Origin of the sequence: Paraglaciecola sp., from assembly GCF_051252315.1 — a bacterium.
In the GTDB taxonomy this organism is placed as follows: Bacteria; Pseudomonadota; Gammaproteobacteria; order Enterobacterales; family Alteromonadaceae; genus Paraglaciecola.
This window is the reverse complement of the sequence record NZ_JBPOFP010000001.1, coordinates 57,672-101,228: the sequence shown is the minus strand read 5'-3', so window position 1 is coordinate 101,228 and position 43,557 is coordinate 57,672. Positions and strand designations below refer to the sequence as shown.

Sequence of the window (43,557 nt, the reverse complement as noted above, 5' to 3'; positions counted from 1 at the left end):
ATAAAATCAGAACCTTAATTGTTGAAAAGACAAACTTAATTCTTTAATTTAACGTTTCCCAATCTTGTATAGATTAAACTCTCGAAAATAATTGGCTTGTACTAGCCCTTGGTTAACTAATTGGGAAACGGTAATACCATCAGATTTAGTTATTAAGTTTTTATATTGTAGTTATCGGGGTATTCTATCTTTTCTGAATAAAAATCAAAGATTAAATTTTGAAAGTTGATGTTGAATAAATATGAATAAAGCCTTTTTTTTAGATCGTGATGGGGTGATCAACGAAGATAATCATTACGTGCATAAGGTGGAACAATTTAAGTTTGTTTCTGGTGTATTTGAAGCTTGCCGTTTAATTCAAGCAAAGGGCTATAAAATCATCATAGTGACGAATCAGTCGGGTATCGGTAGAGGCTATTATGATGAAAATGCTTTCTCTATTTTGACTGATTGGATGCTTAATGAATTTGAAAAAGAGCAAGTTAATATCACCGCAGTTTACTTTTGTCCGCACCACTCAGCAGCTGGGATAGGTGAATATAAAAAAGATTGTGAATGTCGAAAACCCAATTCAGGAATGTTAGTAAAAGCAGCAAATGACCATCAACTTAATTTGAGTCAGTCATCCTTGGTAGGAGACAGGTTATCAGATATCAAAGCAGGAACTCGGGCAGGCCTTAAATCTTTATATTTAATTTCAGATGATGAAGCCCAATTAGCACAAGGAAATTGCAATACAGCTCAAAGCTTATTAGATGCAGTGCAACATTATTTTAAATGATTTAGCTGACAAATTTTTGCTAAATCTAATTCGAGTATAAAACTTCATAACTAAGTTAGATTTTCATACTTTCTATGTGCTTACTTTTTGACCTGTCGTCTGCTATTCTGTTAGAAGGTAGATGAGGGTACACCTATGATTAAATTAGATAATGGTTCAAATACGTCTTTGTTGCAGCAGGTGCAGAATAAACAAGAATCTATTCTTGAAAAACTGTCGTCTGGTAAGCGTATTAACAGCGCGGCTGATGGTGCTGCTGCTCAGCAAATTATTGACAGGCTTACGTCACAAGTTGAAGGCACACGTCAAGCTGTTTCAAATGCTTATGATGGTGTGTCTTTAGCTCAAGTCGCTGAAGGTGGTTTGTCTGGTATCAATGAAGACGTCAATCGTATTCGTGAATTGTCGGTTCAAGCTGGTAATGGTATTTTAAGTGATTCTGATCGTAGTGCTATTCAAGCTGAAGTGAGTCAATTACAAGAGAATATTTCACAAACCATAGAACAAACTGAGTTTGGCGGAAAATCATTATTAAGTTCTGATGGAAATATTGATTTTCAGGTTGGGGCGAACGCAGGGCAGAAAATTGGTGTTCAAACGCAAGATGTGGCTGCCGGATTAAACGATATTTTAAATGTGGATTTAAGTACTGCTCAAGGCGCAGAAGATGCGTTAGTTGCTGCGGATAGTGCTGTTGAATTTGTAGGAAGTGCGCGGGCTGATTTAGGGGCTACTCAAAACCAATTTGAAAGTGCTGCGCGTAATTTACAACAAGCCGACGTTAATATTGCCGCTGCTAGAAGTCGTATTCAAGATACTGACTACGCACAAGCCTCTTCTGAAAAAGCCGCTAACGATATTTTGGGTGATACCAGTATCGCAGTGCAAAGTATTTCTAATCAGCAAGCTGGACAAGCTTTGTCATTGTTAAATGGTTAGATGAAAACTTGAGTTAATAAGCAGAGCAGCTAAGCTGCTCTTTTTTTTGCTTAAATAAAATACGATTACCCTCAATAAGCCAATTCTGGCTAAATTATTTTATTGCTATCCCGCCTTGAATGGTTAAAATCGTAACCATTACAGTTAATTATAAAAACATCGAAAAACTGGAGATGGCATGAGCAATGTTTTGATTATTAGTTCTGACGAAGTGCGGGCCAATAATCTAAGTACTATTCTGGCCTTTCTAGGTGACGTTTGTATGGACGTCCCATTTTCTTCAGCCATCACCACATTACAAGAGCGTCGAGATATACAGGCCATCTTGATTGATGCGGCAAATCTAGAATTAGCTTCTGAAATTAGTGAAAAATTTCCTCAACAACCTTTTATATTTATTGGTAATTTAGATGGATATGAACCAAAAGGTAATGTAGTGGGGGTGGTTGACGAGCCTGTGACTTATCCTATCTTGACGCAAATGTTACATCGCTGCCAAGAATATGTCCGCCAGCAACCTAATGCCAAAACAAGTGTTAATAACAAAACCCGTTTATTTAGAAGTTTAGTAGGTAAAAGTAAAGAAATTCAGAGTGTTAGACATTTAATTGAACAAGTTGGCCCAACTGAAGCTAATGTATTAGTACTTGGTGAATCGGGTACTGGTAAAGAAGTAGTCGCCCGGAATGTTCATTTTTTATCTAATCGCAATGATAATATTTTTATTCCAGTTAATTGTGGGGCAATACCGGGTGAGTTGTTAGAAAGCGAGCTATTTGGCCATGAAAAAGGCGCATTTACTGGAGCGGTCGGTTCTAGGAAAGGTCGTTTTGAGTTAGCCGAAGGTGGAACTTTATTTTTAGATGAAATTGGCGATATGCCATTGCAAATGCAAGTTAAGCTGCTGCGCGTGCTACAAGAGCGCACATACGAAAGAGTTGGTGGCACTAAACCGATTAAATGTAATGTGAGAGTGATTGCTGCGACTCACAGAAACTTAGAAGACATGATTGAGCAAGGTCTATTTAGAGAAGACCTGTACTACCGTCTAAACGTATTCCCTATCGAAAGCCCTGCACTGCGGGAACGAAAAGAAGATATCCCGCTTTTATTACAAGAATTAGTCTCTCGTCTTGAAACTGATAATTCACAAATTCGGTTTACTGAAACCGCGTTGACTTCACTAATGGAGCACAGTTGGGCGGGTAATGTCAGGGAGTTATCTAATCTAGTTGAACGACTTATGATTTTGTATCCAAATCGTTTAATTGATTTGGCTGATTTACCTAAAAAATATAAACATATTGAAGCCGAAACGTATGAACCAGATTATCCTGAAGAATTATTAGAGCGCGAAGCCATTAATGCTCTTTTCGGAAATAGTGATGACAGTTCATATGATGATGATAGTCAAGAAGCTGAGGTTCCGACTGTCTCTGATTTACCTGCAGAAGGGTTAAATTTAAAAGAATATATTTCTGAACTGGAAATTAGCTTGATAACTCAAGCGTTAGAACAGCAAGATTGGGTTGTCGCTAGAGCCGCAGATGCTTTAGGCATGCGTCGAACCACCCTAGTCGAAAAAATGCGTAAATACGATATTAGTAAACCTTAATTCGTTTTCCCTCCACCACTCCTACTCCTTATATATCACTCAAAGCTTAATCAATAGTCATTTCATTGACGTAGTGTATTCTCCTAATAATCATGTAACCAATTGATTATATAAGGTAATTTATTTGGCATAAGATGTGCTTTAGTCTCCTTGTAATTATTCTGTCTAAGTTTTGACACGAGGAATATATGGGGACGAACAAGATGTTAGCCGAAATCCAAACACATTCATTAACTGAGCTTAATCCGCATGGGGTTGTCGATATTGTTAACAGCACCGCCACTCAGGTTAATAATGATGAATTAGACGCTTTGCGTTCACAAGCTAATCGTTTAGAGCATTTATTGCAGGTTATGCCAGCTGGCGTAGTGGTAGTGGATGGTAAAGGTTTAGTTAAACAATCTAATGAGCTTGCAAAAAGTTTGTTAGGTGAACCTTTAGAAGGGCAAATGTGGCGCACCATAATTCAGCGCTCTTTCAAACCACAAGCAGATGATGGTCACGAGGTCTCTTTAATTGACGGGCGTAAAGTAAAGTTATCCATTACCCCTCTTGTAAAAGAGCCTGGACAACTTATCGTGTTAACTGATTTGACGGAAACCAGACAGTTACAACAGCGGATCGGTCATTTACAAAAATTATCATCTTTAGGAAAAATGGTGGCTTCGCTAGCACATCAAATTCGGACTCCTTTATCCGCTGCCATGTTGTATGCAGCAAACCTATCAAACAATACCTTGAATAAACCTTCACGGGACAAATTTAGCGACAAGTTATTATCTCGATTAAGAGATTTAGAAAGCCAAGTTAACGACATGTTGTTATTTGCCAAAAGTGGTAAAGAGCAAGTGGTGTCTGATGTGTCATTACAATCATTGATGAATGAAGTTCAGCAAGGCTCAGATGCCATGATCCAAAAGTGTCATGCAAAATTAAACTTAGTGTTACCGGATCCAGATATATGTATTTTGGGCAATAAAACAGCCTTGGCCGGAGCACTACAAAACCTTATTCATAATGCCTTAGAAATTAAACCCACCAATGCTGTTATTACCTTGTCTGCTAGTTTAGATATAGATAATTCAGATTGGGTGAATTTAACAGTCACAGATAATGGCCCAGGTATAAATGAAGCCGCACAAAAACAAGTCTTTGAACCATTCTATACCACTAAAAGTAACGGTACAGGGTTAGGACTTGCTGTGGTGAAAGGGGTTGCTCAATCTCATCAAGGGAAAGTAAAAGTCACAAACTTGTCAGACGGTGGGGCCTGTTTTTCAATTTGTCTGCCCGTTATACAAAATGAACACTTAGATTCGCCTTCAGAGAAAAAACAGTCACAACCATATTTAGCCAACGCGGCTGGGAGCTTATAACATGACTCAAGCTAAAATATTAATAGTCGAAGACGATGCAGGGCTAAGAGAAGCCTTAGTTGATACGTTGCAGCTAGGTGACTATCAAGTGGTTGAAGCCGACAGCGGTGAACAAGCTTTGATAAAACTAACTGAGCACAATATTGATCTAGTGGTCAGCGATATTCAAATGGGCGGAATGAGTGGTTTATCGTTACTTAAAAATATCAAAAATAAGTATGCTAATTTACCCATTTTATTGATGACGGCCTACGCCACTATTGATGATGCTGTTCAAGCGATGCGAGATGGCGCTACGGACTATTTGTCTAAACCATTTGCGCCAGAAGTATTACTGAATTTAGTGGGGCGTTATGCACCCGCACAAAAAGTAGAGTCTAGAACCCCCATTGTAGATGATCCCTCAAGTATCCAATTATTGGAATTATCTAAAAAAGTGGCACGTTCCGAAGCTTCAGTGATGGTGTTAGGTCCAAGTGGTTCTGGGAAAGAAGTATTAGCCAGATATATTCACGATCAATCTCCTAGAAGTGAACAGCCATTTGTGGCGATTAACTGTGCTGCCATTCCCGAGAACATGCTTGAAGCAACCTTGTTTGGATATGACAAAGGCGCCTTCACAGGAGCACTACAAGCTTGCCCAGGTAAATTTGAACAGGCACAAGGCGGTACCATTTTATTAGATGAAATTAGTGAAATGGATTTAAGCCTTCAAGCCAAGTTATTACGTGTTTTACAAGAAAAAGAAGTAGAAAGACTAGGTAGCCGTAAAACTATTTCTTTAGACGTACGGGTTGTTGCAACGAGCAACCGTAATATTAAACAAACAGTGGATAACGGTGAATTTAGAGAAGATTTGTATTATCGACTCAATGTATTTCCTCTTACGTGGTTGCCATTAGATAAACGGGCGGGTGATATTGTTCCTTTAGCCGAACATTTAATTGAGCGCCATTGCCAAAAGCAAGGTAATGCTATTCCTAAGCTTAGTGCCGCTGGTCGAAGCAAGTTATTGCAACACAATTGGCCGGGTAATGTGCGTGAATTAGAAAATGTTATTCAACGAGCGCTAATTTTGTCTGACGGACAACAAATTGATGCAATCGACCTAATGATTGAGCAGGACCTATCGTCTAATCAGCAACCTGCAGAGTCATTACCTGTTGAAGAAGATAACAGTAAATTGGGCTCTGAATTACGTCAGCAAGAGCATCAGATTATCTTAGATACGTTACAAAGTTGTAAAGGTCGCAGAAAAGATGTGGCAGAACGATTAGGTATCAGTCCGCGTACTTTACGATATAAGTTGGCTAAAATGCGTGAGGTAGGTATTGAGTTACCCGCTTAGTTAGCCCGTTAAATAACTGCTTTTCTCTTAAGTCGCCTTTCTGGCGACTTTTTTATGCTTGTTTTCTAGGCATAGTCAATAAAATGACATTGGGTTTATGTTTTTAACTTGTTGAATTTAAAGTGTTTTATTTCTTTTTTTCGGTTTGTTCTTTTTGGCATCTAGTTTGCTATTAACTTGGTTAGTAGTTTGATTTTATTGATCACACTTAGATATTGATACTGGAGTTTCCCATGGATATTAAAGCACAAGCCCTTTACCAAGAGATGCAAGGCATGGCAGCTCAAACCAAGTTAGGTTTGGGAGAAAGCAATGCCATCCAAGGAAACCCTTCATCACAAAATTTTGCTGATCTATTAGGCAACGCTTTGAACACAGTTAACGACATGCAGCTCGAATCAAAAAATAAAGCCATTGCATTTGAAATGGGTGATAAGAGTTTGAGCTTAGCGGATGTCATGGTCGCGAAAGAGAAGTCAGGTATCGCCTTCGAAGCAACGATTCAAGTGAGAAATAAAGTACTTGAAGCCTATAAACAAATTATGAACATGCCGGTTTAGGAGCTAAATAGTGGCTGAAGCAGCGAGTACCGAACTAGCCGTCTCTGACATGGGGTCAGATGTCTATGCCGATGACAATGCCGTGGAGCAAAAGTCTGGCTTCATGGATGCGATGGGAAATACTGACTTAGTACGTCAAATTACTCTTGTTGTCGCGCTAGTGATATGTGCGGCCATTGCAATATTTATTTTGATCTGGGCTCAGGAGCCTGATTATCGTCCTTTGGCCACGATGGAGACCCAAGAGTTAATAGAAACTTTGGATTATCTTGACCAAGCGCAAATAGATTATGTGTTAGAAGGTAATACGATTAGGGTTGCTTCTGATAAATATCAATCTATTAAGTTAGGGTTAGCGAGGCAGGGGTTAACCCAAACTGACTCTGGTGGTGCAGACATTATCATGCAAGACATGGGGTTTGGGGTCAGCCAACGAGTTGAAAAAGAACGTTTAAAGCACGCTCGTGAAAAACAAGTTGCGAGCACCATAGAAGAAATAAGTGCAATATCCAGAGCGAAGGTTTTATTAGCTCTACCAAAAGAAAATGTTTTTGCCCGTCGTGAGAAAAAAGCCAGTGCAACAGTTGTGGTAACACCAAGACGTGGCGCAGTTATAACCTCCCAAGAAGTTAACTCAATCATTGACATTGTCGCATCAGCCGTTCAAGGGTTAGAGCCTGACCGGGTGACAATTACTAACAGTAATGGTCGATTACTAAATTCTGGCTCTCAAGGCGCAGAGTCTGCTCGTTCTCGTAAAGAATATGAACTAGAAAAAAAGCGTGAAAATGAATACATCGAAAAAATAGATTCCATTTTAATTCCGGTTCTAGGACTGGGGAATTATACAGCGCAAGCAGATGTGTCAATGGATTTCACCTCGGTTGAACAGACTCAACGAACGTATAATCCTGATTTACCTGCTATTCGCAGTGAGATGACCGTTGAAGATAATAGTAATGGTGGAACAATTGCTGGTATTCCAGGAGCATTAACTAATCAACCTCCTCTAGACTCAACTATTCCTGAGAGAGCTTCAGGTACTAATTCATCAAGAACAACACCTGGGCGTAATCATAAAGAAGAAACCAGAAATTATGAATTAGACACAACAGTTAGCCATACAAAACAACAAGTAGGTGTGATACGCCGATTAAGTGTTTCGGTCGCATTAGATCATATTAATACCATCGCTGAAGACGGCACCATCACTAGCACTCCCAGAACACAGGCTGAACTGTTAGATATTCGTAGATTATTACAAGGTGGTATCGGTTTTGATGTAACCCGCGGTGATTCATTAGAAGTAGTCAGTATCCCATTTAGTCGCCATGATGATGTTTCTGCTGCTGAAATTCCATTCTGGGAAGATCCAACATTTGTACCTATGCTTAAAATAGGTGCCAGTGTGTTTGTGGTATCACTACTGATTATGTTTGTACTAAGACCTATGGTTCGCAAGTTAATCTACCCAGATGAAATTAAAGTTGATGATGATGATGCTGACGAAGGGTTAGACCTAGGTGACGAAACTATTAGCCTATTAGCAGAAGAGTTTGATGATTCTCAAGTGGGCTTTGCCGCAGACGGCACCTTTATGTTGCCAGATTTGCATAAAGACGAAGACGTATTAAAAGCCGTGAGAGCGTTGGTGGCGAATGAACCAGAGTTGTCATCACAAGTAGTGAAAAATTGGATGATGTTAGATGATTAATTATTGCCTAACATTTTGTTTCAGGATTGAGGATTAAACTGTGGCAGAAGAAGATGAACAGGTTGAAGAGTCCAGTTACGACGTCGGAAAACTAGAAGGGGTCGATAAAGCAGCGATCTTGTTGCTTAGTTTGACTGAAGACGATGCTGCCCAAATTCTGAAACATTTAGAACCTAAACAAGTTCAGAAGTTGGGCCAAGCTATGGCTCAAATAGATGATATGACACAGCCAAAGATTACTGCTGTGCATAAACATTTTATCGAAGAAATACAGAACTACAGCACCATAGGTTTCCAAAGTACAGACTTTGTGAAACGGGCATTAACGTCTGCTCTTGGTGAAGATAAAGCCGCAAACTTGATCGACCAAATCTTGATGGGTTCTGGCGCCAAAGGTTTAGATTCATTGAAATGGATGGATTCTAAACAGGTGGCTAGTATCATTCGAAATGAGCACCCTCAGATCCAAACTATTGTTATGTCTTATTTAGAGGCAGAACAGTCAGCTGAAATCTTAAGTCAGTTCCCTGAAAAAGTACGACTAGACTTGATGATGCGAGTGGCTAATTTAGAAGAAGTACAGCCTGCAGCACTTCAAGAATTGAACGAAATTATGGAGAAACAGTTTGCCGGACAAGCAGGTACCCAAGCAGCTAAAATGGGCGGCTTGAAATCTGCAGCAGATATCATGAACTACCTAGATACTAATATTGAAGGTCAGTTAATGGATGCTATTCGTGAACAAGACGAAGAAATGAGCCAGCAAATTCAGGATCTTATGTTTGTATTTGATAATTTATCAGATGTAGACGACCGAGCCATGCAAGCTATTCTGCGTGAAGTTCAACAAGATGCACTGCTTAAAGCCATTAAAGGTGCGGAAGACGAACTTAAAAATAAAATTACTAAAAACATGTCGAAACGTGCTGCAGACATGCTTATTGATGACTTGGAAGCTATGGGACCTGTTCGTATTAGTGAAGTTGAAACAGCTCAGAAAGAAATTTTATCGGTGGCTAGACGATTGGCAGACTCAGGCGAAATTATGCTAGGCGGTGGCGGCGGTGATGAATTCTTATAATTCATTATTGCAACAAAAGTAGACATATTGGTGTGTGATATTTATGACTGAAGAGCAAGAACCAGAATCAGTTGACGAAGACATTCAAGCATGGGAATTTCCTTACGTTGGTGAGGATAGTCAGCAATCTGATCCCAGTGTAACGAATGCGATGAATCGTCGTTCTGATTGGAAGTATGAACCTCCCGAAGAGGAAGAAGAAATACTTCCCCCTACTGCTGAAGAGATAGAAGCTATCCGCACAGCAGCTCATGCTGAAGGTTTTGCTGAAGGTAAAGAAGAAGGCAGAGCTCAAGGACATGATGAAGGATTAGCCGAAGGAAAAGAAGCTGGTTTTGCTCAAGGATTGGAAGAAGGTACGGCCCAAGGTTTTGCTACCGGTGAACAGCAGTCTGAAGAAAATAAAGAAGCATGGCAAAGTTTACTGGAAAGTTTACAAAGCCCAGTTGCAAAAGTAGATGCAGAGTTAGAACAAGAATTGGTGTTACTGGCTGTTAGCTTAGCGAAATCAGTTATTCGTAGTGAAGTAAAATCCAATTCTGATTTGATATTTCAGGCGCTCAGAGAGGGCCTCAAAGCGTTACCCATTCAAGAAAAATTTTATCAGGTACACCTTAATCCTTCTGATATTGAGTTAATCAAAAATCATTTTAGCGCAGACGAAATCACCCAGCATAAATGGCAACTAATTGAATCTGCTGAGTTATCGGCGGGGGGCTGCGAAATTATCACGCAGTCAAATGCAGTCGACGTCAGTGTAGAACGCCGAGTTAAAGATATTCTTGATAAGTTTTTGTTGGAACAAGGATTAAGTCACGTTGAGCAGAGTGACGATTAAGGTATGACGACTTCCTTATTGAGCAAGATTAAAAGTTTGCAACAACAGATCCCACAATCGCCGATTGTTGCCAGCGGAAAGCTTGTACGAGGTATTGGTTTAACGTTGGAAGCCGTGGGCTGTCAAATGCCTGTGGGCAGCCAATGTTTGGTGCAAACCATTGAAGGTGAAATCGAAGCAGAGGTGGTTGGTTTTGCTGAAAACATTACTTATTTAATGCCCACTGAAGCCGTCAAAGGGATCGTGCCAGGCTCTCGAGTACAACCTTTAAATCGAGAACAGGGATTGGCAGTAGGTATGGAGTTATTAGGCCGGGTTGTTGATGGAAATGGACAACCCTTAGATGGTCTAGGCCCCATTAAAGCAGAAAAACGAGTACCTCTTACTCGCCCTCCAATGAATCCATTAAATCGAAAACCCATTACGCAGCCTTTGGACGTTGGTGTTCGCGCCATAAACTCGATGATTACAGTGGGGACAGGACAGAGAATGGGCTTGTTTGCAGGTTCTGGTGTGGGTAAAAGTGTGTTGATGGGCATGATGACCCGCGGCACCAAAGCCGATGTTGTAGTGGTTGGCTTAGTCGGTGAAAGGGGCCGAGAGGTAAAAGAGTTTATCCAAGATATTTTAGGTGAAGAGGAGCGGCAAAAATCTGTTGTTGTCGCGTCTCCGGCAGACACCTCTCCACTGATGCGATTAAAAGGTTGTGAAACCGCGGTCACCATTGCCGAGTATTTTAGAGATCAAGGTTTAAATGTGTTGCTGCTTATCGATTCATTAACTCGGTATGCTATGGCACAGCGTGAAATAGCCTTGGCTGTAGGCGAGCCACCTGCAACCAAAGGATACCCACCGTCAGTATTTGCAAGATTACCCGCTTTGGTAGAAAGAGCTGGTAATGGCAATGAAAATCAAGGTTCTATTACCGCATTTTACACTGTGTTAACCGAAGGAGATGATTTACAGGATCCCATTGCTGATGCTGCAAGAGCAATATTAGATGGGCATATAGTGTTATCTCGAAACTTAGCTGATTCCGGACATTATCCTGCGATTGATATCGAAGCTTCGATAAGCCGTGTTATGCCTATGGTGGTGTCTGAAGAGCATGTTCAAAATGCCAGACGTGTGCGTCAGGTGTATTCAAACTATCAGCAAAATAAAGATTTAATAAACATCGGAGCTTATACCAAAGGTACTGACCCTCGAGTTGATTTAGCGATCAATGCAGAACCAGCCATTAACGCATTTTTACAACAAGGTATGCAGCAAATTTTAGATTTTGAACAAAGTGTAGGATCCATGACCACATTGAGTGGCGGTTTAGGAACAGGTTAATTTTATGTCGAATTCACAATTACAACTAGTAGCCGATTGGGAACGCCAGAAAGAACAAAAGTTAAGTCAGGATTTCCAAGTCGCTCAACATTATGCTTTGGAAAACAAACAGAAGTTATCAGGATTAGAAGATTATCGCCTAGATTATTTGCGCCAAGCACAAGTTAAAGCCACTGAAGGTGTAGGCAGTCAAACTTTTAGTCAGCATCAGCAATTTATCGGAAAGCTAGATAAAGCTTGTGAATTGCAAATGCAGAATGTAAATCAAGCTGTTGTGGTCGCTGATCAACGCAAATCACAATGGTTAAAACAACAACAAAAAAGAAAAGCGGTGGAAATGTTATTAGAAAAACAAGCGTTAGCCAAACTGAAGTTAGAACAAAAAGAAGAACAAATGATGTTGGATGAAATGTCCATTCAAAAGTTTATTCGTCGTTAAAATAATAGATTTTAATAGAGTTGGAATAGTCTTTGCTCTATTCATCACATAGAACAAAATTACTCATTATAGTTTTGTTCAAATTATATCAATGTGATGTTACTTATTCGATGTTTTAGATTAAAAGTCATAAAAATTAATAAGTTAACTAGTCATCTTTAATTTGAAGGATGTGTTTAGAATGATGCAACAAGTTGCCACTACAAAATCAGAAATTGCCGCTATTGCCACAAGTGTTGGTCAAGAACTGCAATTGGATTCTGGCTTAAGCCAAGATTTTGAACAAATGTTGCAGGACCAACAACGCAAAGAATTTGCACTTAGCACACCATCTAAAAAAGATAATCATGATAATGCAGATAAAGTGGATAAGCCCACTGTAAGCTCGGCCAAAAAAGCTTCCGAGCAAGAAGAGGCACAAAAAACCGAGTCGGAAGTACAATCTCAATATGCTCCCAGTCAAAATGCTTCTAGTCAAAGTACAGCCGCTCAAAGTAAAACTGCAGATGAAAAAAAGGCTAAAGCCGAAGAAAGTAGTACGCCAAAAACCGAAGAATTTAGTAAGTCAAAAAATGAAGATAAATTTGCACTTCAAGAGCCTACTGAATTTGTTAATGAACAAAATAGTGATTCAACTCTGTTAATCGACAACCAATCAGCCCAGGAACCTGTTAATAAAAAAACGATTGGTATCAGTACACAAGAGCCTCAAATCTTGACCTATCTAGAGGAAAAGACTTCATCTGACAAGGCTATTACCCAAAGTACGAATGCGAATGAATGGGTCGATTTAGTGGGTAACTTACAAAAACTTTCGAGTTTGGCTGAGGCTTCTGTTAAGCCAGTTGTAAATAAACAAATTGAAGAAAACCACCTAGTCGCTAAAGCTTCTGTTGAAAACACAAGTGAATATGAAGGTGCGGTAGATGAGATTGTAAAGAAATTATTAGCAGGGTTATCCAATGATGATTCTTCTAAACCAAAAGCTAAATTAGATTCTGACGAAAAAATACAATTTTCCCTTGAAGAGATGATTAAACAACCTGACGTGTTAAAGCAGGTGTTAGGTGCAATCAATAGTCTGACTAATCAAGAACAATCCGACGTGACCGGGGGGGACTTACAACGAGTTGAATCTATCGATGCAGAGTCGCTTTTACAATCCGATAAAAATATAGCGTTGTTAGCCTCTCTTTTGAATTTAGAAGCCGCGAAAAATAATGCACCAGAAGAGACCTCAGTTGTAGGTGAATCTAATACGCCAGAAGAGAACTTGGTTGCTGATGAATCTTTATTATTAGAACAAAGTAACTTTTTGAACAATCAGAAATCCGATGAAACTCAGGATCTAGTCCCACATACAAACAACAAGGTTAAAAACTCAATATCAGCAAGTGAAAACAGCGTTATAACAGAACAAATAAACACAGTCGTGACTGATGCTGCGGTTAAACCTTCTGTGGTAAAAATTATAGCAAACTTACCCGAAGCTAAACAAAACGCGGTGCTGACTAATATTGCTAAACAATTGTTAGGATCTGAGCAAGTCACAGAAAATAAACTAACGGCCACGTTAGACAATGTGGCTAAATCCGAACTATCAGATCTAGTCAGTAACGCTTCATCTCCGATAAAAGAGTTTATAGGTGCGTTGAAATCAGGTGTGTCTGAATTTAAGTCTCAATTATCACAAGGCCGTGAACCAGGGATGGATTTAAAATCATTGGTGAGCGAGTCCCTGAACAAAGTAATTGAATCTAACCCTAACGTTAAGATAGCAAATAACAGTGAACAAGTATTAAACGGTATTTCTCAATTAATAGATTTTTCATCGAGTTTGAACCGCAGTATTGAACAGCAATTACCTGCTCAGTCACAAACTTATAACGCAATGTTAAGAGATGTATCTCAAATTCAAGGCGAACAAACTAAACAAACACAAATAAGCCAATTAGAAACTAAGTTTGAGAAAGCGGTGAACATAGCTAAGCCCGAAGGATTACAGCAGCTAGCCGAAAAAGTTCGCTGGATGGCAAATAGTAGAAATTTAGTGGCTGAAATTCGACTAGATCCCGCGGACTTAGGCTCTGTTCATGTCAAAGTCGCGATGTCGGGAGATTCGGCGACAGTTAATTTTGTGGTGCAATCACAACATGCTCGTGAGGCCATGGATAATGCGACACCTAGATTAAGGGAAATGTTAGCCGAAAAAGGCATTGAACTCGGACAATCTTCTGTTAAACAAGAATCCGGAACACAACAACAAAAAGAACAAGGTGAATTGGCAGGTAAAGCAAACTCTGTAAATGAAGAAAACGAAGAAGTAGACGCAGCGGAGCATAGTGAAATACAACAAAGAGTGGTGAACGGATCGTTAGGTGGGATTGATTATTTTGCCTAATTACTTACAAACTGCTTTGCCTATTGTCATTTGCAGATGATAATGAAGAATATACTAAATAAATTGAGAGCAGGTCATGGCTGAAGAAGAATTACAAATGGAAGAAGGTGGCAAAAAGAAGGGCAAGCTACTAATTATCATTATTGCTGTTGTGGTTTTAATTGCTGGCGGTGGCGCTGCTTATTTCTTTTTAATGGGCTCTGATGAACCGGTTACATCAGAAGAAATGCTTGAAGATGAGTTTGATCCAGATGCAGGTGCTGAGGGAGAGCCTCTTTCTTCTTCAACGGTTAAAACAGGTAGTGCTTTGTATGTTGGCATGCCTAGACCGTTTGTTTTTAATGTACCAGGCTCAACCCGTGACCGTTTAGTCGAAATTAAAGTGCAGTTAATGATGCGTGGTTCGGATAACGAAGAAGAAGCTAAAATGCATATTCCTTTAATTGAAGGAGCATTATTAAGAACGTTTAGTACGGCTAATGCTGATGATTTAGTGACGGAAGCTGGAAAAATTGCCATTCGTGAAAGTGCTTTGACTGAAGTGCAAAAAACTTTGGTGGACATTACCGGAAACAAAGTGATTGAAGAAGTATTATTCACTGGCTTTGTCATGCAATGATACGACTAATAATATAATGCTAATAACGAAAGTGAGAAATTAGTGTGAGCGATTTATTATCCCAAGACGAAATTGATGCGCTACTACATGGTGTTGATGATGTTGAAGAAGAAGAAGTAGGCGATGTTGAATCTGATGGTTCGGCGATGCAGTATGACTTTTCTTCTCAGGATCGAATCGTTCGTGGGCGAATGCCAACGCTTGAAATTGTAAATGAACGATTTGCACGTCATATGCGAGTCAGTCTATTTAACATGATGCGACGATCAGCTGAGGTTTCGATTAACGGTATTCAAATGACCAAGTTTGGCGAATATATCCATACTTTATTTGTACCTACAAGTTTAAATATGGTTCGTTTTCGTCCGTTAAAAGGCACAGGGCTTATCACCATGGAAGCTCGACTAGTATTCATTTTAGTTGATAACTTTTTTGGGGGAGATGGCCGTTATCACGCCAAAATTGAAGGTCGTGAATTTACGCCTACTGAACGCCGTATTATCCAAATGTTGCTCAAATTAATTTTTGAAGATTATAAAGAAGCTTGGGCTCCAGTGATGGACGTTTCTTTTGAATACTTAGATTCAGAAGTAAACCCAGCTATGGCAAATATCGTCAGCCCAACAGAAGTGGTTGTTATCAGTTCATTTCATATTGAATTAGATGGTGGTGGTGGTGATTTCCACGTGTCATTGCCTTATTCAATGTTAGAACCCATCCGTGAATTATTAGATGCGGGTGTGCAAAGTGATAAAGAAGATACTGATTTACGTTGGAGTAAAGCGCTTCGCGACGAAATCATGGATGTAAAAGTGGCGCTATCTACCCATATGATGGATGTAGAATTATCACTTCAAGAGGTTATGGATTTAGAACCTGGACATATAATCCCTATTGAAATGCCAGAGCATATAACAGTGCTTATTGAAGACTTACCTACTTTTAGGGCAAAAATGGGACGTTCTAGAGATAATGTCGCCTTAAAGATTACTGAAAAAATCCCGCGGCCGACTTCAGTGAAGTCAGAGCTGCAATTGTTAACCAAAGGCGGTCGCCGAATTGATAGTGACGCTGAACTACAAACTCTAGAAGATGATTTGTAGCACCTTTAGCCTGTATGGAGCAAAATTATGAGTGAAGAAGACGGTTTAGATGATTGGGCTGCAGCTATGGCTGAGCAAGCTGATGAAGAAGCCAAAGATGGTGAAGAGGCTGCTAGTTCTGACGAATTTGGTTTAGGTGCAGAAGTCGCTGAATTAGATGAATTGGAAGAAGACCAAGAGATCACGCCTAAAGAAAAACGTAAATTGGATACCATTTTAGATATTCCTGTCACTATTTCTATGGAAGTCGGCAGAAGTAATATTAGCATCCGAAATTTACTCCAATTAAACCAAGGTTCTGTTGTTGAATTAGACCGAGTTGCTGGTGAGCCATTAGATGTTTTGGTAAATGGCACGTTGATTGCTCATGGAGAAGTAGTAGTGGTCAACGATAAATTTGGTATTCGATTAACTGATGTTATTAGTCAACTGGAAAGAATCAAAAAGCTTAGGTAAACAAAACTCATATAAAACATGGGGTTGGTTCACTCTGGCTGCATGTTTTATACTCCCTTTTAGTGCTCATGCAGAGCCAGAAAGCTTCTCTAACCCAACTTCAATAGTGTCAATTTTCCTTTCTTTATTGCTGGTTATTGCGGTTGTTTTTATGCTGGCGTTTGTAATGCGTCGGTTTAATGTCACTTCTTCAGGTACATCTCAACTTAAAGTTGTCACTTCAATAATGGCAGGAACGCGAGAACGTGTTCTAGTGATTCAGGTGGGAGACGAGCAACATTTATTAGGTGTGACAGCTCAGAACATTAATCATTTAGCAAAGCTGGATAAAAACTTAGATTCTTCTCCTGCAAATAATAACGATAAATTTAAAGATAAATTAACCACTCTCATGGCTGGAAAACTAAACCCAGCACTCCAAAAGAACACCGATGTTAGCGCCAAAGATCAAGGAGATAAGCATGAAAGATAAGTTCATCAAGGTGGGACTTTTTGTCTTATTAACTTTGATTAGTACGTCTGTGTTAGCTGAACCTGGGATCCCTGCGTTAACTTTGACCGATAACGCTGATGGTAGTAAAGACTACACCATGACATTACAAGTTGTGGCTATCATGACGTCGCTGAGTTTATTGCCCGCTTTTATCATGATGATGACTTCATTCACACGTATAATAATAGTTTTGTCTATATTGCGTCAGGCTATAGGTCTACAGCAATCACCTTCAAACCAAATATTAGTTGGTGTGAGTTTATTTTTATCTATGTTCATTATGGCTCCCGTATTTGAAAAGATAAATGAAACCGCATTACAGCCCTATTTGAATGAAGAAATCACCTCAATTCAAGCTTATGAATTGGGTAAAGAACCTTTGCGGGCTTTTATGTTGTCGCAGACTAGGGTGAAAGACTTAGAAACCTTCGTGCAAATTGGTGGTATGGAAGACCAGTTCCAAGATCCGCAAGATGTGCCTATGAACGTGTTGATCCCCGCTTTTGTTACCAGTGAGTTAAAAACCGCGTTTCAAATTGGTTTTATGTTATTTATTCCATTTTTGATTTTAGATTTAGTAGTGGCCTCAATATTAATGGCAATGGGTATGATGATGCTTTCGCCTATGATTGTGTCATTACCCTTTAAATTAATGTTATTTGTATTGGTTGATGGCTGGAACCTGATATTTGGTACGTTAGCTAACAGTTTTGGAATGGGAGTCTGACCTATGAGTCCAGAAACGTTTGTAGAAATACTCAAAGAAGCATTACAAATGGTCATAATTCTCGTCTCGGCCATTATTCTCCCCAGTCTTTTTGTCGGTTTAATTGTTGCGGTGTTTCAAGCGGCGACTTCTATTAACGAACAAACCATGAGTTTCTTACCTCGATTAATTGTGACACTGCTGGCACTTAGTTGGGGAGGGCATTGGTTGGTTAATAAACTAATGGACTTTACCTTTACTATGGTTGAGCGTATTCCTGAGGTTGTTGGGTAACTCCGTGTTTTTTATCGTTGAGGTGCTTTAGATGATGGCTGTAGAAATTGAAACCATCATGCAATATATGGCTGATTTATTACTGCCATTTATGCGCATTTCAGGTTTATTTGCCGCTATGGTCGGACTGAGTGCTAAGAGTGTTCCCAATACAACCAGAGCCTTGTTAACATTGTTTTTAGCGGTATTGATTATCCCGGTAATTCCTCCAGTTAAAGTAGTTGAGTTGGTTTCTGTCGGTACTTTTTTATTAGTCATCCAACAAATCATAATAGGTGTGGCCTTAGGGTTTATATCTAATATGGTGTTGAATACCTTTGTGTTGGCTGGTCAGGTAGTTGCCATGCAAACAGGTTTAGGTTTTGCATCTATTGTTGACCCGGTAAATGGGATCAATGTGCCGGCTGTAGGACAGTTTTATTTAATCTTAGCTACCCTATTATTTTGGGCCTTAGACGGACATTTAGCCATGATCCGTATGATTGTTTTGAGTTTTGAGGCTTTCCCAATTGGCGAGGCATGGTTTGCACCTGAACAGTTTAGAGATATAGCTCATTGGGCCGGTTGGATGTTTATTTCGGCTTTAACTTTGTCGTTAGCTCCTATTGTGTCATTGCTTATTGTTAACCTAGCATTTGGTGTGATGACCAAAGCGGCTCCACAATTGAACATTTTTAGTATTGGATTTTCAATCGCACAAATTATGGGGTTACTGATAATTTGGTTAACCTTAGATAACTTAACTCACCATTTCACTGTGATGTGGGACAGGGCACAAACCATGATGTGTCAACTTGTCCTAGTGTGTCCATGATAGTGAATTTAATTTAGGGAGGGTTGAACATGGCTGATAGTAACGAAAAAACAGAAGAACCCACCGCGAAAAAAACCGCGGATGCCAGAAAAAAAGGCCAAATTGCTCGCTCTAAAGAGTTATCTACTACGCTGGTCCTAGTTTTTAGTGCCATTTCTTTTATTTTTATGGGCTCAGAAATCGCCAGTGCCATATTTGAGGTGACTCAACGTACTTTCACTTTATCTCGGGACGAAACTTATGACTTAACCCATATGTTTCAAGCATGGGGGTATGCATTTGAAACGATTAGTTTTCCAGTGTTGGCATACATGGTGATAGTAACCATAGCCGGGATCTACGGTAATATCGCATTGGGTGGTTATAATTTCACTTGGCAAGCCGCGGCGCCCAAAGCGCAAAAAATTAGCCCCATCGCTGGATTCAAACGAATGTTTGGTATGAATAGTTTGGTTGAATTACTTAAAGCTATCGCCAAGTTTTTTGTCGTCGCAGCCATGGCTTATGTTGCTCTAAATATATTTAGGGACGAAGCATTACACTTAGATATGGAACTATATCCACTTAATTTATTTCATGCGTTAGAGTTAATCTCTTGGAGTTTTTTAATTCTTTGTTGTGCGTTAATTCCAATTGCCGCTTTTGATGTGCCTTATCAAAGTTATAAACATAACAAAGAAATGAAGATGTCCTTACAGGAAGTCAAAGACGAAAGAAAAAATGCGGATGGTGATCCGCAAGTAAAAGGGCGAATTCGTAAATTACAATATCAAGCCGCTGCAAACCGTATGATGCAAGAAGTACCCACTGCGGATGTTGTCGTGACTAACCCGACTCACTATTCAGTGGCATTAAAATACGATCAAAATGGTACTAAAGCTCCCACTTTAGTTGCCAAAGGTGTTGATGAGCTCGCTATGCACATTCGTAAAATAGCCAACGGTAATGACGTGCCTATCATTGCATCTCCAATGTTAGCTAGGGCTATTTATTATTCGACCGAAGCTGAACATGAAATTCCCGAAAAATTATTTATGGCTGTGGCACAAGTATTGGCTTATGTGTATCAATTAAAAGCTTATAAAAATGGTAAAGGCAAAAAACCTGATCCCTTACAAAAAGATTTACCTATCCCACCTGAGTTAAGACGATAACCTAAGAAAGTTTAATCAATGCTGTGCATGAAACGCACTAATTAAAGTGTTTTCAACGAATTGGCTTGGTAGTTGCTATCACTAAGGTTAATCGTAAATAAATACAGAAAGCGTCAATTTTTCGTTTATGGAATTAACTTCTTATTTAAATAGGTTCGATAAAAAACACTTCAAGAACGCTGCTTCTGGGCTTGGCGCTCCTATTGTTCTATTGGCCATTATGGGCATGGTTATTTTACCCATGCCAGCATTTCTGTTAGATATATTATTTAGTTTCAATATAGCCTTGTCGCTTGTTGTCATTTTGGTTTCAGTGTTTACCAAAAAGCCAGTTGATTTTGGTATTTTTCCTCTTGTTTTATTGATTGCTACAGTACTGCGACTTGCATTAAATGTGGCTTCAACTCGCATAGTGTTATTAGAAGGCCATGAAGGTGGGGCGGCAGCCGGTAAGGTTATCGAAGCTTTTGGTGCAGTGGTTATCGGCGGCAACTATGCCGTAGGTATAGTGGTATTTGCCATACTACTCATTATTAACTTTAAAGTGGTGACAGCGGGTGCTGGACGTATATCTGAAGTGAGTGCTCGCTTTACATTGGATGCTATGCCCGGTAAACAAATGGCAATCGATGCGGATTTAAATGCAGGGTTTATTGATTCAGATGAGGCCCGTAAACGTCGTCTTGAAATAACCTCTGAAGCTGATTTTTATGGCTCAATGGACGGTGCATCTAAATTTGTAAAAGGTGATGCCGTTGCGGGTCTATTCATTATGTTAATAAACATAGTGGGTGGACTGTTTATTGGCATGATCCAGCATGACTTGGCATTTTCCGACGCCATTGAAATTTATACTTTGTTAACTATTGGTGACGGCTTAGTTGCGCAAATACCTTCTCTTTTATTATCTGTTGCCACAGCAATAATTGTCACACGTGAAAATGACTCACAGGAGATGGGGCAAGAATTAACTAAGCAGTTGGGAAATCAGCAAGCTCTGTATATTACCGCTGGCATTTTATTTGTAATGGGTATTGTACCTGGTATGCCCCATGTGGCATTTTTAGGATTTAGTGCGGTTGTAGCAGGTTTCGCTTATTACAGCCACTGGGCTGCAGAAAAGAAGGCTAATGAACCTGAAGAATTAGCAAACCTACCTGAGCAAAGCCAGCAACCTCAAGAGATAAAAGAACTAGGTTGGGATGATGTGCAACATGTTGACACTATTGGCCTAGAAGTTGGTTACAGGTTAATCCCTTTGGTTGATAAAGCACAAGGTGGTGAACTATTAACGCGCATCAAAGGTGTACGTAAGAAACTTTCTCAAGAATTAGGTTTTTTGATCCCTCCTGTACATATTCGAGACAACCTTGATCTAAGCCCGAATAATTACACCATAGCTATGATGGGGGTCACTGTTGGCGAGTCTGAACTGAGCCATGATGATGAGTTAGCCATTAACCCCGGACAGGTGTTTGGTAAGCTTGAAGGTAAAGCTACTACTGATCCCGCGTTTGGTTTAGAAGCTGTATGGATCAAAGGAAATCAAAGAGAACATGCCCAAACGTTAGGGTATACAGTCGTAGATGCGGCAACTGTGGTTGCTACCCACCTTAGCCAATTATTGACTAATAATGCTTATCAATTATTAGGACATGAAGAAGTTCAACAGTTATTAGATTTATTGGCTAAACAAAGTCCCAAATTGGTAGAAGGTTTAGTACCTGACGTATTGCCACTAAGCACAGTGGTGAAAGTATTACAGACATTATTATATGAAGGTGTGCCTATTCGTGACATGCGTAGCATAGTGCAAACTTTATGTGAATTTGGGCCGAAAAGTCAGGATCCTGACGTTTTAGTATCAGCTGTTCGAATCTCCCTTAAGCGTTTAATCGTGCAGGAAATTAACGCTGGCGAAGCCGAAATCCCGGTCATAACTTTGGCTCCAGAATTGGAACAAATGTTGCACCAGTCTCTTCAAGCTGGTGGGGCTGACGGTGCTGGAATAGAGCCTGGTTTAGCTGAGCGTTTACAAGGTTCGTTAAATGAAGCTAGTCAACAACAAGAATTAGCTGGAGAACCAGCTGTGTTATTAACCTCGGGCATGTTGCGACCTGTATTGTCGAAGTTCTTAAAACATGCCGTGAGTGGATTACATGTATTGTCATATCAGGAAATTCCTGATGATAAACAAATTAAAATAGTCAGTGCCGTGGGTCAATAATATGACACACAACAGGTACACAAGGGGGACATGTGAAAATTAGACGCTTTTATGGCAAAGATATGCGTGATGTGCTTAAACAAGTGAAAGATGAGTTAGGCGGTGATGCGGTCATTATGTCGAATAAAAAACATGCCGATGGTATTGAGATTATTGCGGCTTATGACAAAGAGCCCGAATCCAGTACTCAAGAATTACCCAAAAAACAAGCAAAAAGTGTGGGGAGCCAACCCTCCAAAACTCCCACTTTAAGTGAAATTATTGGCGATACAGGTCCCGACAGTTTAAAAGCTCTGTTAGAAAAACAAGCTAAGTCTGCGTTAAACGAAAGTACTACTCAAATTCAAGTTGAGCAATCTAATTCTCCAGCTACAGTGAGGAAGCCGGAACCGGTTCGTCAAAATACTGCCGATCAGAGCGCATTGAAAGAAATGCGCCAAGAACTATCTTCATTGCGAAACATTCTACAATTCCAAGTATCAGGGCTTCTTGAACAAGAAAATAATAGGAAACATCCACTACATAGTTATTTAGTTCAAAAATTATTACAGATGGGCATTTCAAATTCATTGGCTGAAGAAGTGGTTGCGTATGCCCCTGAGTCTGCTGACGAACGTCAAGCTTGGTTATTTTTACTAAAACTATTGGCTAATAGATTACAAACAAAGCAAGATGATATCTTATCTCAACCTGGTGTCGTTGCTTTAATGGGTCCAACTGGAACCGGTAAAACAACAACTGTGGCCAAGCTAGCGGCTCAAGCAGCGCAAAAATATGGTCCAGATCAAGTTGCCGTAGTGACTATTGATAATTATCGAATTGGAGCTTTCGAACAAATTGCAACTTATGGGAAAATCATTGGTTGTAGTGTAAAAAAAGCACAAAATGCGAATGATTTGTCTGATTTACTTTACCAATTTAGAAATAAACGATTAGTATTAATAGATACTGCTGGTTTTGGTCAAAAAGATGCTAGACTAATCAAACAGTTAGATACTATTAAACAAAAATCTTGTGTTAACATTAGAAAATATTTGGTGATGCAAGCCAATTGCCAGTATCGTGTAATGCAACAAACAGTTAAAGAGTATCGACAGATTTCTTTGCAAGGGTGTATATTGACCAAATTAGATGAGTGTTACAGTCTAGGGGAAGCGATTAGTGTCGCAATTGAGAATCAATTACAGGTTTGTTATTTGACTAACGGACAGAAAGTACCAGAAGATATACAAGCAGCAGATACTAAATTTTTAATTACTAGTGCTGCAAGGCTTTATAAAAAATTCGGATTAATTCATACTGACACAAATAATATTAAAAATGCAGCAGTGGCAGTATGATTGAGGACCAGGCGAGTAGCTTAAGAAGAATGAATCAATCTAGACTTATAAAAGTAATAGCCGTAACCGGCGGTAAAGGTGGAGTAGGTAAAACTAACGTCACTTTAAACACGGCTATTTCCCTTGCTCAGCAGGGAAAACGTGTCATGGTCTTAGATGCAGATCTAGGGTTAGCCAATGTCGATGTATTACTTGGATTAAGGGTAGAAAAAAACCTATCTCATGTTTTGTCTGGAGAATGTACATTAGATGAGGTTTTGGTCGAAGGACCATACGGGATTAAAATAGCACCTGCTACGTCAGGAACACAGTCAATGACAGAGTTAACGCCTACAGAACATGCGGGGTTAATTCGTGCTTTTAGTGAATTACAGTCACAAATTGACGTGTTGATTGTCGATACCGCTGCGGGAATTTCCGATATGGTATTGAGTTTTTCCAAAGCATCACAAGATATTTTGATGGTTGTTTGTGATGAACCTACATCCTTAACAGATGCATATGCGTTAATAAAAATTCTAAATAAAGATCACGGTATCTTTCGGTTTAAAATTGTAGCCAATATGGTTAGAAGCATGAGAGAGGGCGATGAGCTTTTTTCTAAGTTAACTAAAGTCACCAATCGTTTTTTAGATGTTGCGTTAGAATTAGTTGCTGTAATACCTTTTGACGAAAATGTACGTAAGTCGGTTAGGAAACAAAAAGCCATAGTCGATGCCTACCCAACCTCTCCAGCAGCGATGGCAATACGTCGTCTTGCTAAAAAAGCTGTAGAGTGGCCAATTCCAAACCAGCCAGGTGGGCATTTAGAATTCTTTTTAGAACAATTAGTTGCTAAAAAAGCGGTGGGCGATAACAGGTGAATAATAAAGCTGCCGCTTATCAACAACTTGCCGATAAAAATGACTTGGTAGAAAGGCATGCACCTTTAGTTAAAAGAATTGCTCATCATTTAATTGCAAGGTTACCAGCCAGTGTTATTGTTGATGACCTAATTCAAGCTGGCATGATTGGTTTGTTAGAAGCATCGAGAAACTTTGATGGCAGCAAAGGTGCTAGCTTTGAGACATTTGCTGGGATCCGAATTCGTGGTTCCATGCTTGATGAAATTCGTAAAGGCGACTGGACACCACGTTCAGTGCATAAAAATGGCAGAGCTATTACTGCTGCAATTAATCAGGTTGAGCGTGAAACTGGACGTGATGCCCGAGACGTAGATATTGCCGAGAAATTAGAAGTTAGCATAGATGCTTATCACCAGATGTTAAATGAAGTCAATGCCGGGAAAATAGTAGGTATTGAAGATCTGGGGGTAACTGAAGATGTTATTTCGACAGAAAGTAGTAAGGGATCTAACTCTCCCTTCGAAGATTTATTACAAGGTTCATTTCAGAAAGCTCTGGCCCATACAATTACGACTTTGCCAGAGAGAGAGGCAATTGTTTTGTCACTCTACTATGATGAAGAATTGAATTTGAGAGAAATTGGTGAAGTATTGGATGTTAGTGAATCCAGAGTAAGTCAAATACACAGTCAAGCCATGTTGAAGTTAAAATCTCGCATGCAGTCTTGGCAGTCAAACGAAAAATAAAATTAATTAGTGTTTAAATGAGGTTGGATCCTCACTGGAGGTGGTTTTGGATAAGAATATGAAAATTCTTGTTGTTGATGATTTTTCAACTATGCGAAGAATTATTAAGAACTTACTTAAAGATCTTGGTTTTACCAATATACAAGAAGCAGATGATGGCAGTACTGCACTCCCTATGTTGCAACAGGGGGACTTTGATTTTGTGGTCACGGATTGGAATATGCCGGGAATGCAAGGAATTGATTTGCTTAGAGCAATCCGCGCAGACGCTAATTTAAAACATATACCTGTTTTAATGGTGACAGCTGAAGCTAAAAAAGAACAAATAGTTGCAGCGGCACAAGCTGGGGTAAATGGTTACGTTATTAAACCTTTTACTGCTGCGACATTGAAAGAGAAATTGGCTAAGATATTTGATCGTATTGGTTAATTCAGGCTGCCCTGATTGAAAGGAAGGACTGTATGACTACCAAAGATATTGCGCCAATCTCTCTAGATGACGCTAAAAAGTTAGTATCCTTAATTGAAGCGGGTGATAATCAAGCAGCCCAAGAACTGCTTGAAGAAGTTCAAGTTAATAATTCGGCAGAATTATTTTCTGAAGTTGGCAAACTCACTCGGCAATTACATGATTCATTGAATAATTTTCAATTGGATCCTCGCATTGTCAATATGACAAACGAAGATATCCCTGATGCTCAAACTAGATTAACTTATGTCATAGAAACGACAGAAGAAGCAGCGAATAAAACCATGGATTTGGTTGATTCTTGTATGCCAATTGCTGAAAAACTTCAAAAGGGAATTGTTGAACTTATACCCGGATGGGATAAGCTGATGGCAAGACAGTTGGAGTTGGGTGAGTTTAACAAGCTAGTTAATAGTATTGATGTCTTTTTTAAAGAAGGTGCCGAGGACTCTGAGAAGCTAAGTGGTTTATTAACAGAAGTTCTGTTGGCTCAAGGGTATCAAGATATTACAGGTCAAGTTATTAGGCGAGTTATTGAGTTAGTTAAGGAAGTTGAAGATAATTTAGTCTATATGTTAACAATGTTCGGCGGCGTTGAAGTTAAAGAATCAGAAGAGACAAGTGAAAAGTCTAATAAATCTGATAACCAAGCCGATATGATAAAGGCTGAAGGCCCAATAATGGATGCTGACAGTAGAGAAGACGTTGCGTCTGACCAAGATGACGTAGATGATTTGCTTTCGAGTCTAGGATTTTAGGGGTACATAAAATATGTCTTTTGATGTTGACGAGGAAATACTTCAGGACTTTTTAGTTGAAGCTGGTGAAATTTTAGAGCAACTACAAGAACAGCTCGTCGATTTAGAAAATAATCCAGAAGATGCCGATTTACTTAATGCCATCTTTAGGGGCTATCACACTGTTAAAGGTGGTGCCGGATTTCTATCTCTGACTGAATTAGTTGATATTTGTCATGGTGCCGAAAATGTATTTGACGTCATGCGTAATGGGCAACGAACGCTAACGCCAGAACTAATGGATGTTATCTTACAAGCCACTGATGAAGTTGTGGTCATGTTTGATGCAGTCAAAGCGGGTGAGCCATTAGTTGCAGCAGAGCAGCCTCTTCTTGATACGCTTACTCGATTAAGTGCCCCAGAAACAGCTGACGAAGCGCCTATCCAGGCCGAAGAGGTTACCGAATCAGAGCCAGAACCCGTTGCTGAAGCAGAACCTGAGAAAACACCTGAAGCAGGTGATGACTTTAGTGAAGATGAGTTCGAAGCTTTATTAGATGAATTACATGGCAGTGGTGGTACTCCTGCATCAAAAGAAGAAGCTCCGAAAGTCGCCGCTGATTCAGATGGTGACATTAGCGATGATGAATTTGAAGCTTTATTAGATGAATTGCATGGTAAAGGACAATTTAAAGCTAAAGATGACGCGCCTGAGGCCAAAGCTGATGAAGCGCCACAAGCATCGTCTTCAGGTGATGATATCAGTGACGACGAATTTGAAGCTCTGTTAGACGAATTACATGGTAAAGGGAAAAGCCCGGCTGAGAAAGCTGAAAAACCCAAAGAGCCAGTTAAAGAATCTTCACCTGCGCCAGCAGCGACGCCTAAAAAAGAACCTGAAAAAGCAGCAAAACCGGTGGCGAAAGCTCCAGCTAAGCCTGCTGCACCTGCTAAAAAAGAAGATAAGAAACCTGCGGCTCCACCTCAAGGTGAAACCACTGTTAGGGTTGATACTAAACGCTTAGATCAAATCATGAATATGGTTGGTGAGTTGGTGTTGGTCCGAAATCGTTTGTTGAGTTTAGGGATTAATGTAAATGACGAAAGCATGTCTAAGGCTATTGCAAACCTAGATGTTGTGACTGGTGATTTACAGGGCGCTGTAATGAAAACGCGCATGCAGCCTATTAAAAAGGTATTTGGACGATTCCCTAGAGTTGTAAGAGATTTAGCTCGGACTTTGAAAAAAGAGATCACCCTTGAACTTGAAGGTGAGGAAACCGATTTAGATAAAAACTTAGTGGAAGCATTAGCTGATCCATTAGTGCATTTGGTTCGAAATTCAGTAGATCATGGCGTTGAAATGCCAGATGAAAGGAAAGCAGCCGGTAAACCAACTATGGGAACCGTTAAGTTATCTGCATCTCAAGAAGGTGATCACATACTACTGAGTATTGTCGATGATGGTAAAGGAATGGATCCAGACAAGCTGAAGGAAATCGCGATTTCTAGAGGTGTATTAGATGCAGATGCTGCAGCTAGAATGACTGACGTCGAAGCTTTTAATTTGATTTTTGCTCCGGGATTTTCTACTAAAACAGAGATTTCAGAGGTGTCAGGCCGTGGTGTTGGTATGGATGTGGTGAAAACCAAAATCAACCAACTCAATGGTACTGTTAGTATTGACTCCAAGATGGGAGTGGGGACAACACTTGAGATTAAAGTTCCTCTTACATTAGCCATTTTACCTACATTAATGATCGTAATCGGTGAGCAAACATTTGCGTTACCATTAGGTTCGGTTAATGAAATTATTAATATGGATGTGAGTAAAACGAATACAGTTGATGGTCAGTTAACAATGATTGTTCGTTCAAAGGCAATTCCATTATTCTATCTGAGAGAGTGGCTAGTTCGTAATCCAGGAGCCGATGAAATTGATAAATCCAAAGGACATGTTGTTGTTGTTCAAATAGGTACACAGCAGTTGGGCTTTGTTGTTGATGCTTTAATTGGTCAAGAAGAAGTTGTAATTAAACCTTTAGACGATTTGTTACAAGGTACACCAGGAATGGCTGGTGCAACTATTACTAGTGACGGTGGCATTGCATTAATATTGGATGTACCGGCATTACTAAAAAGGTATGCGGCTAAAAGAGCTTAAGTATTAAGCCAGTTGTGTTACACAATGGCTTTTAATAAAGGTAGAAAAGCTGAAAATGGCTTACAGGATATTGATAGTTGATGATTCAACTTTTTTTAGGCGTCGAATTAAACAAATTTTAGAGCTGGATTCAGAATTAGAAGTTGTAGGTGAAGCTAAGAATGGCATAGAGGCAGTGTCAATGGCTGCTACGTTAAAACCCGATGCCATAACCATGGACGTAGAAATGCCATTAATGGATGGTATCGAAGCGGTTAAAGGTGTGATGAAACAAACACCCACTCCAATCATCATGTTTTCTTCAGTGACGCGAGAAGGAGCTCAAGCTACGTTAGATGCTCTTGATGCAGGTGCTGTTGACTTTATTACTAAGAATTTTGAAGACATTGCACTCAATAGAGCTGAAGCTGTTTCTTTACTTCAGAGTAAAGTGAAGTCTCTTGCTCGAACAAGTAATCGTCTTGGTAGGGGAAGAGAGTCCTCGCCGATAAAAAATAAAGGTCAAGTTAGAACTCGATTGCCCGATCAAATGTTGGGTTCTAAATACACCGGTTCGTTAAACACTGATAAAACCAATAGCTCTATTCCAAATTACGCATGTTTGGCAATTGGCGCCTCTACTGGTGGGCCAGTAGTCTTGCAACAAATTTTAATGGGATTGCCTACGTCTTTACCAGTGCCAGTGGTAATTGTGCAACATATGCCTGGAACATTTACTGAAGCCTTTGCTAATAGACTGAATGATTTATGTCAGGTGACCGTGAAAGAAGCAAAAAATGGAGACCGGTTACAAAATGGTGTTTGTTACTTAGCGCCTGGAGGAAAGCACCTAACGGTTTCAGGTACTAAAAATTCGGCCAAGGTAACTGTTTCCGAGCCTAGTCTGTATCCTAAGGCAGCATATAAGCCGAGTGTTGATATAACATTTGAATCATTATCTAAAGTTTATTCAGGTGATGTCTTAGCTGTCATTTTGACGGGTATGGGAGCTGATGGTAAAGAGGGCTGTCGTTTGTTGAAGGATAAAGGTGCCACTATTTGGGCGCAAGACAAAGACAGTTGTGTTGTTTATGGAATGCCTCAGGCTGTTACGGTTGCCAATATTTCTGAAAAAAGTTTCAATATTGCTGCTATGACAGAGAATATCAAAAAGAGATTAAGTAGTTAAAGAAAAAACTTTCAGGTTTTTTACACTGCTTTTTTGAAGAGTTTTGTTACTTTAATCGTTTGTAATATCAACTATAAAGGATCCCGCTTTTGGTCGTTTGGACTGTAGCAAATCATAAAGGAGGTGTGGGTAAGACTACCACAACGGTTACTTTAGGTGGCTTGCTGGCTCAGGCAGGGCATAAAGTGATCTTAGTTGATACAGATCCTCAAGCATCGATGAGTTATTACTTTGGTATTGATTCAGAGCAGCTTTCTTCTAGCTTATACGATGTTTTTATGGGTGGACGAGACTTTAATAAAGATTTAGTTATGGATTGTTTGTGTCCTACTAAATTGGACTCATTATTTATTCTTCCTGCCACCATGGCATTAGCTACACTTGATAGAAAACTAGGCACTAAAAATGGAATGGGGCTTATTTTAAGAAAAGCACTTGATAAAATATCTGATGAATTTGATTATGCTATTGTTGATTGCCCGCCTGTTTTGGGGGTATTAATGATAAATGCGTTAGCAGCTAGTGAGCGAGTCATTATTCCAGTACAAACAGAGTTTTTAGCTTTGAAAGGGCTAGATAGAATAATGCACTCGATGGAAATCATGCAAAAGTCATTGGCTAAAGTATTTGAATTTAGCATAGTGCCTACTATGTACGATAGACGTGTTAAAGCGGCAACTGATGCCTTACAAAAATTAGAAACAACCTATAAAGAAAATGTATGGAGCGGGGTTATTCCCATTGATACAAAATTTAGAGATGCGAGCCAGGCTCAAAGCCCTCCATCTTTGTTTTGTCCTAAGTCCAGAGGGGTTTACGCATACATAAAATTGTTAGATTATCTTAAAAAATTAGGACCAAACAATGTCTAGTAATCCCTTTGCTAATGAGAATGTCATGGAAGACTACATGTCAGCACTATTGACTGAGGAGCCCATTACAGAAGATTTACATAGGCAATCTGTGGAACAACTATTAAACACAGTTCCAGCTCCTAGAAGTGAACCTTATCAAGCCCCAATTAAGCCGATTGTGGAAGAACCAATAAAGCAAGTTGTTGAAGTTCAACCAATAATTGCTAAAGTTATTGAATCAAAGGTCGAAGAAGAGCTAACAGCTGCTGAAAGTAAAACGGAAATTATTACCCCAACAATTCCAGAGGGTGAATTCCAAGTATTGTTATTTGAAGTTGCGGGTATGACCTTGGCCGTTCCTTTGACCGAACTTGGAGGGATACACGAAATAGACAGTGTAAACCCTTTATTCGGCAAACCAGATTGGTTTAAGGGCGTTTTGCTACATAGAGATGAAAAGTTTAGTGTTATTGACACTGCAAAATGGATAATGCCAGAAAAATCTGCTGAAAAGCTGGCAGAATCAACAAAATATCAATATCTTATAGTATTAGGTGAAAGCGGTTGGGGACTAGGGTGTGAAAGCCTAGTAACAACAGAAACCTTGTTACCTGAAGAAGTAAAGTGGCGAAATGTAAAAACGAGTCGTCCTTGGTTATCAGGTATGGTGAAGAAAAAAATGTGTGCTTTGGTAAACGTACCGCAGTTAATTAGTATGTTAAACCAAGGTTTAAGCAGTTATGATTAGTCTATTATAGGCCGGAGCAATTCGAATGAGTGACGAAAGAAATTCAAACAATACAGTAGCAGCAAATGGTGACGAAGTCCTTCAATGGGTTACCTATAAGCTGGGCGAAGAAACTTACGGCATTAATGTTATGCAAGTACAAGAGGTTCTTCGCTATTCAGAAATTGCACCAGTACCGGGTGCACCAGACTATGTATTAGGTATTATTAACCTGCGTGGTAACGTAGTCACGGTAATCGATACTCGTTCACGATTTGGTTTACCTTCATCTGATATTTCAGATAGCACACGAGTTGTTATTATTGAATCTGATGATCAAGTTGTTGGAATATTAGTGGATAGTGTTGCTGAGGTGGTTTATCTGCGCTCTTCTGAGATTGATAGTGCTCCTAACGTTGGAACTGAAGAAAGTGCCAAATTTATTCAAGGTGTGAGTAATAGAGATGGACAATTGCTGATCCTAGTGGATTTAAATAAATTGCTCAGTGACGACGAATGGAGTGAAATCACTAATATATAATTTAGGTAATGGGGTACTGGATTTATAGTGCCTGTTTTATATCTTTGATATTAGTGAAAATGAGTAGTTTATGGACCTAACATTGATTATCAGTATTGTAGCGTTAGGTTTTTGCCTGTTAAGTGCATTTTTTTTAATTAAAATACTGTCTACTAACAAACTGATACAGAAAAAGTTAAATTCACAAGATGAGAATGTCTCAATGCTTAGTCACAAAGTATCCGGCTTTGTGAATGAATTAGAAGAAGTTCGCAGTGCAACTCATGCCATGGTCCGTCGTTTAAAACAACTTGAAGCGCAAGTTGAAGAAGTTAAAATATCTCAACAAGAAGTGGTAGAACAAGATCCCCAAAGTCGGTTTTATAGCAAAGGTGTAAAATTGATTACGCAAGGTGCCAGTGTTGCTGACGTGATGCGGGAATGTGAAATGCCTTTAGCCGAAGCTGAGTTGTTGTTTAATTTACATAATAAACCCAATTAGCTTACTACCATTCTTAATAATTAGTTGAGTCTTCACACCAAGCCTGGTGCTCACTTTTCCCTAGTTCGTCTGGTTACTTAGAAAATTACCTTTTACTAACGCCTGTGACGATATCTTTTTCAATTATTTGAATAAGGTTGATTACTGCACTATACCCATTTCAAAGTGATTATTCTTTTTCATTTAGACGTCTAGACGTAAAGATGTTGACTTTTTCCACGTATTAAGCGAAATTTGCACCATTATATTCAGTCTTGGAGTCATAATGCCTATTCGAATCCCAAGTGATTTACCTGCACAAAGTGAATTACACAAAGAAAATATCTTTGTGATGGATACTTGCCGTGCGGCTACTCAAGACATTAGACCCATGGAAGTGGGAATACTGAATTTAATGCCTAATAAAATGGAAACTGAATTACAGTTCTTAAGACTATTATCTAATACTTCTTTACAGGTAAACATTGACTTAATCCGTATTGATAATCAGGCGCCCAAAAATACGCCTAAAGCTCACATGGACAATTTTTACGTCGAGTTTGACAATATTGCCCATAAACAATACGACGGGTTAATAGTAACGGGAGCGCCACTTGCTCATTTAGCTTATGAAGATGTTAAGTATTGGGATAAAATGCAGGTCATATTGGATTGGACTAGAAAGAACGTTCAATCGACCCTGTTCTCCTGTTGGGCCGCCCATGCTGCCATTTATCACTTTTACGGAAAAATGCGAGCATTAAGAGACCAGAAACTAAGTGGGATATATCAACATTTTGTGCAGAACGAACATGATGAATTGTTGCGAGGTTTTGACCCCGCATTTTATGCGCCTCAGTCACGTTACGGCGAAATTAGTCTAAATGATTACAATTCGGTTGATGAACTTAATGTATTGGCAAGCTCCAAAGAAGGTGGTGCATATATCGTTGCATCACAAGACAAACGATTAGTATTTGTCACCGGGCATCCAGAGTATGACCCGGATAGCTTAAAACAAGAATATCAGAGAGATGTTTTATCCGGTGGGCAACCTAGGTTACCAGTCAATTATTTTGAACAGGATGATCCAACCCAAGAACCAATTGTTAGTTGGCGGGCACACGGGAGTTTATTATTTACTAATTGGTTAAATTATTATGTGTATCAAACGACACCATACGATTTAACTCAACTTTCTGAATAATGAAAGTTGAATTTAAGATAAGTACAAAATTAAAAGAGAATTGAAATTGAGTCAGTTAACGTCAGAACAAGCATTATACAAAGCGGCCGAGCAACGGATCCTGTTACTCGATGGTGCTATGGGAACTATGATCCAAGATTATAAATTGGAAGAAAAAGACTATCGAGGTGAACGCTTTGCTGATTGGGCTTCAGATGTAAAAGGTAATAATGATTTATTGGTGCTGACGCAGCCAAATATTATTTTCGATATTCATTGTGCTTATTTTGAAGCCGGCACAGATATTATAGAAACCAATACATTTAATGCGACTAGCATTTCTATGGCCGATTATAATATGCAAGGTTTGGCTAAAGAGATTAATCTAGAAGCTGCTAAATTAGCGAAAAAAGCGGCGAATAAGTTCACAGAGTTAACCCCAGAAAAACCAAGATTTGTTGCTGGAGTGCTTGGCCCAACAAGTCGAACGGCTTCAATCTCTCCAGATGTTAACGATCCGGGTTACCGTAATGTTACTTTTGATGAATTAGTCGAAGCTTATGTTGAAGCAACACACGGTTTAATCGAAGGTGGTGTGGATTTGATCATGGTAGAAACCATATTTGATACGTTAAATGCTAAAGCCTCTGTTTTTGCTATTCAAACCGTTTTTGATGAATTAAATATTTCTTTACCTGTAATGATTTCAGGTACCATCACTGATGCGTCAGGGCGTACTTTGTCTGGTCAAACCGCTGAAGCTTTTTATTACTCAATGAACCATATAGAGCCTTATTCGTTTGGTTTGAATTGTGCGTTAGGGCCAGACTTGCTTCGACAGTATGTCGATGAAATTTCAAAAGTCTCTGAGTGTTTTGTATCAGCTCATCCCAATGCTGGTTTGCCTAACGAGTTTGGAGAATATGATATGGAAGCTGAAGAAATGGCTTCTCATATTAAAGAGTGGGCCGCCTCAGGGTTATTAAATATAGTCGGAGGGTGTTGCGGTAGTACACCTCAACACATTGCGGCTATTGCTGATGCGGTTAAAGATTATGCTCCAAGAAAAATACCACAGCGAGATGTAAAAATGCGTCTGTCTGGTTTAGAACCTTTTGTACTTTAAGGCGTTTTGATGACTCAACAATTTCAAGCCTCGGCTAATTTTATTAATGTTGGCGAAAGAACTAATGTAACTGGCTCTGCCATGTTTAAACGTTTGATCTTAGAAGATAACTACGAAAAGGCATTAGATGTAGCACGTCAACAAGTTGAAAACGGCGCTCAAATCATTGATATCAACATGGATGAAGCCATGTTGGATTCAGAAGCTGCGATGACCCGGTTTTTAAATCTCATCGCGTCAGAGCCGGATATTTCTCGTGTGCCTATCATGATTGATTCCTCTAAATGGACCGTTATTGAAGCCGGCTTAAAGTGTGTGCAGGGCAAGGCTATTGTTAACTCTATCAGCTTGAAAGAAGGTGAAGAGAACTTTCTACACCAAGCTAAATTGTTAAAGCGATATGGCGCGGCTACGGTTGTTATGGCCTTTGATGAAGTAGGCCAGGCTGATACCGAAGAGCGAAAGTTCGAAATATGTCAGCGCAGTTACAAACTACTAACTGAAAAAATTGGATTTCCTCCACAAGATATTATCTTTGACCCAAATATTTTTGCAGTGGCAACAGGCATTGAAGAACACAATAACTATGCCCTTGATTTTATCAATGCTACGCGCAGGATAAGACAGAATTTACCTCATTGTCATGTGTCTGGTGGTTTATCGAATGTGTCTTTTTCTTTTCGTGGAAATAATCCAGTTCGAGAAGCGATGCATTCTGTTTTCTTATTTCATGCTATTAAAGCCGGTATGGATATGGGGATCGTAAATGCCGGGCAACTAGAAGTATACGACCAAATCCCAAGTGAATTAAAAGAAGCGGTAGAAGACGTAATATTAAATCGTCATCCAGAAGCGACAGATAAGTTATTAGAATTAGCTCCTAAATACCAAGGTGATGGTAAAGCTGTGGTTAAGGATAACTTGGAATGGCGAGAGTTATCCGTTAATAAACGCTTAGAGCATGCGCTTGTGCGTGGCATCATGGATTTTATTGAAGAAGACACTGAAGCTGCAAGGTTAGAAGCAGACAAACCATTACATGTGATTGAAGGTCCGTTAATGGACGGCATGAACGTAGTAGGGGATTTGTTTGGTGAAGGAAAAATGTTTTTACCCCAAGTGGTGAAATCAGCTCGTGTTATGAAAAAGGCGGTTGCTTATTTAAATCCGTATATTGAGAAAGACAAAGATCAAGGCAGTAGTAACGGAAAAATTTTGCTAGCAACCGTAAAAGGTGATGTACACGACATCGGAAAAAACATTGTGGGCGTAGTTTTACAGTGTAATAACTTTGAAATTATTGATCTTGGTGTGATGGTACCTTGCGCAAAAATTTTGCAGGTAGCTAAAGAAGAAAATGTCGACATGATTGGTTTATCTGGTTTGATTACGCCATCGTTAGATGAAATGGTTTACGTGGCAAAAGAGATGCAACGTTTAGATCTCGATCTACCATTGTTAATTGGTGGGGCTACTACATCAAAAGCCCATACGGCCGTTAAAATTGAACAAAATTATCAACACCCAGTTGTATATGTTCCTAACGCGAGTCGTGCAGTGGGCGTGTGTCAAAAATTAATATCAGCAGAAAACCGCGCTGTTTATGCTAAAGAACTAGACGCTGAGTATGAAAAAGTGCGCGAGCAACATGCTAAAAAGAAACCACGCACTCGGCCTGTTACATTAGAACAAGCCCGTGACAATGGGTTTGATTTTGACTGGACTAGTTACCAACCACCGGCTCCTAAACAATTGGGCGTTACAGCAGTTGATGTTGAGTTGTCTGAGCTAATTAACTACATAGATTGGACGCCGTTTTTCTTAACTTGGTCATTAGCCGGACGCTATCCAAGAATTTTACAAGATGAAGTGGTAGGTAAAGAAGCACAAAGCTTATTTGATGATGCTCAAGCCCTGCTAAAGACTTTATGTGAAAATGGCCAGCTACAAGCAAAAGGCGTCATGGGAATATTTCCCGCTAATAGTGTGCAAGACGATATTGAAATCTATACTGACGAAAGTCGCACAAACATTGCTCATGTCGCTCACCATTTACGTCAACAAACAGAAAAGCCTAAAGGAGCAAATAACTGTTTAAGTGATTTTGTCGCTCCTAAAACAAGTAACAAGGCCGATTATGTTGGAGCCTTTGCGGTTACTGCAGGTATAGGTGAAGATGAATTAGCCCAAGCCTTTATTGATGACGGTGATGATTATAACGGTATTATGGTAAAAGCCATTGCAGATAGATTAGCGGAAGCCTTCGCAGAGTATTTGCACGAGAAGGTGCGTAAAGAAATTTGGGCATATGCGCCAGAAGAAAACCTAAGCAACGAAGAACTTATTCGAGAAAAGTATCAAGGAATACGTCCAGCTCCTGGTTATGCAGCTTGTCCTGAACACACTGAAAAACAATTAATTTGGGATTTATTGGATGCTCAAAAACATACTGGTATGCAACTAACTGAAAGTTATGCCATGTGGCCAGGTGCAGCAGTATCAGGTTTTTATTTCTCTCACCCTGAATCTCGTTACTTTGCTGTTGCACAAATCCAAGAAGATCAATTATTGGATTATGCTGAGCGTAAAAATTGGCAACGACTTGAAGCCGAGAAATGGCTTGGACCTAATATCCAATAACATTCGATTATGCATAATAAGCCTTTTAGCCAAGCGTGTGAGAATAATAAACAGCCTATTTGGACTGTTTTACAACGTGTGTTTTCCAGTACTAAAAATGTTTTAGAAATTGGCTCTGGAACAGGGCAACACGCTACTTACTTTGCTGTTAATTTGCCTCACCTTATTTGGCAAACAAGTGACCTAGCTGCTAACCACACTGGAATTCAAGCGTGGTTATCTGAATGTGATGCTCCAAACCTAAAAGCCCCGGTTATTTTTCAACTAGGTCAGGATAACTGGCCGGATGGAATATTTGACGCCGTATTTACTGCTAACTCCACTCATATAATGCAACCTAATGAAGCTAAATTGATGATGGAACAAGTGGGCATGAATTTACCTAAACGTGGAGTGTTTTGCCAATATGGGCCGTTTAATATCAATGGGCAGTATACAAGTCATTCAAACCGAGATTTTGATCAGTACCTCAAAGAACAAGGTTGTGGTGGAATACGGTCTATTGAAGAGTTACAAGGCTGGGCAGTTAATCTAGACCTAATTGAAAAAGTGAAAATGCCAGCCAACAACATGTTATTGGTTTGGCGAAAACAAACGCTAAAGTAAACACTGCTTTGTTAAATTTTATTTAAGCTTGTTTGAAAGGCAGTAGTTGTTCAGCATTCGTTTTATATTCTGCAATTTGAATATTCTCTTGCTGAATGAAACGTTCAGCGGCATCGTGAAAAGCCTGCTCTTGTAGCCAATGATTTGAGTAACAATAAACAGGTTCAAACCCTCTGAGTATTTTATGTTCGCCTTGTGTACCAGGGTTAAATTGAGCAATATTTTGTTCAATACAAAACTCTATACCTTGATAATAACAACATTCAAAATGCAAATTATTTACCGCCGACATCGCTCCCCAGTATCGACCACAAAGCTGGTTTTCATCAAACACGAATAAAGCACTTGCGACAGCTTGGTTATCTTTTATCGCAATCACTAACATTAGATTGTCACGCATGTCGCTATATATTTGTTCGAAAAAGGCTTCAGTTAAATATCCCTGATGGCCACTTCGTTTAAGGTAGGTTTGTTGATAACACTGATAAAAAAACTGTAAGTCATCTTGGCTCAGGTTATTGCCGTGAATACGTTTAATCGTTACACCAGCCTCGGTAATGGCAATGCGTTCTTTTTTGATACGTTTACGCCGACGTGAATGCAAATGGTCTAAATAATGTTCAAAACTCTTGTACTCTCGGTTGAACCATTGAAATTGCACGGACTTACGACGAATCTGTTTATGCTCAGATAGTGCGAGACTTAACTCTTTTTCTAAAAATAACCAATGCATCGAAGACATTGAGTATTGTTTAATGTGTTCTTGAATACTTTGACAAACTAAGGAAATAACTTGGCTTTGTTCAATTTCAGGTTTTAACATTAGTCTCGCACCCGTTACTGGTGTGAAAGGGATACTGGCAACTAATTTAGGATAATAACTCACACCATATTGACGATAAGTATTGGCCCATGCAAAATCAAAAACATATTCACCATAACTGTGTGTCTTTTTATATAGTGGTAATATGCCAACGACTTGATTGTTTTGATATATTATTAAGTGTTGTACAAACCAGCCAGTGCCTTGCCCCACTGAACCAGAGCTCTCTAAGGCATGTAAAAAATCATATTGACAAAAAGGGTTGGTATTTGGGGCTATGTTATCCCAAACACTTTTGTCTATTTTTTCAATGGAGGTGATAAATTTGACGTTAAACACTATTTTTAATCATCTCTTATATTTATGCTCGAGTAGCCAAGTTTATTTCCCCTAATATGCCAGAGAATAACACTAAAATCATCAAACATACTATTACAAGATTCTTGGCAAGACGAGAACATAGTAAAAGTGAGTTGTTAAAAAAGTTAGCTGAACGAGACTTTGATATAGAGTTATGTCGTCAATGGATCGACAAATTTAGTGAGTCGGATATTCAAAGTGACCTGCGGTTTGCTGAGTCTTTAATTCGAGGCCGTGTGAATAAAGGGGTAGGAGAAGTACGAATTCTCAAAGAGTTAAAAGACCATAAAATAGACAATGACTTTATCAGGCAGGCGATGCAGGAGTTGCAAATCGACTGGTTTGAATTAGCGAGTAAGGTTTTTATAAAGCGTTTTTCTGGGCAAGTTGCGACCGATTGGAAAGCTAAACAAAAACAACAAAGGTTTATGTATTTTCGAGGCTTCTCGCATGAGCAAATAAGTTATGCTTTTGATTCTGTTGAAAAATAGCCAATGAACAACTTAACAAGTGCAGTGCAATCATGATATTGTTGCGCCCACATGCAGGTGTGGTAATGGATTGCGCCTTTTTAATTAACCCATAATTAACTATATTTCAGGATTGTTGATGAGTATGACTACCGCCGAAATTCGGTGCGCATTTTTAGATTTTTTTGCATCAAAAGGACACCAAAAAGTGTCCAGTTCATCTTTAGTACCAGGTAACGATCCTACACTCTTGTTTACCAACGCCGGTATGAACCAGTTTAAAGATGTATTTTTGGGAACAGAGTCACGCAGCTATAGCAGAGCCACATCATCTCAGCGCTGTGTGAGAGCGGGTGGAAAGCATAATGATCTTGAAAATGTAGGATATACAGCGAGACACCATACTTTTTTTGAAATGTTGGGGAATTTTAGTTTTGGAGATTACTTTAAAACTGAAGCAATTCAATTTGCTTGGGATTTTTTAACTAAAGAATTAAAACTACCAGCTGAAAAATTATTAGTCACTGTTTATCACGAAGATGATGAAGCTTTCGATATTTGGGCTAATAAAATTGGTTTAAGCGAAGATAAAATTATACGCATTAGTACCTCTGATAATTTTTGGTCAATGGGTGATACTGGACCATGTGGCCCTTGTTCTGAAATATTTTATGATCATGGTGCGCATATCTGGGGAGGACCTCCAGGATCTCCAGAAGAAGACGGGGACCGATTTATTGAAATCTGGAACTTAGTTTTCATGCAATTTAATCGCCAAGCTAATGGTGACATGGACCCTCTTCCTAAACCTTCAATTGACACGGGTATGGGATTAGAACGTATATCTGCCATTATTCAAAATGTGCATAGCAATTATGAAATAGATATTTTCCAAAATTTAATTGATGCGACTGCTCAAGTCGTGAATGCAGCAGATAAAGAAGATAAATCACTGCGCGTGATAGCGGATCATATTCGTTCTTGTAGTTTCTTGATTGCTGACGGCGTGTTGCCATCTAATGAAGGTCGAGGTTACGTATTAAGACGTATCATTCGCCGGGCTGTTAGACATGGTAATAAGCTAGGCGCAAACGATGTGTTTTTCTACCGCTTAGTGGCTGCACTAGAAACTCAAATGGCTGACGCATTTCCAGAATTGACTGATAATCGTCAATTAATCGAAAAAGTATTAAAAACCGAAGAAGAGCAGTTCTCCCGCACTTTAGAAAGGGGAATGAACATTCTAAATGCAGCGATTGCTGATTTAGAATCGGACGTCATTCCAGGAGAAGTCGTATTTAAATTGTATGATACCTATGGTTTCCCAGCCGATTTAACTAATGATGTTGCGCGTGAAAAAAATCTTAAAATAGATGAAGATGGCTTTAAAGCCGCCATGAATGAGCAACGGAAAAGAGCTCAGCAAGCGAGTCAATTTGACACGGATTACAATGAGCAACTAAAGTCTAATTGCTCATCGGACTTCTTAGGTTATGATCAACATATACATTCTTCAAAAGTCATAGAATTATTAAAAGAAGCGAATGTTGTTGAAGCATTATCTGATGGCGATACTGGCGTTGTGATTTTACAACAAAGTGCTTTTTACGCTGAGTCAGGTGGACAGGCTGGTGATACTGGTCAACTTACAGCTGCAAATGGTTCATTTGATGTTAAAGATACAATTAAATTAGGCAATGCTATTGCGCATAAAGGTGTTGCTCATGGTGATTTTAAGTTAGGCGAAATCGTTGAGGTTAAATTTGACCTAGAACGCAGAGAAGCCATAAAGATTAATCACAGTGCAACGCATTTAATGCACGCGGCGCTAAAAGAAGTATTAGGTGAGCACGTAAATCAAAAAGGCTCATTAGTGACGGATGAAAGGCTTCGTTTTGATTTTTCACATTTTGAAGCCGTTACGAGTCAAGAATTACAGAAAGTTGAAACCTTGGTGAATGATCAAATTCGCGCCAACAATCAACTGCAAACCAAATTGATGAATTTGGATGAAGCTAAATCAGCGGGCGCCATGGCATTATTTGGGGAAAAATACGAAGAAGACGTACGTGTTGTCTCCATGGGTGAGTTCTCTATGGAACTATGTGGTGGAACACACGTCAAAAGTACTGGCGATATAGGATTATTCAAAATTGTATCAGAAGGTGGCATCGCTGCCGGAGTACGAAGAATAGAAGCCGTTTCTGGAGCGAAAGCTTTGGAATTTGTGCAAACACAAGAGTTAAAGGTTTCGAAATTAGCTGGGTTGTTGAAAACTGATCCAGACGGTTTAACCGCTCGTATTGAACAGATGTTAGAGCGTAATAAAGCGACAGAGAAAGAGCTAGAAAAACTTAAGCAGCAGTTAGCTGCTAACGCCGGAGCTGATGTGTTGTCTCAAGTAATTGAGATAAATGGTACTAAAGTTTTAGCTACTCAGATGCAAGGCGTTGAGGCTAAATCTTTGAGGGGAATGGTAGATGACTTTAAAAATCAGTTATCTAGTGCCATTATTGTATTAGGCGTCGGTGATACGAATAAAGTGAGTTTGATTGTTGGAGTCACTAAAGACTTAATTGGCAAGGTAAAAGCTGGTGAATTAGTTAACTTTGTAGCGCAGCAGGTTGGTGGCAAAGGCGGTGGACGCCCAGATATGGCGCAAGCCGGCGGTTCACAACCAGAGAATTTAGAATCAGCGTTGGCATCGGTCAAAGACTGGTTGAGTGATAAGTTGTAGAAAATTTTTCGGTTATTTTTTGTGGTGACAACAAAAATAGGGATAAAACCGAAGGTGTAAAATATTTGGCGAAGCTATTGTTTTTACACTAACTTTAAACAAGGATTTGTATATTAATTAACGGATAAAGGAGCAATAGAATGCTAATTTTAACTCGTCGTGTTGGAGAAACCCTAATGGTTGGTGACGATGTCACTGTAACTGTATTAGGAGTAAAGGGTAATCAGGTAAGAATTGGTGTTAATGCACCTAAAGAAGTATCTGTTCACCGTGAAGAAATATATATGCGTATTCAAGCTGAAAAAAATGCACAATCTACTGGTAATGTACAAGAAGCCAGTTCAGAAAGTGAGTAATCAGTTGTAAAACGACAAAAAGCTGGTTTACCAGCTTTTTTTGTGCCTGATATTTAAGACTTATTTCATGAACATTTTTGCTGTTATTTTAAGCTAAAAAAAACATTTATTAGCCTATTAAACGGGCATTGTATGAAATCTCGACAAACAGTCGCTCACTTGATAAAAAATGTTTGACTTACTGCTGAGTATCAGTAGAATTCGGCTCCTCATTTAGGAGAGGTGGTCAAGTGGCTACAAACACTTTCAGTTAAGAAAGTGAAGAGTAATAACCTTATTCTTAAATTTTCATAACATGTTTATGGAACTCTAATAAATGTGGTGCCGTTAAAACGGAAAGGTGGGTGAGTGGCTGAAACCAGTTCCCTGCTAAGGAACCGTACGTTAATTCGTACCGAGGGTTCGAATCCCTCCCTTTCCGCCATTGGCAGATTAAAAGATTGTATTGCGCGTGTGTAGCTCAGCTGGATAGAGTACCTGGCTACGAACCAGGCGGTCGGAGGTTCGAATCCTTCCACACGCGCCACATTTCTATATTTAGTAGATGATTTGTAGTATTCTACTAAATCAAGTTTCATGCGTGTGTAGCTCAGCTGGATAGAGTACCTGGCTACGAACCAGGCGGTCGGAGGTTCGAATCCTTCCACACGCGCCAAATTAAAAGCCTCACATCATAGTGGGGCTTTTTTTTGATTGGTTGTTTTATACTAACGCTGAATTTAATTAAAAATTTGATAGATGAGCCTAAAATTAACTGAGTAGGCTTGAATGATTATTTTGATACTCGAATTGTAACCTTGCAGCAAAATTGTTAGAGGAAATGGATATATATTCTAGTTAAGTGAATATTTTCTTATTTTTTATGCTCATTTCCTCTTGCTGACTTTATTGTGTTTTATTGGGCAG

The 43,557-nt window shown here is 39.4% G+C and carries 40 protein-coding genes and 3 tRNA genes; 42 read left to right on the top strand and 1 reads right to left on the bottom strand.

Features of this window, described 5'->3' with window-relative positions:
• Positions 1–241 precede the first annotated feature (241 nt).
• From gmhB to ACSHXM_RS00280, 36 genes are all read left to right on the top strand, one after another.
• Positions 242–781 carry a D-glycero-beta-D-manno-heptose 1,7-bisphosphate 7-phosphatase gene (gmhB, locus tag ACSHXM_RS00455; protein ID WP_435686725.1) on the top strand — a complete coding sequence of 180 codons (540 nt, stop codon included), beginning with the start codon at positions 242–244 and terminating at the stop codon, positions 779–781.
• Positions 782–916: 135 nt separating this feature from the next.
• The gene (locus ACSHXM_RS00450; RefSeq protein ID WP_435686724.1) at positions 917–1,720 is read left to right on the top strand and encodes a flagellin; all 804 of its coding nucleotides are present in this window, start codon (positions 917–919) and stop codon (positions 1,718–1,720) included.
• Positions 1,721–1,898: 178 nt separating this feature from the next.
• The gene (locus ACSHXM_RS00445; protein WP_435686722.1) at positions 1,899–3,335 is read left to right on the top strand and encodes a sigma-54 dependent transcriptional regulator; all 1,437 of its coding nucleotides are present in this window, start codon (positions 1,899–1,901) and stop codon (positions 3,333–3,335) included.
• A 188-nt stretch (positions 3,336–3,523) separates the two neighbouring features.
• Positions 3,524–4,711 (top strand): sensor histidine kinase, encoded by a 1,188-nt coding sequence (locus tag ACSHXM_RS00440; protein ID WP_435686721.1) that lies wholly within the window; start codon positions 3,524–3,526, stop codon positions 4,709–4,711.
• Position 4,712: 1 nt separating this feature from the next.
• On the top strand, positions 4,713–6,059 hold the full coding sequence (locus ACSHXM_RS00435) for a sigma-54-dependent transcriptional regulator (RefSeq protein ID WP_435686720.1): 1,347 nt from the start codon (positions 4,713–4,715) through the stop codon (positions 6,057–6,059).
• A gap of 233 nt (positions 6,060–6,292) precedes the next feature.
• Entirely contained in the window at positions 6,293–6,619 is a 327-nt protein-coding gene (gene fliE, locus ACSHXM_RS00430; protein WP_235314319.1) for a flagellar hook-basal body complex protein FliE, read from the top strand.
• A gap of 10 nt (positions 6,620–6,629) precedes the next feature.
• Positions 6,630–8,333 (top strand): flagellar basal-body MS-ring/collar protein FliF, encoded by a 1,704-nt coding sequence (fliF, locus tag ACSHXM_RS00425; RefSeq protein ID WP_435686719.1) that lies wholly within the window; start codon positions 6,630–6,632, stop codon positions 8,331–8,333.
• Between the two features lie 40 nt (positions 8,334–8,373).
• A complete protein-coding gene (fliG, locus tag ACSHXM_RS00420) occupies positions 8,374–9,414 on the top strand; it encodes a flagellar motor switch protein FliG (protein WP_435686718.1) in 1,041 nt (346 codons plus the stop codon).
• A 43-nt stretch (positions 9,415–9,457) separates the two neighbouring features.
• A complete protein-coding gene (gene fliH / locus ACSHXM_RS00415) occupies positions 9,458–10,252 on the top strand; it encodes a flagellar assembly protein FliH (RefSeq protein WP_435686717.1) in 795 nt (264 codons plus the stop codon).
• Between the two features lie 3 nt (positions 10,253–10,255).
• On the top strand, positions 10,256–11,590 hold the full coding sequence (fliI, locus tag ACSHXM_RS00410) for a flagellar protein export ATPase FliI (RefSeq protein WP_435686715.1): 1,335 nt from the start codon (positions 10,256–10,258) through the stop codon (positions 11,588–11,590).
• Between the two features lie 4 nt (positions 11,591–11,594).
• The gene (gene fliJ / locus ACSHXM_RS00405; protein ID WP_435686714.1) at positions 11,595–12,029 is read left to right on the top strand and encodes a flagellar export protein FliJ; all 435 of its coding nucleotides are present in this window, start codon (positions 11,595–11,597) and stop codon (positions 12,027–12,029) included.
• 181 nt (positions 12,030–12,210) lie between these two features.
• Entirely contained in the window at positions 12,211–14,430 is a 2,220-nt protein-coding gene (locus tag ACSHXM_RS00400) for a flagellar hook-length control protein FliK (RefSeq protein ID WP_435686713.1), read from the top strand.
• A gap of 76 nt (positions 14,431–14,506) precedes the next feature.
• Entirely contained in the window at positions 14,507–15,049 is a 543-nt protein-coding gene (gene fliL, locus ACSHXM_RS00395; RefSeq protein ID WP_435686711.1) for a flagellar basal body-associated protein FliL, read from the top strand.
• A 44-nt stretch (positions 15,050–15,093) separates the two neighbouring features.
• Positions 15,094–16,152, top strand: coding sequence for a flagellar motor switch protein FliM (gene fliM, locus ACSHXM_RS00390; protein WP_435686709.1), 1,059 nt, complete (start codon positions 15,094–15,096; stop codon positions 16,150–16,152).
• Between the two features lie 27 nt (positions 16,153–16,179).
• Positions 16,180–16,608, top strand: coding sequence for a flagellar motor switch protein FliN (gene fliN, locus ACSHXM_RS00385; protein WP_435686708.1), 429 nt, complete (start codon positions 16,180–16,182; stop codon positions 16,606–16,608).
• Positions 16,568–17,080: a flagellar biosynthetic protein FliO gene (gene fliO / locus ACSHXM_RS00380; protein WP_435686707.1), complete on the top strand. Its 513-nt coding sequence runs from the start codon at positions 16,568–16,570 to the stop codon at positions 17,078–17,080. Before fliN ends, fliO begins: the two co-directional genes overlap by 41 nt.
• Positions 17,070–17,828 (top strand): flagellar type III secretion system pore protein FliP, encoded by a 759-nt coding sequence (fliP, locus tag ACSHXM_RS00375; RefSeq protein ID WP_435686706.1) that lies wholly within the window; start codon positions 17,070–17,072, stop codon positions 17,826–17,828. Before fliO ends, fliP begins: the two co-directional genes overlap by 11 nt.
• A gap of 3 nt (positions 17,829–17,831) precedes the next feature.
• A complete protein-coding gene (gene fliQ, locus ACSHXM_RS00370; protein WP_435686705.1) occupies positions 17,832–18,101 on the top strand; it encodes a flagellar biosynthesis protein FliQ in 270 nt (89 codons plus the stop codon).
• Positions 18,102–18,135: 34 nt separating this feature from the next.
• Positions 18,136–18,915, top strand: a complete 780-nt coding sequence (gene fliR, locus ACSHXM_RS00365; protein ID WP_435686729.1) for a flagellar biosynthetic protein FliR — start codon at positions 18,136–18,138, stop codon at positions 18,913–18,915.
• A gap of 29 nt (positions 18,916–18,944) precedes the next feature.
• Positions 18,945–20,069: a flagellar biosynthesis protein FlhB gene (gene flhB / locus ACSHXM_RS00360; protein ID WP_435686703.1), complete on the top strand. Its 1,125-nt coding sequence runs from the start codon at positions 18,945–18,947 to the stop codon at positions 20,067–20,069.
• A 127-nt stretch (positions 20,070–20,196) separates the two neighbouring features.
• The gene (gene flhA / locus ACSHXM_RS00355; RefSeq protein ID WP_435686702.1) at positions 20,197–22,296 is read left to right on the top strand and encodes a flagellar biosynthesis protein FlhA; all 2,100 of its coding nucleotides are present in this window, start codon (positions 20,197–20,199) and stop codon (positions 22,294–22,296) included.
• Between the two features lie 32 nt (positions 22,297–22,328).
• Positions 22,329–23,636, top strand: a complete 1,308-nt coding sequence (gene flhF, locus ACSHXM_RS00350) for a flagellar biosynthesis protein FlhF (RefSeq protein ID WP_435686701.1) — start codon at positions 22,329–22,331, stop codon at positions 23,634–23,636.
• A complete protein-coding gene (locus ACSHXM_RS00345) occupies positions 23,633–24,499 on the top strand; it encodes a MinD/ParA family protein (RefSeq protein ID WP_435686699.1) in 867 nt (288 codons plus the stop codon). Before flhF ends, ACSHXM_RS00345 begins: the two co-directional genes overlap by 4 nt.
• Positions 24,496–25,227 (top strand): RNA polymerase sigma factor FliA, encoded by a 732-nt coding sequence (locus ACSHXM_RS00340; protein ID WP_435686698.1) that lies wholly within the window; start codon positions 24,496–24,498, stop codon positions 25,225–25,227. The genes ACSHXM_RS00345 and ACSHXM_RS00340 overlap by 4 nt, the downstream gene beginning before the upstream one ends.
• A 46-nt stretch (positions 25,228–25,273) precedes the next feature.
• The gene (gene cheY / locus ACSHXM_RS00335; RefSeq protein ID WP_435686697.1) at positions 25,274–25,657 is read left to right on the top strand and encodes a chemotaxis response regulator CheY; all 384 of its coding nucleotides are present in this window, start codon (positions 25,274–25,276) and stop codon (positions 25,655–25,657) included.
• 32 nt (positions 25,658–25,689) lie between these two features.
• A complete protein-coding gene (locus tag ACSHXM_RS00330; protein ID WP_435686696.1) occupies positions 25,690–26,454 on the top strand; it encodes a protein phosphatase CheZ in 765 nt (254 codons plus the stop codon).
• A 13-nt stretch (positions 26,455–26,467) separates the two neighbouring features.
• Positions 26,468–28,597, top strand: coding sequence for a chemotaxis protein CheW (locus tag ACSHXM_RS00325; RefSeq protein WP_435686695.1), 2,130 nt, complete (start codon positions 26,468–26,470; stop codon positions 28,595–28,597).
• Positions 28,598–28,652: 55 nt separating this feature from the next.
• Positions 28,653–29,765, top strand: a complete 1,113-nt coding sequence (locus tag ACSHXM_RS00320) for a protein-glutamate methylesterase/protein-glutamine glutaminase (protein ID WP_435686694.1) — start codon at positions 28,653–28,655, stop codon at positions 29,763–29,765.
• An 89-nt stretch (positions 29,766–29,854) separates the two neighbouring features.
• The gene (locus ACSHXM_RS00315; protein ID WP_435686693.1) at positions 29,855–30,637 is read left to right on the top strand and encodes a ParA family protein; all 783 of its coding nucleotides are present in this window, start codon (positions 29,855–29,857) and stop codon (positions 30,635–30,637) included.
• Positions 30,630–31,367: a chemotaxis protein CheW gene (locus ACSHXM_RS00310; protein ID WP_435686692.1), complete on the top strand. Its 738-nt coding sequence runs from the start codon at positions 30,630–30,632 to the stop codon at positions 31,365–31,367. Before ACSHXM_RS00315 ends, ACSHXM_RS00310 begins: the two co-directional genes overlap by 8 nt.
• Before the next feature lie 25 nt (positions 31,368–31,392).
• On the top strand, positions 31,393–31,887 hold the full coding sequence (locus ACSHXM_RS00305; protein ID WP_435686690.1) for a chemotaxis protein CheW: 495 nt from the start codon (positions 31,393–31,395) through the stop codon (positions 31,885–31,887).
• Between the two features lie 70 nt (positions 31,888–31,957).
• Positions 31,958–32,368, top strand: coding sequence for a DUF2802 domain-containing protein (locus tag ACSHXM_RS00300; protein ID WP_435686689.1), 411 nt, complete (start codon positions 31,958–31,960; stop codon positions 32,366–32,368).
• 265 nt (positions 32,369–32,633) lie between these two features.
• Positions 32,634–33,554: a homoserine O-succinyltransferase MetA gene (metA, locus tag ACSHXM_RS00295; RefSeq protein ID WP_435686688.1), complete on the top strand. Its 921-nt coding sequence runs from the start codon at positions 32,634–32,636 to the stop codon at positions 33,552–33,554.
• A 46-nt stretch (positions 33,555–33,600) separates the two neighbouring features.
• Entirely contained in the window at positions 33,601–34,659 is a 1,059-nt protein-coding gene (locus ACSHXM_RS00290) for a homocysteine S-methyltransferase family protein (protein ID WP_435686687.1), read from the top strand.
• A 9-nt stretch (positions 34,660–34,668) separates the two neighbouring features.
• The gene (metH, locus tag ACSHXM_RS00285; protein ID WP_435686686.1) at positions 34,669–37,299 is read left to right on the top strand and encodes a methionine synthase; all 2,631 of its coding nucleotides are present in this window, start codon (positions 34,669–34,671) and stop codon (positions 37,297–37,299) included.
• Positions 37,300–37,308: 9 nt separating this feature from the next.
• Positions 37,309–37,905 carry a DUF938 domain-containing protein gene (locus ACSHXM_RS00280; protein WP_435686685.1) on the top strand — a complete coding sequence of 199 codons (597 nt, stop codon included), beginning with the start codon at positions 37,309–37,311 and terminating at the stop codon, positions 37,903–37,905.
• A gap of 22 nt (positions 37,906–37,927) precedes the next feature.
• Here ACSHXM_RS00280 and ACSHXM_RS00275 read toward each other — a convergent pair whose 3' ends face one another.
• Entirely contained in the window at positions 37,928–39,070 is a 1,143-nt protein-coding gene (locus ACSHXM_RS00275; protein ID WP_435686728.1) for a GNAT family N-acetyltransferase, read from the bottom strand.
• A gap of 53 nt (positions 39,071–39,123) precedes the next feature.
• Here ACSHXM_RS00275 and ACSHXM_RS00270 point away from each other — a divergent pair, with 53 nt between their 5' ends.
• The 6 genes from ACSHXM_RS00270 to ACSHXM_RS00245 all read left to right on the top strand — a co-directional run bounded on the left by ACSHXM_RS00270 (position 39,124) and on the right by ACSHXM_RS00245 (position 43,306).
• Positions 39,124–39,579 (top strand): regulatory protein RecX, encoded by a 456-nt coding sequence (locus ACSHXM_RS00270; RefSeq protein ID WP_435686684.1) that lies wholly within the window; start codon positions 39,124–39,126, stop codon positions 39,577–39,579.
• A gap of 118 nt (positions 39,580–39,697) precedes the next feature.
• Complete coding sequence (gene alaS / locus ACSHXM_RS00265) at positions 39,698–42,295, top strand: alanine--tRNA ligase (RefSeq protein WP_435686683.1); 2,598 nt, start codon at positions 39,698–39,700, stop codon at positions 42,293–42,295.
• A gap of 140 nt (positions 42,296–42,435) precedes the next feature.
• Positions 42,436–42,651, top strand: a complete 216-nt coding sequence (csrA, locus tag ACSHXM_RS00260; protein ID WP_435686682.1) for a carbon storage regulator CsrA — start codon at positions 42,436–42,438, stop codon at positions 42,649–42,651.
• A gap of 334 nt (positions 42,652–42,985) precedes the next feature.
• A tRNA-Ser gene (locus ACSHXM_RS00255) sits at positions 42,986–43,075 on the top strand.
• Positions 43,076–43,100: 25 nt separating this feature from the next.
• Positions 43,101–43,177, top strand: a tRNA-Arg gene (locus ACSHXM_RS00250).
• A gap of 52 nt (positions 43,178–43,229) precedes the next feature.
• Positions 43,230–43,306 (top strand) — tRNA-Arg (locus ACSHXM_RS00245).
• The last annotated feature ends 251 nt before the right edge of the window (positions 43,307–43,557 follow it).

Excerpts from the sequence above, each read along its gene's own strand:
- gmhB (WP_435686725.1), top strand. The coding sequence starts at position 242 with ATGAATAAAGCCTTTTTTTTAGATCGTGATGGGGTGATCAACGAAGAT.
- ACSHXM_RS00450 (WP_435686724.1), top strand. The coding sequence starts at position 917 with ATGATTAAATTAGATAATGGTTCAAATACGTCTTTGTTGCAGCAGGTG.
- ACSHXM_RS00445 (WP_435686722.1), top strand. The coding sequence starts at position 1,899 with ATGAGCAATGTTTTGATTATTAGTTCTGACGAAGTGCGGGCCAATAAT.
- ACSHXM_RS00440 (WP_435686721.1), top strand. The coding sequence starts at position 3,524 with ATGGGGACGAACAAGATGTTAGCCGAAATCCAAACACATTCATTAACT.
- ACSHXM_RS00435 (WP_435686720.1), top strand. The coding sequence starts at position 4,713 with ATGACTCAAGCTAAAATATTAATAGTCGAAGACGATGCAGGGCTAAGA.
- fliE (WP_235314319.1), top strand. The coding sequence starts at position 6,293 with ATGGATATTAAAGCACAAGCCCTTTACCAAGAGATGCAAGGCATGGCA.
- fliH (WP_435686717.1), top strand. The coding sequence starts at position 9,458 with ATGACTGAAGAGCAAGAACCAGAATCAGTTGACGAAGACATTCAAGCA.
- fliI (WP_435686715.1), top strand. The coding sequence starts at position 10,256 with ATGACGACTTCCTTATTGAGCAAGATTAAAAGTTTGCAACAACAGATC.
- fliJ (WP_435686714.1), top strand. The coding sequence starts at position 11,595 with ATGTCGAATTCACAATTACAACTAGTAGCCGATTGGGAACGCCAGAAA.
- ACSHXM_RS00400 (WP_435686713.1), top strand. The coding sequence starts at position 12,211 with ATGATGCAACAAGTTGCCACTACAAAATCAGAAATTGCCGCTATTGCC.
- fliL (WP_435686711.1), top strand. The coding sequence starts at position 14,507 with ATGGCTGAAGAAGAATTACAAATGGAAGAAGGTGGCAAAAAGAAGGGC.
- fliN (WP_435686708.1), top strand. The coding sequence starts at position 16,180 with ATGAGTGAAGAAGACGGTTTAGATGATTGGGCTGCAGCTATGGCTGAG.
- fliO (WP_435686707.1), top strand. The coding sequence starts at position 16,568 with ATGTTATTAGTCAACTGGAAAGAATCAAAAAGCTTAGGTAAACAAAAC.
- fliP (WP_435686706.1), top strand. The coding sequence starts at position 17,070 with ATGAAAGATAAGTTCATCAAGGTGGGACTTTTTGTCTTATTAACTTTG.
- fliQ (WP_435686705.1), top strand. The coding sequence starts at position 17,832 with ATGAGTCCAGAAACGTTTGTAGAAATACTCAAAGAAGCATTACAAATG.
- fliR (WP_435686729.1), top strand. The coding sequence starts at position 18,136 with ATGGCTGTAGAAATTGAAACCATCATGCAATATATGGCTGATTTATTA.
- flhB (WP_435686703.1), top strand. The coding sequence starts at position 18,945 with ATGGCTGATAGTAACGAAAAAACAGAAGAACCCACCGCGAAAAAAACC.
- flhA (WP_435686702.1), top strand. The coding sequence starts at position 20,197 with ATGGAATTAACTTCTTATTTAAATAGGTTCGATAAAAAACACTTCAAG.
- ACSHXM_RS00345 (WP_435686699.1), top strand. The coding sequence starts at position 23,633 with ATGATTGAGGACCAGGCGAGTAGCTTAAGAAGAATGAATCAATCTAGA.
- ACSHXM_RS00330 (WP_435686696.1), top strand. The coding sequence starts at position 25,690 with ATGACTACCAAAGATATTGCGCCAATCTCTCTAGATGACGCTAAAAAG.
- ACSHXM_RS00325 (WP_435686695.1), top strand. The coding sequence starts at position 26,468 with ATGTCTTTTGATGTTGACGAGGAAATACTTCAGGACTTTTTAGTTGAA.
- ACSHXM_RS00320 (WP_435686694.1), top strand. The coding sequence starts at position 28,653 with ATGGCTTACAGGATATTGATAGTTGATGATTCAACTTTTTTTAGGCGT.
- ACSHXM_RS00310 (WP_435686692.1), top strand. The coding sequence starts at position 30,630 with ATGTCTAGTAATCCCTTTGCTAATGAGAATGTCATGGAAGACTACATG.
- ACSHXM_RS00305 (WP_435686690.1), top strand. The coding sequence starts at position 31,393 with ATGAGTGACGAAAGAAATTCAAACAATACAGTAGCAGCAAATGGTGAC.
- ACSHXM_RS00300 (WP_435686689.1), top strand. The coding sequence starts at position 31,958 with ATGGACCTAACATTGATTATCAGTATTGTAGCGTTAGGTTTTTGCCTG.
- metA (WP_435686688.1), top strand. The coding sequence starts at position 32,634 with ATGCCTATTCGAATCCCAAGTGATTTACCTGCACAAAGTGAATTACAC.
- metH (WP_435686686.1), top strand. The coding sequence starts at position 34,669 with ATGACTCAACAATTTCAAGCCTCGGCTAATTTTATTAATGTTGGCGAA.
- ACSHXM_RS00280 (WP_435686685.1), top strand. The coding sequence starts at position 37,309 with ATGCATAATAAGCCTTTTAGCCAAGCGTGTGAGAATAATAAACAGCCT.
- ACSHXM_RS00270 (WP_435686684.1), top strand. The coding sequence starts at position 39,124 with ATGCCAGAGAATAACACTAAAATCATCAAACATACTATTACAAGATTC.
- alaS (WP_435686683.1), top strand. The coding sequence starts at position 39,698 with ATGAGTATGACTACCGCCGAAATTCGGTGCGCATTTTTAGATTTTTTT.
- csrA (WP_435686682.1), top strand. The coding sequence starts at position 42,436 with ATGCTAATTTTAACTCGTCGTGTTGGAGAAACCCTAATGGTTGGTGAC.